This window comes from Pseudomonas sp. P20, assembly GCF_016463925.1.
GTDB lineage: Bacteria > Pseudomonadota > Gammaproteobacteria > Pseudomonadales > Pseudomonadaceae > Pseudomonas > Pseudomonas aeruginosa.
Genome location: NZ_JAEMVM010000003.1, coordinates 334,472 through 391,347, shown reverse-complemented (window position 1 = coordinate 391,347; position 56,876 = coordinate 334,472). Strand labels below are relative to the sequence as shown.

Genomic DNA, 56,876 nt, shown 5'->3' with positions numbered 1-56,876 from the left:
TGGAACTCGCCGCGCGACGCTCGATAGGCTTCAAGCGCCGGCGACGCCTCACCGGCGCTGAGCTTGCCGCCCTTATCCCGATAGCGCGCAGCCAGCTCCAGGTTGGCCTCCAGCAGACTCGCTCCGTCCTTGCGCAGCGCTTCCAGGTCCCGGTCGTAGTCCTGGCCATAAGCGCGTTTCAAGCTGCCGCTGCCGACGAACTCCAGCCAGGCCTTCATCCGCACGTCCGCTTTGTCTGGCGTGGTGTTCTTTGCCTGAATCTCCAGCAAGGCCCCCAGTGCACCGACATCGCCGGCCGTGGCCTCTCCCGCATTGCCCAGCGCTGACAACAAGGCAGGCAGGCGACGCGCCAGGGCCTCACTGCCGACTCTGCCTTTACCCAGGACGACCAGGCGGTCGAGGGAGGCGGACAATTGCTCTGGCGAGTCCGAACCCTGGGCCAGTTGCAACGCTCGAACCAGCCCCGCAGCCTCGGCTGAAGCAATCCCTTGGCCAAAGCCGAAGCGGCCCGCCAGTCCCAGATTCATTTGCGCGGCGGCGAACCCCATGCCGGTGGCGTTCAAGTGCTCCAGCATGTCCAGCGTCGCCGTGCGTCCCAGGCCGCTCTGGCTGGCACTGTCCTGGATCAGGGATGCCAAGGCTGGCTCCCGGCCGACGTCCAGGCCGTTGCGGATCGCCAGGTCGCGCAACCGCGCTTGATAACCGGCAGCCGTCTTGCTGGCTTCCACGACCAGTCCGGAAAATGCGCTAGCCAATGGCATTGCCTGGCTGGCCTGCTCCAGCCGTTGCAGGCCGCGGACCTGCATATCCAGGCCACGCTGCATCTCGCCCAGTCGAGCGTAGGCATCGCCCGCGGCCCTGGCCTCGATGCCGAGTCGCTTCAGTTGCTCCTGGCGTTCGCCAAGCTGCCGGGCATGCTCAGCAACGCCGCGGTCCCCGACCTTGCGCATATCGGCGAGTTCTCGCTCCAGGCGTATGGCGTCTCCCAGCACATCTCTCAGGCTGGACGCCTGGCGGGAACGTTCCTGGAGACTGTCGAGCCGTGCCTTGACGGTCTCGAATGCCTTGCCCAAGGAGGGGTCGGCGATGCCGCCGATGGAGACCACCAGGTCCATGTCTTTACTCATGACGGTTCGTCTCGTCTGTTATCGATGTCCGCCTCCGCGGACCTACTGAAGTAGCGCGGGCGCCGCTCGCCTGGCGGACGACGCCGTCGCTCACTCCTCGCCCTCGGCGAGCCACCAGAGCAGGTCGCCCAGGGTCATGCGCTCCAGTTCGCTGGCCTGGAAGCCCAGCTCAATGGCCAGGCGCCTCGCCAGTTGACGCATACGCGAAGGTGTCGTCCGTGTCGTCTTGCACCAGGCGAAAGTAGGCTCCTTGCAGCCGCTGGTAGTCGCTCAGCTTCAGCCCCTCCAGGTCCTGGCGGCTGACCTGCGCCAGCGAGGCGAACAGTTGCAGTTCGCGCTCCTCGGCATCGTCGCCGGCCACCTTGCCGGCCAGGCGGATATCACGCACGGTGGGTGCACGCAGGGTCAGCGTGTCGACGCTGACCCCGTTGCACTGTGCCGGACGCGAGAGACGAACGAGGGCGGCGTCAGCATCCAGCGTCAGCCAGCCCGGCAGTCGATTCTCTTGGGTCATGTCCGGAGCTCCTCTTACAGGCCGAGGTCGTTGCGCATGCCGGCCAACTGGTCGACACCGTTGATCGCGCGGACACCGTTGACCGGATCGATCTCGTAGACCTCGCGGCCATCGACTTCCAGCTTGTAGTAGCTGACCGCAACGGCGTACTTGAACTCGGCTTTCTCGCCGGCCTTCCAGTCGCCCGGGTCGACCTCCTTGAGCAGGCCGCGCAGGGTAGCCACCACTGGCACGCTGGCGCCCTTCTGGCCCTTGAAGGAGCCGCGGAACACGCCATTGAAAGCGCTCTGGTCGGCCAGGCCGAAGAAATTCAGTGCTTCTCGGCGGGCACCGTTGGTGGAGAACTTGGCCTCCATCGCCTCCAGGCCCATGTCGATGGATACCGGCGCATCCATGCCGCCGGCACGGTATTGCTCGGTCTTCACAGCCAGCTTGGGCAGGGTCAGGGATGGCACGTCACCGGCGAAGCTCACGCCGTCGATGAACAGGTTGGTATTGGTCAGGGTTTGCGGAATCATCACGGGCGCTCCTTAGGCGACATCCAGAACTTCGGTGAGCCACTGATCGGTCACCTCGACACGGAAATTGGGGTTCTCGGCAGGCGGCACATCGGTGAAGCGGATGTTCCAGTACACCTTGCCCTGGGCCAGCTGGCTGGCGCTGTTCAGGTCCGGGTCGGCATAGACCTCGAAGTTGATCACCGCGCCCTGGTTCTTCAGATCGCGCATGAAGGCGCGCAGGCCCTCGGTGACATCCTTCACGTAGGTCTTGGTGATGCCGCGGTCCACCGCCCACTTGTGCCCGGCGAGGATCGCATCCATCACCAGGTCCATGGTCCGAACGCGGGTGACGAAAGCCCACTTGCTGTCGCTGGACAAGGTGCGATTGCCCCACAGGCGATAGCCATCGTCGCGAATGATCGTGGCGATATTGGCGTTGTTGAGCAGGTTGGCGCGACAGGTCTCATCACCGTCGAGGAACTCCACCGGACGGCTGGTGCCGGTGATGCCCTTGATCTCCTTGTTCGACGGCGAGGACCAGAAGCCGTACTCGGCGTCGGTCCAGGCGAACAGGCCGGCGGCGTAGGCCGAAGCCGGGGCCTTGCGTGCGGCATTGGTGGCGCTGTCCCAAACCTGCACGCCCGGGTCGACCATGAACAGGCGCTTGCTGCCGAAGTTCTTGGCGTAGGCGACGGCCGCCTCGTCGGTGCTATTGGGACCATCGAGAATGGCGATGGCCCGCAGTTTCTCGGCCAGCCCGTCCATGGCGGTGGCCACCGCTTGCTGGGCCGAATGACCCGGCGCAACTAGTAGACGCGGCTGAGCATTGAAGCGGCTCTTGCCGTCTAGCAGAGCCTGAAGTCCGGTGCGCTCGCCGGCGGCGCTGACACCACCTATGACGGCGCTGGCCTGGGCCTCGGGAGTCTCCGCGGCTTCCACGCCCACCGCCACGATCACGGCCTGGGCACGGTTATAGATGGCCTCGCAGGCCAGGTAGATAGACGAGCCGATGCCGAACGCCGCGGCGGCGTCCTTCTTGCTGGTGAGCAGCACCGGAACGTTGGGCTTGGCGCTTGCCTGCGCCCCCGGCGTGAACACATCGCAGAGGCCAATGACGGAGCTGGCCGGCAGCGCGATGGTGCGCGCACCGATATCGACGTTGGTTACCGTAACGCCGTGGAAGAAACTCATAGGTAGATCTCCATTAATGAAAAACCCCGCACGAGGCGGGGTTCAGGGGGTGATGAGCGGTTCGAGCCACAGCGGCGGCTCGGGTCTTGCGCCTAAATCAGGAAACGCCGCGGATGCCGGCCAGTCTCGAAGGCTGGCGCGGTACAGCGTGAGTTCGAGCAGTTGCGCCTGGTTCAGGGTCGTAATCTTGCCCAGGTCGAGCTCATCCCGGTGACGGGCGATGGGGCCATCAGTAAGCGTCAACTGGCGATCGCGCCAGATGCGCTCACGGTGGGCCAGGACCTCTTCTGCCGGGGCCGGCGGGTCGATACAGAACGGACGGCCGGCGGCGTCGGCGACGATCTGCTTGCCCTCGCTCTGGGCTACCAACAGCGCCAGGTATTCAGCTTCCTCGAGGGGATACATCCGCGCGTCGATGGGCATGCGGTCGCCGTGGACATCCTTCGAATAGAAACCGCCAGTGGCGGCATGGAAAAAAATCATGGGTCACCTCAACAGCCAATGGCCACAAGCCTGATCGCATAGTTCTGGACCGCACCGTGATACTCGGTAGCGACGATCACACACCCCGTGGTGCTGACGCTGACATCTGCGAGGGTGACGGTCGATGCCGACGTCGCCGGCCGCCCCAGTTCCTTGACGCTCGGCACCACGTGCAGGCAGGTAGTGGGAAACGCGATCGGAAAGGTCAGCGAGCGGTTGACGATTCCACCCGGATGATCGCCGACACTCACTGTCATCCACTGCACGATGAGTCCTGTATCGTTATCCTTCCACCAGCCATTCAGCGATCGGTTCGCCGTCGCGGGAACCCCAGCCCCGATATTGTTGCGCGCCCCCGCTGCCGTATTCGAACCAAGACCGCCGCGCGCCAGAGGCAGGATGCCCGACGTGATCTGGGCGGCGTCGTGGTTGTGGCCAGTAGGCGGAAAGGTCGCTGGCTTTCCTGGCAGGGCGGCCCACGTAAAGCCACTTTTCAGCAGATAGTCGTTCGGATTGAAGTCCGCTCCATGCCATACACGCCGCCATGGATACCAGGTGTTGGTGTAGCGGCAACGAAAATAGAACCCTTCACCGTCATAAACCTGGTATGTCTGGTAGATGAAATTGGTGCCTGCATTATGCACTTGAAGCAAGCCGGCCCGGGGGACCGGGTAGTTCGCCCCACTTTCGGCCTGTGCATTGGCCGTCTGGTACCACCATCCCGACGTGATCAGCGAGTTGAGATTGACCGCACCGCCCAAGGCCCCGTCCGCCTCCTTGCTGAACGAACCACCTATGTCGCAGCGCTTCCAGGGCAGCCAGTCCCGGGCGCTAGGGTTGGCCGCGTAGGACACCCGTACATACATCTCGGATGTAGCGTTGTAGCTCGTTGCAATCTGCGAAGCATTGCCGTTCTGATCCGGATAGAACATCGACTGGATGTAGAAGTACCGTCCGGCAACAGGTCCGTTCGCATGATTGGTCAGCATCAACGGCACGGTCGCGGTGTTCGGATCGCTAGTGGTCGAGACAGCAGTAGCCAACCCGCGCGCGAATACCGGCAAACGCTGCTCGGCCAGCACCCCGCTGACCAACTTCGAAGCATCCAGCCCGGGAATGTCCGTCGCCGCCAGCGCCATTCCAGCAGTCACCCTTCCCTTCGTATCCACGGTCACCTTCGGATAGCTGCCCGCTGCCACACCGGTAGCGGAAAGACTCAGCGGCGCAGAAACATTGGCACTGCCGTCGAAGGTCACCGACCAGGAGGCATCGCCACTGGCTGCCAGGCTACGCGGTGCGGCCAGCCTGCTGGATGACACGGCGTTGCCATCGACTCGCAGCGCATCGGTGATGCCATAGCCGGCCAGGGTGGTGGCCTTGTTCGCTTTCTGCGCCAGTTTTCCGTCGGTATCGGCCTTGGTATAGGCATCTCCGATCGCATAGCCGGCCAGGGTGCTCGGATTGCTGCCCTGGGTGACCACCCCGTTGGCGTTCACCGTGACCGAGCGATAGCTGCCCGCCGTCACGCCGGAAGGCGCTAGGCCAATGCTGCGGTCGACAGAAAGATCGCCCCCACCGACCAGGCCATTGCCAGCCAGAATCTTGCGGCCCTTGAAATCGGCAGCGACCTTTTCCTTCACCCAGTCCTGAGTGGCGTAGATGATGCCGTTGTCGATCAGCAGCTGGACATTCTCCAGGCCGGAGAGCGCGATGTTCACCCGAATGGTCTGGGTCCGCGCACTGCCACTTTCCATTGCAGCCTTGTAGCTGGGCGGGCAGTTGGATACCGCGACGAACTTGCCGTCGGCATCCTGCAGGCCGATCTCGCGGATCCAGAAGCCACCTACCTCAACTGGCAGCACCACCTCGGCAACCAAGGTATTGGCGTTCTTGTCGGAAACGAACAGCCGATTCAGCTGAGTCCGATGGCGTTGGTTGATCAGGCTCTTCTGCGCCGCCGAAGGCAATGGATCCGGCGTGTCGCCCGGCGCACCGCCGGCATCGCCGATCAGCATATGAGTCGGCTGCCATTTCTTGCCTGCTGCACTGGCCGCAGCCAGCGCAGCGGCACCTATGTCGGTGAGCAGGCCACCGTATTTCGGAGTATTGGTCGTCATGTCACTGTTTCCAGGGGAAGATTTCCAGGGTGTCGCCGTCGGTCACGGCCAGTCCGTGACGGGACCGGATTACCGGGGTGATGCGCAGGTCCAGGCGGGTCAGGTGTCGGCTCACCGGGCGGACGTCATCGAGCAAGCGCTCCAGCTCCAGTACGGTGCCTTCGTCGATGCCACGGTCGCTGACGTCCACGGTGATCTCGAAGGTCCCCGGCACGCCGGTCGGGCTTCGCTGCCACCATTCGGTGACCTCGCTCAGCGCACCGATCGGCTCGACCACTTGGCGCAACGCGGTCAGCGTGCCTTTGCGCTGGTGCAGGACGAAGGACGTCGCTACCGCATTGCGCTTGGCCTCGTCGCTCCAGTCCGGGTCCCAGCGGTCCACCGAGCGCGTCCAGGCCAGGTAGGGCAGCAAGGCCGCCTCACAGCGTGCCGGATCGTTAAGCTCACGAAGCGGCACCGGCAGTTCGGCAGGCAATACATCACCCAGAGAGCGTTCCAGAGAACTCCTGTTTGGCGGCAGCAGTCGGCTACTCATCGACGCCTCCCAAGGTGATCGCGTACCCCGTGCAATAGGCCGCCTGGGTTTCATCCAGGACCACGTCGGCCGCAGGCTCCTGCAGTTCGACGCGCTGCACGCCTTCGACATGCAGGGTGGCGAACAGGGCCGAACGCCGGATGTCGCGGCCCAGGCGGCGCTGGGCGGAAATGTAGTCGCGCAGCGAAGCCTCGGCGGCGGCACGGATCAGCTCGGCCTCGGGGCCGGGAAACAGGTAGAGCTGCGCCTTGACCTGATAGGGAACGATTCCTGCCGAGCGCACCGTTACCCGATCCGCAACAGGACGCACGTCCTCCGCGTTCAGCGCCAGGCGCACTGCCTGCAACACCGCTTCCGGTGCCTGCCCGTTGCCTTCCACCCCGAGCACGCTGATCAGCACTTCGCAGGGCGCCGGACTGGTCGCAGAGGCATCCGCCACCCTTCCATCCGCGCCCAGCGCATGGGCTATATAGGCGTTCCGCGGTCCTGCGACGGACAGCTGCTCGAACGCGAGCTGGATGCGATTGCGCAGCGACTTGTCGCTCTCGTATTGCGCCTCCACCGGCGGTACCGCCTCGGGCTGAGCGGGCCTGATCAGCAAACGCTGCACATTGAAGCCGGCACCGATCTGGTCGAGATCGGCACCGCTGGCGTATGCCAGCATCACCGCCCGCGCCGCATCGTTGATCCGCGCCCGCAGCAGCAGTTCTCGATAGGCCGCCAGTTGCAGAAGCTTGAGAACCGGATCCGACTCCACCTCCGCTGTCCATTCTCCAGCCATGGCTTCACGGAAGTCGCCCAACAGCTCTTGGTAAATCGTCTCGAAATCGAGGTTTTCGATAACCTCTGGCTCCGGCAACTGGGAAAGATCGATGATCACGCCGAGACCTCCATATTGATGTTCTCGCCCTCGAACACGCCGCTCAGGAGCAGATCCACGCGGCCATCGACGACCGCGACGACTCGCACGGCAGACAATGCGATGCGCGGTTCCCAGCGCCCCAGGGAACGGGCTACCTCGGCCTGCACGGCGCTTTTCCAGCCTTCGCTCACCGGCATGTCGACCATCCGCCGCAGCTTGCTGCCGTACTCGGGGCGCATGCGCCTGCTGCCCAACGGGGTGGTCAGGATGTCCTCGACGGACTGTTTAAGATGAGCCAGGCCGGACAGGGGCAGCCCGCTACGGCGATCCATCCCGATCATCGCCCCGTCCTCCCGCTCCGGCAGAGACAGGCCGCGCCTGGCTCCGAATGGCTGTGAGTGTTGCCCATGGCGAACTCCGCAAACGAAAAGGCCCGCTCGCGCGGGCCGGTTGAATGTTCGACGGACCGCCCTTCGGCAGCACCGTCGTATGTTCAATGGGTGTGGTGGTTGCTGTTGCCGGCGGTGTCGATGATCGAGCCGCCGCCGAGGATGTCTCCGCTGACCGTCAGTGTCCCGGCGATCTCCACCGGTCCTTCCAGGCTGATCTTCGGCGCCTTGAGACTGACCGCCCCGTCGCTGACCCGCACCTCGCTGGCGCCGACCCTCACTTCCACGGTGCCGCTGGGCAGCTCGACGCGGTAGCGATGCGCAGCCCAGTCGTAACTCAACGAGGCGCCGTCGTCGAAACGCCAGGTCTCACTGCTGGCGCTGTTGTCCGGCGCCGTGCCCGCATCGCCGTACAGACCGGGAATAAAGGTACCCATTGACACTCCGCCCGACGGACTGAGCAGTACCCCCTGTTCGCCTATGCTCGGCGCACGCCAGTGGCGAACCTTGCCGGCTGCCAGGGAGTGCCAACGCAGCCAGCCGCTGGTCCAGTCGCCGGAGCGCACCCGTACCCGCGCCGCTGCCAGGTCCACGGCGACCACCACGCAGGGCAGGATCATCGCGGCGAGCATGCGGTCATGCTCCGCACTGACATAGCTCATGCCAACGCCTCCGGAGCGAAGTAGTCCGGCTCATGGCCGGGGCCGGTCTGCGGGTCGAAGCCCAGCATCAGGCTGCCCGGCGGCTGGTCCTCCCAGGCCCACTCCGGGTCTCCGAGACGCAGCGACTGCGTCCACTCGACCAGCCAGACACGCAGGCTCTTCAGCTCCTCGCGACTGCCGTCGACGGCCGAGCGTACGAAGCGCGCCGGTTCCAGAGACAGGTTCCAGGTCTGCTCGCGCAATGTCCGAACGATTCCGCAAGCAATGGATACCGCCTGGCGATCGGCACCAGGTGGCACCATTATCCGCGCCTGCAGGCGGCACAGCAGGGCACTCTCGCCGGTACCGGGATCGCGCTCGGGCAGCAGCTCGGCTATCTCCAGGGAAACCGCCGGGGTATTTTCCGGCACGCCTGGCCAGAAGCCGATCAACTGCGCCTCCGGCAGACGCTCACGCAGTACCTGCTCGATGGCCGCGTACAGAGCCTCGAGCGTAACAGCCTGTTCAGGCATGGTTGACTCCTTCGATCAGTTTCAATGCGGGCCACGGTCGTCCGACTGTTCCTCGGGCAGCTCGCAAACCCCCAGGCGCCGGGCGGCCCAGCGTTCGTAGAGACCGACTGCGATCTCCGCGCCGGCCGCGGCGGTCAGGCTGCCCAGCGCCGCGGCGAACAGCAGCGCGGCGCCGCAAGCCAACGCCAGCAGCATCACCGCCACGCCGCAGACGATCGACGCGCCGGAGCGCAGCGCCAGGCGCCGCAACAAGGCCCAGCCGCCGAGACCGGCCTTGTCGGCACGCCACATCTCGCCGCTGACGCCGCCCAGCGCGGCGAGCAGGATCAGTACCCAGAGCGGCATTTCCGTCAGTGTCTGCGGTTCGTTGCCCATGGGTCCCTCCTTGGCAGGCAGCGCCGGGCACGTCCGCACGAACGTTTTCCCGGGCAATAAAAAACCCGGCGCCAGGGCCGGGTTCCGGTGCTTCACGAGTGCCTCCCTGGGGACGCACCTTTACAAGAATGACTACTTTTTACCGCCCGATTCCCAGCCCGGCAATGCCTTCTCGACAATCCACTGCAATAGGAGGGAGACGCACCACGATATGAGGGTGATATACCGCCCTGGGAACCTTCGCCAGGCATCCGGGCAAGCGAATACCCACTTCCGATATGGAAAGCCCGGCATCGACTGACGAAAAGGATGGCTACGCCAGCCCGAATCCGCCTCTACCGTGCAGGGTCCGCTGCTGTGCATGGGACTCGCCGCCTCCATGGGCGACAGGCATAAAAAAACCGGCCCGAAGGCCGGTTGGAAAATTCCAGGGGGGACACGGTATCCGGTCCAGGAACTCAGGCCGCCCGCCGCAGCAGGCCGTCCTGGATACCCTGGTGCGCCACATGCAGGCGCAGATAGAAGGTGTTGCGGCTGCAACCGCAGTGGCGGTACTTCTGCTCGGGGAAGCTGTCGCGATTGAGATAGTGCTCCACCACCACGTTCTTCAGTTCCTCGGGTAGGCGATTTACCAGGCGATCGACCTCCGCCACACGGTCGAGGATCACCCGGCTGCCACGGTGGCCGCGGACCACCTCGCCCTTGCTGGCGATCAGCATGGCGATCAGGTTGCCGCCGGCGTAGCCGCCTCCGTTGCTGCCTGGCGCGTGCATTTCCTCGGCCCAGAGCTTGAGCATTTCATCGATGGCTTTGATCACGGTCGTGTCTCCTTTCACTGCCCGCGAGGGCTCGGCATGAGGTCGGTTCAACGGCGCTCGTGGCGGTCCTGGCAGTCGATGCAGCGACTGCAGCCCGGTGCCGCCCGGCGGCGCGCCTGGGGAATGGGCTCGCCGCAGTCCTCGCAGTCTTCCGCGGACTCGCGGATGGCCAGCGCCGGGCGCGCCGCCAGGAGGCCGTCGAGGCGAGCCAGGACCAGTTCGTTGGCGTGATCGGCAAGGTCAGCCATGGAAAGCCTCCCTGGCGTGCCCGACGCCCGACGGCCGAATGGATGGAACATGACAGATGCGCGGCGCCGGTTCGGCGACCTGCGTTCCTCTGCGCGGAAATGGCGAGTGCGTATCTCGCGACATGGCAATGACTCCCTGTACGACGCCGCCGTACCTGAAGCAGGTCGGCGACAGAATGAATGAGCGGGACGGAGCGTCTGCATGGACGGCGCTCCGGCCCTCCAGGTGCCGGAGCGCTTTCCCATGGCCCCGGCACCCAAGCAGTCGGCACCTGCATCGTCGGTCGCCGACAACCGGGTGCGTCCCTGCACCCATGTGAAATCTCTGAAAGGCGGGTGGGAAGTTGTGGAACTCACTCCTTCCGCTTTCTGACGGAAGAGAAATTACAACCAAAGCTATTTATCGTCAACACCTAGGCTCTTTACAGAAAATCCATCGGTCTGTAGATTGCCGAGCATGGACAAGAGCACCCAGATCCCGCCCGACAGCTTCGCCGCTCGCCTCAAGCAGGCCATGGCGATGCGCAACCTGAAGCAGGAAACCCTCGCCGAAGCGGCAGGGGTTTCGCAGAACACCATTCACAAGCTGACCTCGGGCAAGGCCCAGAGCACCCGCAAGCTGATCGAGATCGCGGCGGCCCTGGGCGTCTCGCCGGTCTGGCTGCAGACCGGCGAAGGCGCTCCAGCCGCGCGCAGTGCCGTGTCCGTGGCCGATGGCAGCCCATTGGTGCTGGAACCGCTGCATCCGTGGGACAGCGACACACCGCTGGACGAAGACGAAGTGGAACTGCCGCTGTACAAGGAAGTGGAGATGTCCGCCGGCGCCGGACGCACTGCGGTACGCGAGATAGAGGGGCGCAAGCTGCGTTTTTCCTATGCCACGCTGCGTGCCTCGGGCGTCGATCCGTCGGCGGCGATCTGCGCCCAACTCACCGGCAACAGCATGGAACCGCTGATCATGGATGGCTCCACCATCGGCGTGGACACCGCCACCACCCATATCACCGATGGCGAGATCTACGCCCTCGAACATGACGGCATGCTGCGGGTGAAGTTCGTCTATCGCCTGCCCGGCGGCGGCATTCGCCTGCGCAGCTTCAACCGCGAGGAATATCCGGACGAGGAGTACTCGCCGGAGGACATGCGCAGCCGCCAGATCAGCATGATCGGTTGGGTCTTCTGGTGGTCCACCGTACGCCACCGGCGCGGCCCGTCCCTGGTGCGGTGAGCGCCTGGCGCTCGCCCGCTCTACAACTTCAGCTATTGAACAAAAAAACAACCTGAGCTATATTCCCCTCAACGACGTGTAGCCGCAGGAGGGAATACCATGCAGCCATCCATCGCCCCTAGCACTCCGATTCCACGCCAGGAAACCGTGGAATTGGTCTACCGCATCTTCGGCGATGTCCTGGTGCCGCTGGAGCAGGTTCGCGAACGCTGGTTTCGCAACCTGAACAAGGAAAACTTCAGCAAGGCCCTGGCATGCGGGCGGATCGCCCTGCCGGTGACGACCCTCGACGATAGCCACAAGGCCATGCAGTTCGTGGCCCTCGATCACCTCGCCGCCTACGTCGACCAGCGCGCGAACCAAGCCGGAGGCGCCCGTCGAGCACAGCCGGGCGCTGACAGCATCGCATCCTGAGCGGCCCGCCGTTGCCAGCATCGTAGGGAGCGACACCATGCTCCGCCTGGCGGATATCGCGTCGCGATATTCGCCCTACGAAAGCGGTTCCGCGTAGGGCGAAGCCAATGCGAGGGTCCAGCCGGGCATAAAAAAGGCGGATGGCGCAAACGCCATCCGCCTTCTTTTCTTCCGCCTCGCGCCGTCTTACTCGACGCTCTGCTCGGCCAGCGCCACGGCGCGGAACATCGCCCGGCGCTTGTTGATGGTTTCTTCCCACTCCAGCGCCGGCACCGAGTCGGCAACGATACCGCCGCCGGCCTGCACGTGGAGTTCACCGTTCTTGATCACCGCGGTGCGGATGGCAATGGCGGTGTCCATGTTGCCGTTCCATGCCAGGTAGCCGACCGCGCCGCCGTAGACTCCACGCTTGACCGGCTCCAGCTCGTCGATGATCTCCATGGCGCGGATCTTCGGCGCGCCGGACAGCGTACCCGCCGGCAGGATCGCCCGCAGCGCGTCCATCGCGCTGAGCCCCTCGCGCAATTGCCCGGTGACGTTGGACACGATGTGCATGACGTTGGAGTAACGTTCGATCACCATTTTTTCGGTGACCTTCACCGCGCCGATGTCGGACACCCGCCCCACGTCGTTGCGCCCCAGGTCGATCAGCATCAGGTGCTCGGCGATCTCCTTGGCGTCCGACAGCAGATCCTGCTCCAGCGCCAGGTCGGCCTCTTCGTTGATCCCGCGCGGACGGGTACCGGCGATCGGGCGCACCGTCACCAGGCCATCCTCGACCCGTACCAGCACCTCCGGCGAGCTGCCCACGACATGGAAGTCGCCGAAGTTGAAGAAGTACATGTAGGGCGTCGGATTGAAACAGCGCAGCGCGCGGTACAGGTCGATGGGCGCCGCCTTGAATTCGATGGACATGCGCTGCGACGGCACCACCTGCATGCAGTCGCCGGCCAGGATGTAGTCCTTGATCCTTCCTACCGCGTTTTCATAGTCCTCGCGGGTGAAGCTGGCACGAAACGCCGGCTCACGACCCTGGGCCGCCTCGAGGTCGAGGCCGCGACGCGGGGTGATCGGCTGGCGTAGACGCTCCAGCAGCTCCTCCAGACGTGCCTGGCCGCGCTGGTAGGCATTTTCCTCGGAGGGATCGCCGAGGACGATGGCGTGGATCTTCCCGGCCAGGTTGTCGAATACCACTACGGCATCGGACACCATCAACAGGATATCCGGGTTGCCCAGCGGGTCCGGGTTCGGACAGGTGGCCAGGCGTTTTTCCACGTAGCGCACGCAGTCGTAACCGAAGTAGCCGACCAGGCCTCCATCGAAACGTGGCAAGCCGGGCACGGTGGGCACCTGGTAGCGCGCCTTGAACTCCTCGACGAAAGCCAGCGGGTCGGCGCAATCGAAGCGCTCGGTTTCCATGCCATCGATGCTGATCCGCACTTGATGGTCGTAGACCCGCAGCACCGTGCGGCACGGCAGGCCGATGATCGAATAGCGCCCCCATTTCTCGCCGCCCTGCACCGACTCCAGCAGGTAGGAGTTCGGCGCGTCGGCCAGCTTCAGGTAGATCGACAGCGGCGTGTCGAAGTCGGCAAGGGTCTCGAAGGACAGCGGGATGCGGTTGTAGCCATCGGCGGCCAGCCGCAGGAATTCTTCGCGATTCATGATCAGCCTCATCGGAGGAGAGAACGGTCAACAGGGTGCAAACGCGCGCCGGCTATCCGGCGGAGGATGATGTCAGGCGCGCCAGCGCCAACGCGCCAGGGCCTTGATGACCTTCATCCAGAGTTTGCTGACCGCCACGGCTTGATCTCGCTGGTCGGAGGGGGAAAGGGAGTCGTCCGGCAACACTATCTCAGCGGCCTGGTCGGCGCAAGGCAGCAGGTCGCGCAGGTTGTCGATGACCAGGGTGGGCGCTTCCTCGGCGATCGGCCGGCCGTGGTTGTAGCCATAGGTCAGCGCCGCGCAGCGCACGCCGGCAGCTTTGGCGGCGAGCACGTCGTTGCGCGAGTCACCGACGAACAACGCATCTTCGGGCTCGATGCCGGCCATCTTCATCACGAACAGCAGCGCCGCCGGGTCGGGCTTCTGCTGCGGCAGGGTGTCGCCGCCGATGATCCAGCGAAAATAGCGACCCAGCTTCATCTCATCCAGCAGCGGAGCGACGAAGCGCTCCGGCTTGTTGGTGATCAGCGCCATTTCCACGCCGTTGCGCTTGAGCCACTTGAGGGTGTCGACGACGCCGGGGTAGACCTCGGTGAGCGCATGACTGTCGGCATAGGCCTCCATGAACAACGCCAGCGCGGCTTCGGTTTCCTCCTCACCGATGCCGTCGTGCTCGATGCTTCCGGCCAGGGCGCGACGCACCAGGACGCGTGCGCCGTTACCGATCCACTGGCGGACCTTCTCGATGCCCGCCGGCGGCCGCCCGAGGCTGGCGAGCATGCTGTCGACCGCGGCGGTGAGGTCGGGAACGGAATCGACCAGCGTGCCATCCAGGTCGAACATCACCAGACGCGGCAGGCGCGTGGCGAAGAACGGCTCCGCAGCGCTCATTACTGGTGCGCCTGGGCCAGTTCGGCATGCATGGCGCGGATGACCTCGGCGTAGTCCGGGGCGTTGAAGATGGCCGAGCCGGCGACGAAGGTATCAGCGCCCGCCGCGGCGATCTCACGGATGTTCTTGACGTTGACGCCGCCATCGATCTCCAGGCGGATCTCGCGACCGGAGGCATCGATCAGGGCGCGTGCCTCGCGCAACTTGTCGAGGGTACCGGGGATGAATTTCTGCCCGCCGAAGCCGGGGTTGACGCTCATCAGCAGGACCATGTCGACCTTGTCCATCACGTACTTCAGCACCTCCAGCGGAGTGGCCGGGTTGAACACCAGGCCCGCCTTGCAACCGCCGTCGCGGATCAGTTGCAGGGAACGGTCGATGTGCTGGGAAGCTTCCGGATGGAAGGTGATGTAGGTGGCGCCAGCTTCGATGAAGTCGCCGATGATGCGATCCACCGGGGATACCATCAGGTGCACGTCGATCGGCGCGCTCACGCCGTACTTGCGCAGCGCCGAGCAGACCATCGGGCCGATGGTCAGGTTCGGCACGTAGTGGTTGTCCATCACGTCGAAGTGAACGATGTCGGCACCGGCGGCGAGCACCTTGTCCACGTCCTCGCCCAGGCGGGCGAAATCGGCGGAAAGGATCGACGGAGCGATGGCGAAGGGTTGCATGGCGCACCTCAAAGGGGATCACGGAAGGCGCGCATTGTAGCCGTTATCGGTTTTTGGCGGTGAAAATGACGACTTTTCGCCGCAGCAGCCGACGCCCGGACCAAGCCGGGCGCGCCCTGCGCCTCAGCCGCCGGGTTGTGCGGTACGCATCTTCTCGCTGCGCCCGCGCAGCCATTCCAGGGTCAGCAACAGCAGTACGGAGAAACCGATCAGCAAGGTCGCCGCGGCGGCAATGGTGGGGCTCAGGTTCTCGCGAATGCCGCTGAACATCTGCCGCGGCAGGGTGGCCTGCTCGGGACCGGCGAGGAAGAGGGTCACTACCACTTCGTCGAACGAGGTGGCGAAGGCGAACAGCGCGCCGGAAATCACTCCCGGAGCGATCAGCGGCAGGGTCACCCGGAAGAAGGTGGTCAGCGGCGGCGCGCCGAGGCTGGCGGCGGCGCGCACCAGATTGTAGTTGAACCCCTGCAGGGTCGCGGAGACGGTGATGATCACGAACGGCACGCCGAGCACCGCATGCACCACGATCAGCGACAGGTAGCTGTTGCCGAGCCCCAGCGGAGCAAAGAACAGGTAGCTGGCCACGCCGATGATCACCACCGGCACCACCATCGGCGAAATCATCAGGCTCATCACCAGTGCCTTGCCGCGGAACTCGCCGCGGGTCAGGCCGATCGCTGCCAGAGTGCCGAAGACCATTGCCAGCAGGGTCGCCGCCGGAGCGACGATCATGCTGTTGGTCAACGAGCGCATCCACTCGGCGGACTGGAAGAAGTCGGCGTACCAGCGCAGGGAGAACCCTTGCAGCGGGTAGACCAGGAAGGTGCCGGAGTTGAACGACAGCGGCACGATGACCAGCACCGGCAGTACCAGGAACAGCAGTACCAGGCCGCAGAGGATGCGCAGGGAGTAGAACCACAGGCGCTCGACCGGGGACATGTAGGGACTCAGCATGACTCGCTCTCCAATGTGTTTCGTGCGGATCCCCCTCTCCCCGCCCTCCGGGCAACCTTTTTTCCGAAGGCAGAGGGGAATCGGTTGGCCTTCTCGGAAGGCCCTCTATCCCAGGCGCAGGCGGCTGGCGCCCACCAGCCAGCTGTAGACGACGTAGAGCACCAGGGTGGCGAGCAGGAGCAGGCCGCCGAGGGCGGTGGCCATGCCCCAGTTGATGGTGCTGTTGGTATAGAAGGCGACGAAGTAGCTGACCATCTGGTCGTTCGGGCTGCCCAGCAGCGCCGGGGTGATGTAGTAGCCGATGGACAGGATGAACACCAGCAGGCAACCGGCGCCGACGCCCGCGACGGTCTGTGGGAAATACACCCGCCAGAAGCTGGCGAACGGGTGGCAGCCGAGGGAAATCGCGGCGCGCATGTAGCTCGGCGAAATGCCTTTCATCACGCTGTAGATCGGCAGGATCATGAACGGCAGCATGATGTGCACCATCGCGATGTATACGCCGGTGCGGTTGAACACCAGTTGCAGCGGCTGGTCGATCAGGCCGAGCTTGAGCAGCGCGCCGTTGATCAGGCCACCCGATTGCAGCAGGACGATCCAGGCAGCGACACGTACCAGGATCGAGGTCCAGAATGGCAGCAGGACCAGGATCATCAGCAGGTTGCTCTTGCGCGTCGGCAGGTTGGCCAGCAGGTAGGCCAGCGGGTAGGCCAGCAGCAGGCAGATGACGGTGATCACCGCACCCATCCAGAAGGTGCGGGCGAAGATGTCCAGGTAGATGGCCTGGTCCGGGGTGGCGCGCGCCACTTCGCCGAGATCGTCGATCCGGTGGTCGAGGGCTGCGAGCAGGTAATAGGGCGTATAGCTGCTGGCGTTGCGGCGGATCACCTGCCAGTAGGCGGGGTCGCCCCAGCGCTCGTCGAGCTGCTCCATGGCGTCCTTGTAGGAAGCGGGCTCCTCCTTGAACGGCAGCTTGCGCGCGGTCTTCGCCATCAGGCTGCGATAACCGGCCAGTTCCATGTTCAGGCGCTTGGAGAGATCGCCGATGGTCTGGTTGCGACGAGCCTCGGCGAGATCCTGGCTGAGCGCCTTGTAGACGGCGTCGGCCGGCAGCGACTTGCCGTCCCAGGCGGAGATGGCTTCTACCGTCAGCGGCAACGAGCGAACCACTTCCGGGTTGGACACGCTCTTGTAGAGCAGGGCGGCGATCGGCACCAGGAAGGTCAGGACCAGGAAGGCCAGCAGGGGCAGGATCAGCGCCTGGGACTTCAGGCGGTTCATCCGCTCGGCGCGCGCCAGGCGTTGCTTGAGGGTGCTGCCGGCGGCCTGGGACATGGGCACAGCTGTGGCCATAGCGAACTCCGGAAAAAAAGCGGGCCGTCGGGGGCGACCCTGGAAAGTGTGGAACGGTAGGAGGAGCCGCCGCGCGGCGGCCCCTCCGGCCCTCTCTGGAGGGTCAGGCGAGGATTACCTGGCCGCCCAGGCGTTGAAGCGCTGTTCCAGTTGTTCGCCGTAGTCGGCCCAGAAGGTCACGTCCATTGCCACCTGGTTCTGGATGTTTTCCGGAGTGGTCGGCATGTCCTTCAGCAGGGCCTTGTCCAGCAGCGGCACCGCCTGCTTGTTGGCCGGACCGTAGGCGATGTTTTCCGAGTAAGTCTTCTGCTGCTGGGGCTGCACCGAGAAGGCGATGAACTTCAGGGTCTCTTCCCGTTTCTTCGCCCCCTTCGGGATGGCCCAGGCGTCGAAATCGTAGATGCCGCCGTTCCATACCACCTTCAGGTTGCTTTCCTTCTGCACCGCGGCGATCCGACCGTTGTAGGCAGAACTCATCACCACATCGCCGGAAGCCAGGTACTGCGGCGGCTGGGCGCCCGCCTCCCACCACTGGATGCTCGACTTGATCTCGTCGAGCTTCTTGAAGGCACGATCCTGGCCTTCCTTGGTGGCGAGCACGCCGTAGACGTCCTTCGGCGCCACGCCATCGGCCATCAGGGCGAATTCGAGGGTGTACTTGGCGCCCTTGCGCAGGCCGCGCTTGCCGGGGAATTTCTTGATGTCCCAGAAGTCCGCCCAACTGGTCGGCGCGCTTTTCAGCTTGTCGGCGTTGTAGGCGAGCACCGTGGACCAGACGAAGAAACCCACGCCGCACGGTTGGATGGCGCCGGGCACGAAGTCCTCGGTCTTGCCGAACTGCGCCGGGTCGAGTTCCTCGAACAGGCCTTCGTCGCAGCCGCGCGACAGCTCCGGCGACTCCACTTCCACCAGGTCCCAGGACACGCTGTTGGTATCGACCATGGCCTTGACCTTGGCCATCTCGCCGTTGTATTCGCCGGCGACGATCCTGTTGCCGGTGGCTTTCTGGTAGGGCTCGTAGAACGCCTTGATCTGGGCGCTCTTGTTGGCCCCGCCGAAGGACACCACGGTCAGGTCCACCGCCATGGCCTGGGCCGCGCAGGCCAGGCCGGCCGCCAGGGTGGCGAACTTCAGGCTGGCCGCTTTCAGGGATTTCGACATTATTGTTCTCTCCACAGTGCAGGGTTGCTTCGGTACGGTTCGGGACTGCCGGCGCTCACGCCGCCGGCAGAGGGTCGAGCGCCCTCACATGCTCGACCTGCCAGCCCAGCGGAACCACATCACCGACGCTCAGCGTCGGGTCCAGCTCGGCGATCGGCTGCTTGACGAAGAAGTCGTCGCGGCCGCAAACCTCCAGGCGCACACGCACGTGGTCGCCCAGGTAGACGAATTCGGCCACGCGGCCGGAGAAACGGTTGACGCAAGACTCGCTGGCACCGTTCAGGCGCACCCGCTCGGGGCGGATCGACAAGGTCACCGGCTCGCCCGGCTGGCCGACGTTGACCGCCAGCGCCTCGACCTTCTCGCCGCGCGGCAGTCCGACCACGCAGCGCTCGCCGTCGCAACTGAGAAGCTGCCCGGATAGACGGTTGTTCTCGCCGATGAAGTTGGCCACGAAGGTGTTGCGCGGCTGCTCGTAGAGATTGCGCGGCGGCTCGATCTGCTGGATTTCGCCCTGGTGGAACACCGCCACCCGGTCGGACATGGTCAGCGCCTCGCCCTGGTCGTGGGTGACGTAGACCACGGTGACGCCGAGGCGCTGGTGCAGATGCTTGATTTCCATCTGCATGTGCTCGCGAAGTTGCTTGTCCAGCGCTCCCAGGGGCTCGTCCATCAGCACCAGTTGCGGCTCGAAGACCAGCGCGCGGGCCAGCGCCACGCGCTGCTGCTGGCCACCGGAAAGCTGCGCCGGATAACGCCCGGCGAAGGCGTCGAGCTGGACCATCGACAACGCGCGCTTGACCCTTTCCTTCACGTCGGTCTTGCTCATGCCACGGACGCTGAGGGGAAAGGCCAGGTTCTCGGCCACGGTCATGTGCGGGAACAGCGCATAGTTCTGGAACACCATGCCGATGTCGCGCTTGTGCGGAGGGACATTGTTGATCGAGCGACCGGCCAGGAGGATTTCGCCGGCGGTGGGGGTTTCGAAACCGGCCAGCATCATCAGGCTGGTGGTCTTGCCGGACCCGGAGGGGCCGAGCAGGGTGAGGAATTCGCCCTTGCGAATGTCCAGGTTGAGATCCTTCACGATGAGGGTCTCGCCGTCGTAGCTTTTCTGCACGCCACGGAAGCTGACCAGCACATCGCCGCCTTGAGTCTCGGCCATAACCGCACCTTTGTTCGTTTTATGGATGCTGTGCGAACAGCCTAGAGAACCCGGCGCAGGACGCAAATCGGCCGGCAAGAGAGTTTTCTATCAGGGGAAAGGAAAGCTCTTTGTAGGAATCGCCCTACAAAAAAGATGCCCCCCGGAATGGGCCAGACCGCTCTGGGAAGGGGCTTTCGAGAAGGGCAAAGGTTTGCGCGCCAGCGCTCTCCGGCTGGCGCGCAACGGCCTCCTCAGCGCTTGGCCCAGTTCTGGAAACGCTGCTCCAGGGCCTCGCCGTGCTCCGCCCAGAAGGCCACGTTCATACCCACCGCGTTCTGCATGTTCTGCGGTGCGGTCGGCAGGTTGGCAGCCACTTGCGGATCGAGCAGGCCTACCGCCTTGCGGTTGGCCGGGCCGTAGGCGATGTTCTCGGCGAAAGCCTTCTGCTGCTCCGGCTGGCTGGCGAAACGGATGAACTCCTCGGCCAACTGCTTCTTCCAAACCCCGACCGGCAGCGCCCAGAAGTCGAAATCGTAGACGCCGCCGCTCCAGACCATTGCCAGGCGCTGCTTCTCGGCCTGCGCCGCGGCGATCCGCCCGTTGTAGGCCGAACTCATCACCACCGTGCCATCGGCCAGGTCGCGCACAGGGTCCTGCCCGGACTTCCACCAATGGATATAGGGCTTCAGCTCGTCGAGCTTGCGGAATGCCCGCTCGACGCCGGCGGGCGTCGCCAGCGTCTGGTAGACGTCCTTCGGCGCCACGCCATCGGCCATCAGGGCGAACTCCAGGCTGTACTTGGCGCCCCAGCGCAGGCCGCGCTTGCCGGGAAACTTCTTCACGTCCCAGAAATCCGCCCAGCCCTGCGGGCTGCCCGCAACCTTGCCGGGGTTGTAGGCAAGCAGCGTGGTCCAGACGAAGATGCCGACTCCGCAGGGCTGCACCGCGCCGGGAACGAAATCCGCGGGATCGCCGACCTTCGCCATGTCCAGCTTCTCGAACAGACCTTCCTCGCAACCGCGCGCCAGCTCCGGCGCCTCGACTTCCACCACGTCCCAGGAGACGTGGCTGATCTCCACCATGCGCTTGAGCTTGGCCAGGTCGCCATTGTAGGAGCCATGCACCACGCGATTGCCGGTGGCGCTCTTGAAGGGTTTGTAGAACGCGGTTTCCTGGGCTTCCTTGTTGGCGCCGCCGAAGGAAATCACGGTCACGTATTCCGCCCAGGCGGGCGCGGTAACTCCGAGAAGGGCGCACAACAGGCCCGTCCTCATGGCTGGCAACATCGTTTCTTCTCCTTATCGTGTTGGCCGGCAAGCATCATTCCCTGCCGCGCGGAAGCCAGGTAGACAGCAGATCGCGAAAACCGGACCTGGCGCACAAGCCGCGAGCAAAACCTGGGCGAACGCCCCTGTCAGAGCAGGCGGTGCTCCATCGCGTAGCGCACCAGGTCGGCTACCGAATGCGCGTTGAGCTTCTGCATCAGGCGTGCCTTGTGGGTACTGATGGTCTTGTTGCTGACCGCCAGTTGCTGGGCGATCTCGTTGACGTTGGCGCCCTGCACCAGCCGCTCGAACACCGAGAACTCGCGCTCGGAAAGCAGCGCATGGGGCGGACGCGAATCGGTCAGGCCGACCTCGAAGACCATCCGATCGGCAAGGTCCGGGTCGATGTAGCGTCCGCCGCCGGCGACCCTGCGGATCGCGGTGAGCAGCAATGCCGGATCGCTGTCCTTGGTGGCATAGCCGGCAGCACCTATCTTCAGGGCGCGGGCGGCCATCTGCGCCTCGTCGTGCATCGACAGCACCAGGATCGCCGGCGGCTCGTTCAGCGCGCGAATCCGCGGAATCGCCTCGAGGCCATTGACGCCGGGCATGGAGATATCCAGCAGGACCACCTCGCAAGGCGTTCCGCGCAGGGTTTCCAGCAACTGCTCGCCATTGGTGGCCTCGCCGACCACCTGCAGGTCCTTGGCCATGCCAATCAGTTGCTTGATGCCTTCCCTGACGATCGTGTGGTCTTCAGCGACCAGGACTCGGATCACCACTCTTTGCTGCCTCACGCTGTTCCGCCTTGCCGGCGGTTGTTCTTGTCACGGGCCCGCGACGCCCAGCGGAATCCTCACGCTGAGCGTGGTGCCCTCGCCGGGGGCACTGTCGATGTCCAGCGTACCGCCCATCATCAGCACCCGCTCACGCATGCCGACCAGGCCGAAGGAACTGCCACGCCCCACCGTGGCAACATCGAACCCGCGACCGTCGTCGCTGACGCTCAGGCACAGCTCGTCGCCCTCGCGCAGCAGACGCAGTTGCACAGTATGCGCCTCGGCATGCCGCATGACATTGGTCAACGCCTCCTGGAGGATGCGGAACAGGCCGATAGCCTTGGCGTCGACCAACTGCGGCGAGTTCTCCGGCACCTCCACCAGGCAGGGAATCTGCGTGCGCGCCTCGAAGCGCCGCGCCTGCCACTCCACCGCCGAGCCGATTCCGGCGTCGAGGATCGGCGGGCGCAGTGCGGTAGCCACGTCGCGCACCAGCTGGAACAACTGGGCGATCAGCTTTTTCATGTTGCCCAGGCGTTCGCGCAGGCCCTCCTGGGCATCGGCATAGGCCAGCTCGCACATCGAGGTTTCCAGCTTCAGCACCGTCAGCACCTGGCCCAGCTCATCATGGACCTCGCGGGCGATACGCGCCTTCTCCTCCTCCCGCACCGACTCCAGGTGCGCCGACAGCTCGCGGAGCTGGGCGCGCGACTCGCCGAGTTCGAGTTCGATCTGCTTGTTCGCGGTGATGTCCCAGACCACCCCGTCCCAGACCGCACGACCATCCTCGAAACAGCGCGCCGAAGCCTTGATGTCGGCCCAGCGCAATTCGCCCTGGCGGGTGAGGATGCGGCCCTGCCAATGCCAGTCGCGATTCTCGTCGAGGGCAGCCATCTGGCTCGACCAGTAGCGCTCGCGGTCGTCGGGATGGACCAGGCCACGAATGCCGCGGCCGCTTTCGATCAGTTCGCGAGCGCTGTAGCCGACCAGCGCCTCGCTGCCCTCGCTGATATAGGCGAAGTCGGAAAACGCGCCGGCCCGCGGGCGCTCCAGGCGGAAGACCATGCCCGGCACGTTGGAGGCGATGCCCTTCATCCGCGCCTCGCTTTCCTGCAATGCCTCGCGGGCACGGCGGCGCTCGGTGACGTCGCTGAGGAACACCACCAGATACTCGGACGTGCCGAAGCGCAGGAAGCTAAGCGAGACGTCGGCCGGCAGCCAACTGCCGTCGGCGCGCAGGCAGCGGGTCTCGAAGCTGAGCGGGCCCTCCTCGCTATTGCGCGCACGACGCCAAAGATTCAACCAGCGGTCCATGTCCAGGCCGGGCTCGAAGTCGGCCAGCGGACGGTCCACGAGTTGACCGTCGGCATGGCCGAGCATCTGTTCGGCGGCGCGGTTGGCGTAGCGTACGCGGCTGTCCCAGTTGACCCAGAGGATGCCCAGGGTGCTGTTGTCGATGGAGAACTGGGTCAGGCGCAGCGCCTCCTCGGCCGCCTGGCGCAGCTCCAGGTCGCGGCGGGCGCCGTACAGCCGGGCTTCCAGCGCATGCTGCTGGCGCCGCTGGAGGAACACCGCCGCCAGCGCGCCGGCCAGCAGCAGGCCGAGGAGGATCGACAGGTTCTGCCAGAACCCCGGCGACTCGCCGAGGCGCGGATACTTGGGTTGCAACCAGCGCTCGTGCAACTGGTCCAGGGACTTGCGCGGCAGCGAGCGCAACGCCTGGTCGACCACCATCGCCAGTTCCGGCCAGTCGCGACGGGTCGCCACCCGCAGCAGCTGCGGGTAGCCGATATCGCCAACCACCGCTAGCTCGGCGAACTCCGGTTCGCGGGTCAGGCGGCTGAGTTGCGCTTCGTCGATCACCGCGTAGCGTGCCTGTCCGGCGAGCACGGCGCGCAGCACCTCGCGTTCGGAATCGGCCGACACCCACTGCAGGCCGCTATAGGTGCTGCTGAGGTAGTCAGCTACCGAACTGCCGGCCCGCACGGCAACCCGGGTATCGCGCTCCAGTTGCTCCAATTCGACGCTGCCGCTGCCATCGCGCTTCCCCACCACCAGCCGGGAAACCCGCAGGTAGGGATCGGAGAACAGCCACAAGCGCAGCCCGGCTGGGGTCTGGCTGAGGCCGGGAGCGATATCCACGCGCCCAGCGCGCAGGGCATCGTCGAGCGCCGCCTGGTCGGGATAGCCCTGCCACCGCAAGGTCACCTGCATTGCCGTGGCCAGCCAGCCCATCAGCTCCACGTTGGCCCCGGAATACTGTTGCAGGCGGCGGTCGTACTGGGCATAGGGCGCTTCGGTGACCACCCCGACGCGCAATTCCCGATGCTCCGCCAGCCAGGTCCGTAGCTCCGCCGTCAGCGGCAAGGCGACCGACTCCTCCGCTCGCACGGGCAGGCTCAACAGCAGACAGCAGAAGAGCAGACAGCAACGACGCAACATGCCGGCGACACTCCACGGAATACACCGCAACGGAAGGAAAAGCGGGCATACCTTACCGCGAGCGCGACCGGCGAACCATGCGAAGGCTCGGCCTGACAAAGAAGTGCTCTGGGTTTAGGCTGCCTTCTGGATTGTCTATCGGGAATTTCCAATGCCGGCCTTCTCTCTACTGCCGAAGCCCTCCGCCCTGCTGCCGCTGCTATTGGCCGCCGCTTTCCTGCCGCCGGCTTTCGTTCATGCCGAAGAGGAGGCCGCCAAGGACCAGCCGCAGGCCCCCGTGGAACGCCCGGCGGTCAGCGAGCGCAGCCAGGACGAGGCCAAGGGGCTGGAGCGCCAGTTGCCGGAGGACGGCCAGCAGATCCTCAAGGCCGGCGACGAAAGCTTCCTCACCCTCTGGTTGCCAGCCAACACCGCCGAGGCCGAAGGTGTGGTGATCCTGGTTCCCGGTGATGGCGAAAGTCCGGACTGGCCGCAAGCCATCGGCCCGCTAAGGCGCAAACTGCCGGATGCCGGCTGGCAGACCCTGAGCCTGGCCCTGCCCGACCCGCAGAGCACCGCGCCGGTTACCCGCCCTGCGGAATCCGCCGCCAGCGCCAGCGCCGACAAGGACGCCAGCGCCGCGGACAGCGCAAGCAAGCCTGACGTGAAAGGCGAAAGCGGCAACGCGCCGGCGCCGGAAAGCACCGCCGAAGCCGGCAGCGGCGAACCGGCGCAGAGCGAGGACCAGGCCCCTCCCCCAGCCATCGATCCGGTCGAGCAGCGCAAGGCGCACGCCGAACGGGTCATGGCGCGCCTGCAGGCGAGCATCGACCTGGCCCTGCAGCACGAACCGAAAAGCGTCGTCCTGCTCGGTCATGGCACGGGCGCCTATTGGGCGGCACGCTACCTGGCGGAGAAGGAGCCTGCGGAAATCCACAACCTGCTGCTGGTTGCCGCGGAGGTACCGCGCGATTTTCGCCCGGCGCTGGAAGATATGGTGCCGAAGCTGAAACTGGCGACCGGCGACTTCTATTACCGCGACGCCCGCGCCGACCGCGAGGCGGCCAGGCTGCGCATGCAGGCCGGCAAGCGGCAGAAACACCCGGCCTACGTACAAATCGCGATGCAGGCGCTACCGGCCGACCCCAAGGCGGAGCAGGAGCAACTGTACCGACGAATCCGCGGCTGGCTCAGCCTTCACCTGCAGGCCGATGCGCAGAAACCTGCGGAGTGATCAGCGGAACCCCTCACGCTCTCGGACCAGGGCGTAGGCCGCCTGCAATTCACGGGTTTTCTCGGTAGCCGCACGCACGCGCTCGACGCTGGCGCCGGCTCCCGCCAGTTTGTCCGGATGGTGCTGGCTGATCAGCTTGCGATAGGCGCGTTTGATCAGCGCCGGCTCGCTTCCGGCCTCCACGCCGAGCAGCAGCAGGGCCTCACGGTAGCTATCCCGGGCGACAGCGCGCGTCCGCTTCGGCATGACCCGCGCCGACAAGCGTTCCGTTCGCTCCGCCGACCAACCCAGCCAGCGCCCCCATTGCAACACCAGTTGTCGCGCCGACTGGCTGAGCACGCCGCCAGCCCAGGCCATCCGCCAGCAGGCGAGCAATACTGCCTCCGCACGTTCGCCCTTCAGACGCGCGACCTCCGCCTGCAGATGGGCGATGCCGGCCTTGCCCTTGCCGAAGGACGCGATGGCACGCCGCTGGGCTCGCCTATCGAGCTTGCGCAACGCCATCTCCTCGCGCGCCTGGCGGATATGCATCTCCTCCACCCGCCCGCCGCTCTTGGCCAGATAGCCGAGCAACTGGAACAGCAGGTCGTCCTCATCGTTCACCGCCCGCCCGCGCAAGCGCGCCAGCAGGCCGCGCCAGGACTCCAGGCGCAACCTGCGGTCCAGCAGTTGCCCCAGCAGGCCGCCGAGCAGGGCGCCGGGGATGCTGGCCAGGGCCCAGCCGGCTCCGGCTCCGATCAGCGTAGCGGGCCAGAGCATCTCAGGCGTGCTCCGCCAGCAATCGCTCGACTTCCGCCAGGCGCTCGTGGGTACCGACGTCGACCCACTGCCCACGATGGTGTTCGCCGCTGACCCGCCCCGCGGCGATGGCCTTGCGCAATAGCGGCGCCAGCTTGAAGGCGCCCGGCTGGCAGCCCTCGAACAGCGCGGGATGCAGTACGGCGATCCCGCTGTAGGTAAGGTTGCCGCCCGCTTCGCGGGTCTCGCCCACCCGTCCGCCGGCATCCAGGTGGAAATCGCCGGCGGGATGGTGCGCCGGGTTGTCGACCAGCACCAGATGCGCCAGGTCGCCGTCGGCAAGATGCAGCCGAGAGTAGTCGAAGTCGCTCCAGACATCGCCGTTGAGCAACAGGAACGGCTGCTCGCCGAGCAACGGCAGGGCGCGGAAGATTCCGCCACCGGTTTCCAGCGGTTCACCCTCCGGGGAATAGGCGATCCGCCCGCCCAGGCGCGAACCGTCGCCGAGATAGGCCTCGATCTGCTCGCCAAGCCAGGCATGGTTGATCACCCAGTCGTCGACTCCGGCCTGGCGCAGCGCCAGCAACTGACGCTCGATCAATGGCACGCCGGCGGCCTCGATCAGCGGCTTGGGCGTGTGCAGGGTGGTCGGCCGCATGCGCTCGCCACGCCCTGCGGCGAGGATCATCGCCTTCATGCCTCGGCTCCCTGCGGCAGCGAGGCCAGCAGCTCGCCCAGTTCGGCCAGCTCGGGACGGCGCGCCACGGCGGTTTCCAGATAACGGAAGAAGCGCGGCACGTCACCCAGGTAGCGCGGCTTGCCGTCGCGGTGACAGATACGGGCGAAGATGCCAATCACCTTCAGGTGGCGCTGCACGCCCATCAGGTCGCTGGCACGGAGGAAGTCTTCGAAGCTTGGCGGCAGCGGGATGCCGGCCCAGGTCGCCTTCTTCCAGTAACGGTTCAGCGCGGCATGCACGCGCGGCTCCGGCCAACTGACGAAGGCGTCCTTGTACAGGCAGGTGACATCGTAGGTGACCGGGCCGTGCAGGGCGTCCTGGAAGTCGAGGACGCCCGGGTTGGGCTCGCTGAGCATCAGATTGCGCGGCATATAGTCGCGATGGACGAACACCCGCGGTTGCTCCAGCGCGCTGCGTACCAGCAGGTCGCAGATCCGTTTCCAGCGGGCCAGCGTCTCGCCCTCCAGCTCCACGCCGAGGTGGCGGGCCAGGTACCAGTCGGGGAACAGCTGCAGCTCGCGGCGCAGCACCGCTTCGTCGTAGGCAGGCAGGACACCGGCGACATCGACCTTCTGGAAGGCGATCAGCGCATCCAGGGCCGGTTCGAACAGCTCGTCGGCATTCCCGGGATGAAGCACGTCGAGGTAGGTCTGCCGGCCCAGGTCACTGAGCAGCAGGAAACCGTTCTCCAGATCCTGGGCGAGAATCCTCGGCACATGCACGCCGGCTCCGGCGAGCAGTCCGGCGACCTTGACGAACGGTCGGCAGTCTTCCTGGGGCGGCGGCGCGTCCATCACCACCAGGCTGCGGTCCCCTCCCTGCCAGCGGAAATAACGACGGAAGCTGGCGTCGCTACTGGCCGGGATCAGTTCGGCGGGGGGCACTTCCCCCCAACCTTCGGCAACGAACAACTCGGGCAAACAAGAGTCCAACCAGCGATTCAGCTGCTGGAAACGGGCATCATCAGACATTTACGGGGTTCTCCACGGCCCTAGCCGTTGCGCAGGTCATGCTTTATTATCCAGCATCTTTTTCAGCCCATCGAGAGGCGTGCGGCCCACCGGGCCGATGGCGCGCAGGAAGCCCGGATTAACAAGATGGCAGTGAAATCCCTCGTGTTTCGAAGAAAGTTTCCCCTGCTGGTCACCGGCAGCCTGCTGGCTCTGCAGCCGGTCGCAGCATTGACTGTACAGGCCGCCGATCAGTTCGACTGCAAGGTATCGGCCACCGGCGGCTGGGATTGCTCCCCGCTGCAGAACGCCAATGCCAACCTGCCACCGCGCCCGGCGCATACCGCGACCTCGGTCAGCACCGCCGCGGCGGGCACCAGTGTATCCGGCAGCGGAGGCGAAGCCGTCGAGGCAGAGCCGACCCAGCGCCTGGTCACCGAGTCCGGCGGTCGCGCGCTGAAGTCCCGCAGTGCGGACTACTCGCACCTCGACTGGATTCCTCGGGAAAAACTGACCGCCGCCCAGTTGGCGGAAATCGGCCCCTATTGCGGCGGCTCCTACATCGAGCCGGTGCGTCCGGGCATGGATGACGGCGCGCCCAGCGACGAGAGCCCGACCTACGTATCCGCCAAGGCTTCGCGCTACGAGCAGGAAAAACAGATCGCCACCCTCGCCGGTGACGTGGTCCTGCGCCAGGGCAGCATGCAGGTGGAAGGCGACGAGGCCAACCTGCATCAGCTGGAAAACCGCGGCGAACTGGTCGGCAACGTCAAGCTGCGCGACAAGGGCATGCTGGTGGTCGGTGACCACGCCCAGGTCCAGCTGGACAACGGCGAGGCCCAGGTCGACAACGCCGAGTACGTGATCCACAAGGCCCATGCCCGCGGCAGCGCGCTCTACGCCAAGCGCAGCGAGAACGCCATCATCATGCTCAAGGATGGCACCTACACCCGCTGCGAACCGAGCAGCAACGCCTGGACCCTGAAGGGCAACAACGTCAAGCTGAACCCGGCCACCGGCTTCGGCACCGCGACTAACGCGACCCTCCGGGTCAAAGATTTCCCGGTGTTCTACACCCCGTACATCTATTTCCCGATCGACGACCGCCGCCAGTCCGGCTTCCTGCCGCCGAGCTTCAGCAGCACCAGCGACACCGGCTTCACCCTGGTCACCCCGTACTACTTCAACCTGGCGCCGAACTACGACGCCACGTTGTACCCACGCTACATGGCCAAGCGCGGCATGATGCTGGAAGGCGAGTTCCGCTACCTGACCCACAGCAGCGAAGGGATGGTGACGGCCGCCTACCTGAACGACAAGGACGACCACCGCGAGAACTTCCCGGACTACAGCAAGGACCGCTGGCTGTACGGCCTCAAGAACACCACCGGCCTCGATTCGCGCTGGCTGGCCGAGGTCGACTACACGCGGATTAGCGACCCTTACTATTTCCAGGATCTGAGTTCCGACTTGCAGGTAGGCAGCACTACCTATGTCAACCAGAAAGGCAGCCTAACCTATCGCGGCGACACATTCACTGGTCGATTGAACCTGCAGAAGTACCAGTTGGCGACCACTACCGATGTCACGCCCTACAACAGACTTCCCCAGGTAACCTTCGATGGTTTCTTGCCATATGAGCCGGGCGGATTGAAGTTCAATTACAGTACTGAATTTGTACGCTTCGACCGTGACTTGGACGAAAACACCTATCTCAATGACGATGGCAGCATTCAGGGCAAACGTCCGGACGCTTACTTGCAAGGGTTAGCTCGTGCCAATGGAGATCGGGCGCATCTCGAACCAGGCATGAGCCTCCCCATGAACCGCAGCTGGGGTTATCTGACCCCAACGTTGAAGCTCCTGTACACCAAGTATGACTTGGACTTGGATAGCGAGGGGAAGAGAACCCTAGGCACCTATAAGGAAACCTTCGACAGCAGCCAAGACCGCACCCTCCCATTAGTCAAGGTGGATAGCGGCCTGTATTTCGATAGAGACACTAGCTTTGCAGGTACACAGTTCCGCCAGACCTTGGAACCTCGAGCGATGTACCTGTACGTACCTTATAAAGACCAGGAGAAGATTCCGGTCTTCGACACCAGCGAGCCATCCTTCAGCTATGACTCACTGTGGCGCGAAAATCGTTTCTCTGGACGTGACCGGATAGGCGACGCCAACCAGCTTTCCTTGGGCGTAACTTCTCGTTTCATTGAGCCTAATGGCTTTGAACGGGCCGTAGTGAGTGCGGGACAGATTTATTATTTCCGTGATCGTCGCGTGCAACTGCCAGGTTTGACCGAGAAGGACCTGCAGCTCAATCCCGGCCTCAAGGACCCCGACTATGACAGCTGGCGTTCTCCGTATGCCTTGGCCGGCCTGTATCGCTTTAATCGTGACTGGAATGTTACTTCGGACTTCAACTGGAACCCGAATACCAGCAAGACCGAGTCCGGCAGCGCCATCTTCCATTATCAGCCCGAGGTGAATCCCAACAAGGTCGTCAATGCTGGCTACCGATATCGCGCGGATGCCCGCCGCTTCAACACCTCGACAGGTCGATTCGAATACGGCCGCGAAGACGACATAATCAAGCAGCATGATTTCTCGGTCATCTGGCCGCTGGTGCCGCAGTGGTCGGTACTCGCCCGCTGGCAGTACGACTACAACAAGAACCGCACCCTCGAGGCCTTCGGCGGCTTCGAATACGACAGCTGCTGCTGGAAACTGCGCCTGATAAACCGTTACTGGCTGGACGTGGACGACGACGCGTTCCTCGTCCAGACCGAGAAGGCCGACCGCGGTATCTTCCTGCAGATCGTCCTGAAGGGGCTCGGCGGCATCGTGGGCAACAAGGCTGAAATGTTCCTCGACAAAGGCATCCAAGGTTATCGTCAACGTGAAGATCAAGCTATGTAACCGGCTGCGCCCCCTTGCATTGGGCGCAGCACTCCTTTGCTCCTTCGCGCATGCCGAAGTGGTACCACTGGACCGGGTCGTCGCCATCGTCGACAACGATGTGATCATGCAGAGCCAGCTCGACCAGCGCCTGCGTGAAGTGCACCAGACGCTGCTCAAGCGCGGTGCGCCGCTGCCGCCCGAGCACGTGCTGACCCAGCAGGTGCTGGAACGCCTGATCATCGAGAACATCCAGCAGCAGATCGGCGACCGCTCCGGCATCCGTATCTCCGACGAGGAGCTGAACCAGGCGATGGGCACCATCGCCCAGCGCAACGGCATGAGCCTGGAGCAGTTCCAGGCCGCCCTCACCCGCGACGGCCTGTCCTACGCCGACGCACGCGAGCAGGTCCGTCGCGAGATGGTGATCAGCCGTGTGCGCCAGCGCCGGGTCGCCGAGCGCATCCAGGTCAGCGAGCAGGAGGTGAAGAACTTCCTTGCCTCGGACATGGGCAAGATCCAGCTTTCCGAAGAGTACCGCCTGGCCAATATCCTGATCCCGGTGCCGGAAGCCGCGTCCTCGGACGTGATCCAGGCCGCCGCAAGGCAGGCCCAGGAGCTCTACCAGCAGCTCAAGCAGGGCGCCGACTTCGGCCAACTGGCGATTTCCCGCTCGGCCGGCGACAACGCCCTGGAAGGCGGCGAGATCGGCTGGCGCAAGGCCGCCCAGCTGCCGCAGCCGTTCGACAGCATGATCGGCTCCCTGGCCGTCGGCGACGTCACCGAGCCTGTCCGTACCCCCGGCGGCTTCATCATCCTCAAGCTGGAAGAGAAGCGCGGCGGCAGCAAGATGGTCCGTGACGAAGTGCATGTCCGCCATATCCTGCTCAAGCCCAGCGAAATCCGCAGCGAAGCGGAGACCGAGAAGCTGGCGCAGAAGCTGTACGAGCGCATCCAGTCCGGGGAAGACTTCGGCGAACTGGCGAAGAGCTTCTCCGAAGATCCGGGTTCCGCCCTCAACGGCGGCGACCTGAACTGGATCGACCCGGAAGCCCTGGTGCCCGAGTTCCGCCAGGTGATGAACGATACCCCGCAGGGCGAGCTGTCCAAGCCGTTCCGCTCGCAGTTCGGCTGGCACATCCTGCAGGTCCTCGGCCGTCGCGCCACCGACAGCAGCGAGAAGTTCCGCGAGCAGCAGGCGGTAAGCGTACTGCGCAACCGCAAGTACGACGAGGAACTGCAAGCCTGGCTGCGGCAGATCCGCGACGAGGCCTACGTGGAAATCAAGCAGTGAGCCTGCGCTTCGCGCTCACTCCAGGCGAGCCGGCAGGTATCGGACCCGATCTGTGCCTGCTGCTCGCCCGCTCCGCCCAGCCCCACCCCCTGATCGCCATCGCCAGCCGCACGCTCCTGCAAGAGCGCGCCGGCCAACTGGGCCTGGCGATCGACCTCAAGGACGTTTCCCCGGCCGCCTGGCCAGAGCGACCGGCCAAGGCCGGCCAACTGTACATATGGGATACGCCCCTGGCCGCCCCGGTCCGGCCCGGGCAATTGGACCGAGCCAACGCCGCCTACGTCCTGGAAACCCTGACCCGCGCCGGCCAGGGCTGCCTCGACGGGCACTTCGCCGGGATGATCACCGCACCGGTGCACAAGGGCGTGATCAACGAAGCCGGCATCCCCTTTTCCGGCCATACCGAATTCCTCGCCGACCTCACCCACACCGCCCAGGTGGTGATGATGCTGGCCACTCGCGGCCTGCGCGTGGCCCTGGCGACCACCCACCTGCCGCTGCGCGAGGTCGCCGACGCCATTAGCGACGAGCGCCTGTCCCGGGTCGCGCGCATCCTCCACGCCGACCTGCGCGACAAGTTCGGCATCGCCCATCCGCGCATCCTGGTCTGCGGACTCAACCCGCACGCCGGCGAAGGCGGTCACCTGGGCCGGGAAGAGATCGAGGTGATCGAACCCTGCCTCGAGCGCCTGCGTGGCGAAGGCCTCGACCTGGTCGGCCCGCTGCCGGCCGACACCCTGTTCACTCCCAAGCACCTGGAGCATTGCGACGCGGTGCTGGCGATGTACCACGACCAGGGTCTCCCCGTGCTCAAGTACAAGGGCTTCGGTGCCGCCGTGAACGTGACCCTCGGCCTGCCGATCATCCGCACCTCTGTCGACCACGGTACCGCGCTCGACCTGGCCGGAAGCGGTCGCATCGATAGCGGCAGCCTGCAGGTCGCCCTGGAAACCGCCTACCAGATGGCGGCCAGCCGCTGCTGACGGCGGTCGGCCATCGTTTAGCCCTGCCGGCCCGACGCTTCGCTGTTAAAATGGCGCCCTTTCGCATCCGCGCCTCCCGCCTTGGCCTGGGGCCCGCAGCCTGGAACCGTTTCCAATGTCCGAGCTTTACCAACACCGCGCGCGCAAGCGCTTCGGCCAGAACTTCCTGCACGATGCCGGGGTGATTCACCGCATCCTCCGTGCCATCCATGCCCGCGAGGGTCAGCGCCTGCTGGAGATCGGCCCGGGCCAGGGCGCCCTGACCGAGGGACTGCTGGGCAGCGGCGCACGCCTGGACGTGATCGAGCTCGACCAGGACCTGATCCCCCTGTTGAAGCTGAAATTCGGCCTCGAGTCGCGCTTCAGCCTGCACCAGGGCGACGCCCTCAAGTTCGATTTCGCCTCGCTGGTGGAGAGCGGCGAGAAGCTGCGAGTGGTCGGCAACCTGCCCTACAACATCTCCACGCCACTGATCTTCCATCTGCTGGAGCACGCGCCGGTGATCGAGGACATGCACTTCATGCTGCAAAAGGAAGTGGTGGAGCGCCTGGCGGCCACGCCGGGCGGCGGAGACTGGGGCCGGCTCTCGATCATGGTCCAGTATCACTGTCGGGTGGAGCACCTGTTCAACGTCGGCCCCGGCGCGTTCAACCCACCGCCCAAGGTCGACTCGGCCATCGTCCGTCTCACCCCCTTCGCCGAGCCGCCCCATCCGGCACGCGATCCGAAACTGCTCGAGCGGGTGGTCCGCGAGGCCTTCAACCAGCGCCGCAAGACCCTGCGCAACACCCTCAAGCCTCTCCTGAGCGTCGAGGACATCGAGGCCGCAGAGGTCGATCCGACCCTCCGTCCCGAACAACTCGACCTGGCCGCATTCGTCCGCCTGGCCAACCGGCTGGCCGAGCTGCCAGGCAATCGTTAGTCTGATGAGACACTCGTCAGGAATCAGGCAAGCCGTATGAGCGATACCCAGCACCAGGTCAACGTCAGGGTCGACACCCGCTACCTTCCGGAACAGTCCGCCCCGGAGCAGAACCGTTTTGCCTTCGCCTACACGGTGACCATCGAGAACCAGGGCGAGGTTCCGGCCCAACTGCTGTCGCGCCACTGGATCATCACCGACGGCGACGGCCGTACCCAGGAAGTTCGCGGCGCCGGCGTGGTCGGCGAGCAACCGCTGATCGCCCCCGGCGCGCAACACACCTACACCAGCGGCACGGTGCTGGCGACCCGGGTCGGCAGCATGCGCGGCAGCTATCAGATGCTCGGCAGCGACGGAATCGCCTTCGACGCCGCGATCCCGGTGTTTCGCCTGGCCGTACCGGGAGCGCTGCACTGATGGCGGTCTACGCGGTAGGCGACCTGCAGGGTTGCCTGGATCCCCTGAAATGCCTGCTGGAGCGCGTCGCCTTCGACCCGACCAAGGACCGCCTGTGGCTGGTCGGCGACCTGGTCAACCGCGGCCCGCAGTCCCTGGAGACGCTGCGCTTCCTCTATGCCATGCGCGAGTCGGTGGTCAGCGTCCTGGGCAACCACGACCTGCACCTGCTGGCGGTGGCGCACAAGTCCGAGCGCCTGAAGAAGTCCGACACGCTGCGGGAAATCCTCGAGGCGCCGGACCGCGAGCCACTGCTCGACTGGCTGCGTCGCCTGCCGCTGCTGCACTACGACGAACAACGCAAGGTCGCCCTGGTGCATGCCGGCATCCCCCCGCAGTGGAGCCTGGAAAAAGCCCGCCTGCGCGCAGCCGAGGTGGAGCAAGCATTGCGCGACGACCAGCGCCTGCCGCTGTTCCTCGACGGCATGTACGGCAACGAGCCGGCCAAGTGGGACAAGAAGCTGCATGGCATCGACCGCCTGAGGGTGATCACCAACTACTTCACCCGTATGCGTTTCTGCACCGAAGATGGCAAGCTCGACCTGAAGAGCAAGGAAGGCCTCGACACCGCGCCGCCCGGCTACGCCCCCTGGTTCAGCTTCCCTTCGCGCAAGACCCGCGGTGAGAAGATCATCTTCGGCCACTGGGCGGCCCTCGAAGGCCACTGCGACGAGCCCGGCCTGTTCGCCCTGGACACCGGCTGCGTCTGGGGCGCGCGGATGACCCTGCTGAACGTCGACAGCGGCGAACGCCTGAGCTGCGATTGCGCCGAACAGCGCGCGCCGGCCAGACCCGCCGCCACGCCCGCATGAATCCCCGGCGTCCGGTGGACGCCCTGTACACAGGTACCCCGACATGAGCGACACCTTCCAGCGCATCGCCCCCGAACAGGCCCGCCAGCTCCGCGAAAACGGCGCCCAGGTGGTCGACATCCGCGACCCGCAGAGCTTCGCTGTCGGCCACATCAGCGGCTCGCGGCACATCGACAACCACTCGGTGGCGGACTTCATCGCCGCCGCCGACCTCGACGCTCCGCTGGTGGTGGTCTGCTACCACGGTAACTCCAGCCAGAGCGCCGCCGCCTATTTCATCCAGCAGGGCTTCAGCGACGTCTACAGCCTCGACGGCGGCTTCGAGCTATGGCGCAGCGTCTATCCCGCGGATACCAGCAGCGGCGAAGCGGAGTAGGCCGCGCCGCTACCCCGCCAAAAAAACTGTAACTTCTCTCGCCTTTCTTCCTTTACTCCGTCCAGAACGAACTATTCTTTTCCTCAGGCCATCCAAAACAGGGGAGAGCCGGCACACCGGCTTCCGGGCCATCGGCTGTGACCGTTAGGAGCGCTGGCGGAAAGGGAAGCACCGTGCAGCGACGGAGTCTGGGGGATTCTCGCCGGCCTGGCTGGCGGCCCCCCCGCACCCGCACGACCGATCCCGCGCCGGCTCACTGCATCGAGCGAGGAGACGTCATGAGCATTTTCAGTCACTTCCAGGAACGCTTCGAAGCGACCCGCCAAGAGGAATATTCCCTCCAGGAATATCTCGACCTCTGCAAGCAAGACAAGACAGCCTATGCCTCTGCCGCCGAGCGCCTGCTGATGGCGATCGGCGAGCCGGAATTGCTGGACACCTCGGTGGACTCCAGGCTGTCGCGGATCTTCTCCAACAAGGTGATTCGCCGCTACCCGGCGTTCGCCGACTTCCACGGCATGGAGGAATGCATCGACCAGATCGTCGCGTTCTTCCGCCACGCGGCCCAGGGCCTGGAGGAGAAGAAGCAGATCCTTTACCTGCTCGGCCCGGTCGGCGGCGGTAAATCCTCCCTGGCGGAAAAACTCAAGCAACTGATGGAGAAGGTGCCCTTCTACGCGATCAAGGGCTCACCGGTCTTCGAGTCGCCGCTGGGCTTGTTCAACCCCGACGAAGACGGCGCCATCCTCGAGGAGGACTACGGCATCCCGAGGCGCTACCTGCGCTCGATCATGTCGCCCTGGGCAACCAAGCGCCTCAACGAGTTCGGCGGCGACATCAGCCAGTTCCGCGTGGTCAAGCTGTACCCCTCGATCCTCAACCAGATCGCCATCGCCAAGACCGAACCCGGCGACGAGAACAACCAGGATATATCCGCGCTGGTCGGCAAGGTCGACATCCGCAAGCTGGAGGAATACCCGCAGAACGACGCGGACGCCTACAGCTATTCGGGCGCCCTCTGCCGGGCCAACCAGGGCCTGATGGAATTCGTCGAGATGTTCAAGGCCCCGATCAAGGTCCTGCACCCGCTGCTGACCGCGACCCAGGAAGGCAACTACAACAGCACCGAAGGTCTCGGCGCCCTGCCCTACAGCGGCATCATCCTGGCTCACTCCAACGAATCGGAATGGCACAGTTTCCGCAACAACAAGAACAACGAGGCCTTCATCGACCGCATCTACATCGTCAAGGTGCCGTACTGCCTGCGCGTGGCGGACGAGATCAAGATCTACGACAAGTTGCTGGTCAACAGCTCGCTGGCGCATGCCCACTGCGCGCCGGACACCCTGAAGATGCTCTCGCAGTTCTCCGTGCTGTCGAGGCTGAAAGAGCCGGAAAACTCGAATATCTACTCGAAGATGCGGGTATATGACGGCGAAAACCTGAAAGATACCGATCCCAAGGCCAAGTCGATCCAGGAATACCGCGACTCGGCCGGGGTCGACGAAGGCATGGCCGGGCTTTCCACCCGCTTCGCCTTCAAGATCCTCTCCAAGGTATTCAACTTCGACCCGCACGAGGTAGCGGCCAACCCGGTGCACCTGCTCTACGTCCTCGAACAGCAGATCGAGCAGGAACAGTTCCAGCCGGAAACCCGCGAGCGCTACCTGCGCTTCATCAAGGAATACCTGGCGCCGCGCTACGTCGAGTTCATCGGCAAGGAAATCCAGACCGCCTACCTGGAGTCCTACAGCGAATACGGTCAGAACATCTTCGACCGCTATGTGCTGTACGCCGACTTCTGGATCCAGGACCAGGAATACCGCGACCCGGAAACCGGCGAGATCCTCAACCGCGCCGCCCTCAACGAGGAACTGGAGAAGATCGAGAAACCCGCCGGCATCAGCAACCCGAAGGACTTCCGCAACGAGATCGTCAACTTCGTGCTGCGCGCCCGCGCCGGCAACAACGGCAAGAACCCGAGCTGGCTGTCCTACGAGAAGCTGCGCGTAGTGATCGAGAAGAAGATGTTCTCCAACACCGAGGACCTGCTTCCGGTCATCAGCTTCAACGCCAAGGCCAGCAAGGAGGACCAGCAGAAGCACAACGACTTCGTCAAACGCATGGTCGAGCGCGGCTACACCGAGAAGCAGGTCCGCCTGCTGTCGGAATGGTACCTGCGGGTTCGCAAGTCGCAGTAGTCTGCCATCGGTACGGTCGCTGCGACCGTACCGGTCGCCGTCGCATTCGGACCTCGGCGCCTCCGCTCCGGCGGGGCGCCACAGGCCCTGAGGAGCATTCATGAGCTACGTCATCGACCGGCGTCTGAACGGCAAGAACAAGAGCACGGTGAACCGCCAGCGCTTCCTGAGGCGCTACCGTGAACACATCAAGAAGGCCGTCGAGGAGGCCGTCAGCCGGCGTTCCATTACCGACATGGAGCACGGCGAGCAGATCAGCATTCCCGGGCGCGATATCGACGAACCGGTGCTGCACCATGGCCGCGGCGGGCGGCAGACCGTCGTCCACCCCGGCAACAAGGAATTCACCGCCGGCGAGCACATCGCCCGCCCATCCGGCGGCGGGGGCGGCCGCGGCGGCGGCAAGGCCAGCAACAGCGGCGAAGGCATGGACGACTTCGTCTTCCAGATCACCCAGGAGGAATTCCTCGACTTCATGTTCGAGGACCTGGAGCTGCCCAACCTGGTCAAGCGCCACATCACCGGCACCGACACCTTCAAGACCGTCCGCGCCGGCATCAGCAACGACGGCAACCCGTCGCGCATCAACATCGTCCGCACCCTGCGCTCGGCCCATGCGCGGCGCATCGCGCTGTCCGGCGGCAGCCGGGCCAAGCTGCGCGCGGCGCTGAAGGAACTGGAGCGGATCAAGCGCGAAGAGCCGGACAACCTCGGCGATATCCAGGAACTCGAGCTGGAAATCGCCAAGCTCCGCGCGCGCATCGACCGGGTGCCGTTCCTCGATACCTTCGATCTCAAGTACAACCTGCTGGTCAAGCAGCCCAACCCCACCTCCAAGGCGGTGATGTTCTGCCTGATGGACGTCTCCGGCTCGATGACCCAGGCGACCAAGGACATCGCCAAGCGCTTCTTCATCCTGCTCTACCTGTTCCTCAAGCGGAACTACGAGAAGATCGAAGTGGTGTTCATCCGCCACCACACCAGCGCCCGCGAGGTCGACGAGGAGGAGTTCTTCTACTCCCGCGAGACCGGCGGCACCATCGTCTCCAGCGCGCTGAAGATGATGCAGGAGATCATGGCCGAGCGTTATCCGACCCATGAGTGGAACATCTACGCCGCCCAGGCCTCGGACGGCGACAACTGGAACGACGACTCGCCGGTGTGCCGGGACATCCTCCTCAAGCAGATCATGCCGTTCGTCCAGTACTACACCTACGTCGAGATCACCCCGCGCGAACACCAGGCCCTGTGGTTCGAGTACGAGCGCGTGCGCGAAGCCTTCGAAGACAGCTTCGCCCAGCAGCAGATCGTCTCGGCATCGGACATCTACCCGGTGTTCCGCGAGCTGTTCCAGAGGAGGCTCGTCGCATGAGCAAGCGCCAGCCCATCGCCACCGGCTCGGAATGGACCTTCGAGCTGATCCAGCAGTACGACCGGGAAATCAGCAGGATCGCCGAGCGCTATGCCCTGGATACCTATCCGAACCAGATCGAGGTGATCACCGCCGAGCAGATGATGGACGCCTACGCCTCGGTGGGCATGCCGATCGGCTATAACCACTGGTCCTACGGCAAGCACTTCCTCAGTACGGAAAAGAACTACAAGCGTGGCCAGATGGGCCTGGCCTACGAGATCGTGATCAACTCCGATCCCTGCATCGCCTACCTGATGGAGGAAAACACCCAGTGCATGCAGGCGCTGGTGATCGCCCACGCCTGCTACGGGCACAACAGTTTCTTCAAGGGCAACTACCTGTTCCGCACCTGGACCGATGCCAGTTCAATCATCGATTACCTGGTGTTCGCCAAGCAGTACATCATGCAGTGCGAGGAGCGCTACGGGATCGACGCGGTGGAAGACCTGCTCGACTCCTGCCACGCCCTGATGAACTACGGTGTCGACCGCTACAAGCGTCCTTACCCGATTTCCGCGGAAGAGGAGCGGCAGCGGCAGAAGGAGCGCGAGGAACTGATCCAGCGCCAGGTCAATGACCTCTGGCGGACCATCCCGCGCGTCGGCGGCAAGGACAAGGAACAATCCATGGCGCGCTATCCGAGCGAGCCGCAGGAGAACATCCTCTACTTCATCGAGAAGAACGCGCCGCTTCTGGAGCCCTGGCAGCGCGAGGTGATCCGCATCGTGCGCAAGATCGCCCAGTATTTCTACCCGCAACGCCAGACCCAGGTGATGAACGAAGGCTGGGCGACCTTCTGGCACTACACGCTGCTCAACGACCTCTACGACGAAGGCCTGGTCAACGACGGCTTCATGATGGAGTTCCTGCAATACCACACCAGCGTGGTCTACCAGCCGTCCTTCGACAGCCCCTATTACAGCGGCATCAACCCCTACGCCCTGGGCTTCGCCATGTACCGCGACATCCGCCGCATCTGCGAGGAACCTACCGACGAGGACCGCCGCTGGTTCCCGGATATCGCCGGCAGCGACTGGCTGGCCACGCTGAAGTTCGCCATGAAGAGCTTCAAGGACGAAAGCTTCATCCTGCAGTTCCTCTCGCCCAAGGTGATTCGCGACCTGAAGCTGTTCAGCATTCTCGACGACGACCAGAAGGACGACCTGCTGGTCGCGGCGATCCACGACGAAGCCGGCTACCGCACCATCCGCGAGACCCTGGCGGCGCAGTACAACCTCGGCAACCGCGAGCCGAACATCCAGATCTGGAACGTCGACCGTCGCGGCGACCGCTCGCTGACCCTGCGCCACCAGCAGTTCGACCGCCAGCCGCTGAGCGATTCCACCGCCGACGTGCTCAAGCACCTGCATCGCTTGTGGGGCTTCGATATCCACCTGGAGACCCTACAGGGCGACCAGCTCGTGCAGACCCACCACATGCCGCCCAAGGGCGCCAGCGAGGGCGAGGAAGGCTACCCGCGTTTGGACCTGATCATCCCGCCCATTTGATCGGTTGACGTCCGCCCCGACCGCCGGCCAGCATGCCGGCACGGTCGGGCCGCCCACAGCAGAACAAGAAGCCGGCCGTCCACGGGAGCCGCCATGCGCCTGTTCGCCATCGTCCTGCTCTGCCTCGTCCTGGCCACCTGCGCCAGCCACATCCCCAGCGCCCGGGTGACCCATCCGGCCAGCGCCGGACTGCCCGGCCTGCAAGGTTTCCAGTTGATGCCGCCGGAACAGGCGGTCGACGCCCTTCCCTACCGCAACCGCTATCCGCTGATAAACGCAGAGCTGCGCCAGGGACTGGCGGCCCACGGCTACCACGAGAGCGCCACCCCGCAATTCCGCGTCTACTACTGGCTGGCGCTGCGCGACGCACCGCTGGAATTCCGCCCCGACCTTCCGCCCACCTCCGGCATGGGGCCTTATCTGGCGATCCACCGTCTGCGCGACGAAACCGGGACATTGCGCGTGCGCCTGGTCGACCTGGAGGAGCGCGTTCTCTGGGAAGGTATGGTAAGCACCGGCCTCAGCCCCGCCAGGGCCAATCCGGAACAGCTCGAACTGGCGGTCAGCGCCCTGCTCCGGCAGCTTCCACGCGCCCGCTAGGACACCCTGGGGTAGACTTCCGCCTATCACGCGGAGGATTCCCATGCAGATTTACAAGGTCGGCGGCGCCGTGCGCGATCGCCTTCTCGGCCGTCCGGTCACCGATATCGACTGGGTGGTGGTCGGTGCCAGCAGCGACGAGATGCTCGCCCGCGGCTACCGCCCGGTGGGCGCCGACTTCCCGGTCTTCCTTCATCCGCAGAGCGGCGAGGAATACGCCCTGGCGCGCACCGAGCGAAAGAGCGGGCGCGGCTACGGCGGCTTCACCTTCCATGCCAGCCCCGAGGTGACCCTGGAGGAAGACCTGACTCGCCGTGACCTGACCATCAACGCCATGGCCGAGGACGAACAGGGCCGGGTAATAGACCCCTACGGCGGCCAGGCCGACCTCGAGGCGCGCCTGCTGCGCCACGTTTCCCCGGCGTTCGCCGAGGATCCCCTGCGGGTCCTGCGCGTAGCGCGCTTCGCCGCCCGCTACGCCGGCCTGGGCTTCCGGGTCGCCGCCGAAACCCTCGCCCTGATGCGCCAACTGGCGGAATCCGGCGAGTTGCAGGCGCTGACCCCGGAGCGCAGTTGGAAGGAAATTTCCCGAGCCCTGATGGAACCCAACCCCGAGGTCTTCATCCAGGTCTTGCACGACTGCGGCGCCCTGGCCGAACTGATCCCGGAAGTCGAGGCGCTATTCGGCGTACCGCAGCCGGCGGCCCACCATCCGGAAATCGATACCGGCGTCCATGTCCTGTCGGTATTGCAGCAATGCGCCCGCCACCGGCAGCCGCTCAGCGTACGCTGGGCCTGCCTCCTGCACGACCTGGGCAAGGGGCTCACCAGCGAAGCGGACTGGCCCCGCCATATCGCCCACGAGGCTCGCGGCGTGCCGTTGATCGATGCGGTGAACCAGCGCTTCAGGGTGCCGCGCGACTGCCAGGAACTGGCGCGCCTGGTGGGCGAGTACCACACCCACGCCCATCGGGCGCTGGAGCTGCGCCCGAATACACTGCTGGAGCTGTTGCAGAGCTTCGACGTGTATCGCCGCCCGCAGCGTTTCGAGGAGTTCGTCGCCGCCAGCGAGATGGACGCACGCGGCCGCCTCGGCCTGGAACAGCGGGACTATCCGCAGGCCGCCTACCTGCTCGGCGCGGCGCAGGCAGCGCGGGCAGTCAGCGTGAAGCCGCTGGTGGAAAAGGGCTTGAAGGGCGCGGAACTGGGCGAGGCGCTGAAGCGTGCGCGCCTCGCCGCACTCAAGGCCTACAAGGAAGAACGCGGAAAGGCCTGAAGCAGCGCTTCGGGAGTCAACGCCTGGCCACGCCATTCGAATGGCGCCGGCCAGAGCTTCTGCTGGATCCTCGTCTCGCGCCAGAGATCGCCCAGCGGCTGGCGGGCGACCGGATGCTCCAGGTTCGGCGCCAGCTCGGACAAGGGCCAGAGCACGAAAGCGTTCTTCAGCACTTCGGCGCGCGGCAGCACCAGGCCATCGAAATCGCCCACCAGGTCGCCGTAGAACAGCACGTCGATATCCAGCGGCAGTCCCTTGCGCTCTGGCGCATAGCGGCCATTGTCGGCCTCGATGTGCTTGAGTCGCAGGCTCAGTTCGGCCAGCGGCAGATCGGTGCGGGCAGACACCACCAGGTTGAAGAACGGCCCGCTCTTGATACCCACCGGCTCGCTCTCGAATACCGGCGAACAACGCAGGTCATGAAGGAAAGCGGCCAGCGCATCGAGGCCGGCATGCAGATGGCGCTCACGCTCGACATTGCTGCCGAGGCCGAGGTAGACCGGGATCAGCGACATCCGCGTTCGATCTCCACGCCAACGCCACGGGCCGCCGGCACCGCGCCGGGCTTGGTCACGCGGATGCGCAGCCAGGGAATGCCGCGCTCGCCCATCAGTACCTCGGCGAGGCGCTCGGCGAAGGTTTCCACCAACTGGAAATGCGATTCCCGGGCGAACTCCTGCACCCGCTCGGACAACGCGGCATAGTCCAGCGCCAGGGCGAGATCGTCGCCCGCGGCGGCCGGACGGTTGTCCCAGCCCAGGGTCAGGTCCAGGCGCAGGCACTGACGGATGCCGCGCTCCCAGTCGTACACGCCGATGACGGTATCGACCTCCAAGCCTTCGATAAAAACTCTGTCCACTTCGCTACCCGCTCCAAGGGATGCCACGACAAGCGTGCGCCGCCCCGTTAGAATCGAGGACATCCTCGTCCTCGGTGGAATCCATGGTCTGGCTACTGGCGATCCTCGCCTACCTGCTCGGTTCCCTCTCCTTCGCCGTCCTGCTCAGCCGCTGGTTCGGCACCCAGGACCCGCGCGCCAGCGGTTCCGGCAACCCCGGCGCGACCAACATGCTGCGCGTCGCCGGGAAGAAACTCGCCATCCTGACCCTGCTCGGCGACGTCGGCAAAGGCCTGCTGCCGGTGCTGGTCGCCCGCTGGCTGGGGCTCGGCGTGATGGAGGAGGCCTGGGTCGGCATCGCCGCCGTGATCGGCCACCTGTACCCGCTGTACTTCAACTTCCGCGGCGGCAAGGGTGTCGCCACCGCCGCGGGCATGCTCCTCGGCCTCTATCCGCCGGCCGTACTGCTGGCCGCGGCGGCCTGGCTGCTGACCTTCAAGCTGTCGCGCACCAGCTCGCTCGCCTCGCTGGTGGCCACCCCGCTGACCCTGCCGTTGCTGGCCTGGCAGCAGCCCGGAGCGCTGCTGCCGATGACCGTGCTGACCGGCCTGATCGTCTGGCGGCACCGCGCCAACTTACGCGATCTGTTCGCCGGCCGCGAACGGCATTTCTAATCCATAAAAGGAAAAAACTTCATGCAGTCTGGCCCAGCTGCGTCATCGACACCTGCCTGACTGCGACCTGGCGGCCACTCAGACCGCCGGCAGCGACTCCATCGGCCAGCGCGGCTGGACGCTGATCGCCGGGCCGTCATGCTGGCCGGCGAGCAGGCGCTGGCAGCCGGCGTAGGCGATCATCGCGCCATTGTCGGTGCAGAAGCGCGGGCGGGCGTAGAACACCTGCCCCTTCATTTCGCCGAGCATCTTTTCCAGGCCGCTGCGCAGCGCCTGGTTGGCGCTGACGCCGCCGGCGATCACCAGGTTCTTCAGGCCGGTCTGCTTCAAGGCGCGACGGCACTTGATCAGCAGGGTCTCGACCACCGCGGTCTGGAACGCCAGGGCGATGTCGCAGCGGGTCTGCTCGCTGTCGTCGCCGGCCTCGACGCAACGCTGCCAGGTGTTCAGGGTAAAGGTCTTGAGCCCGCTGAAGCTGAAGTCCAGGCCGGGGCGATCGGTCATCGGCCGCGGGAACACGAAGCGGCCAGGAGTGCCGAGCTCCGCCAGGCGGGCGATTTCCGGACCGCCGGGATAGCCCAGGCCGATCAGCTTGGCGGTCTTGTCGAAGGCTTCGCCGGCGGCATCGTCCACCGATTCGCCAAGCAACTGGTAGCGACCGATGCCGTCCACCCGCACCAACTGGGTGTGACCGCCGGAAACCAGCAAGGCGACGAACGGGAACTGCGGTGGCTGCTCTTCCAGCATCGGCGCCAGCAGGTGCCCTTCCATGTGGTGCACGCCGACCGCCGGCACGCCCCAGGCGAAGGCCATCGCCTGGGCACAGGAAGCCCCCACCAGCAGGGCGCCGACCAGGCCGGGGCCGGCGGTATAGGCGATCGCGTCGATATCCGCCGGCGTGCAGCCGGACTCGTCGAGCACCTGGCGGATCAGCGGCAGCATGCGCTTGACGTGGTCGCGCGAGGCCAGCTCGGGCACGACGCCGCCGTAGACGCGATGGAGGTCGATCTGACTGAACAGCGCGTCGGCCAGCAGGCCGCGTTCGCTGTCGTAAAGGGCGACGCCGGTTTCGTCGCAGGACGTTTCCAGTCCCAGCACGCGCATGGGCTTGAGCCTTAGAGCTTGGCAAATACGAAGCCGCGCATGATAATCGGCGGCTTTGCGCCAGACCAGTGTTTTTCGATCGGAGGCTTTGCATTCCTCCGGCCGAACCGTTAATATCCGCAACCCTTGAAAACCGACGTATCCGCGCCACCTTGCCGGAGTACGTTCAACCCCCGGTAATCAGTGAAGGTACGACCTGGATGCCAGCCGTCAAAGTAAAAGAGAACGAACCCTTCGACGTAGCCCTGCGTCGTTTCAAGCGCTCCTGCGAAAAAGCAGGTGTACTGGCTGAAGTTCGCAGCCGCGAGTTCTACGAGAAGCCCACTGCCGAGCGCAAGCGCAAGGCCGCTGCCGCAGTGAAGCGCCACGCGAAGAAAGTACAGCGCGAACAGCGCCGTCGCGAGCGCCTGTACTGATCCACTCGACGCCCACGCGTCAGTGATCGTGCCTCAGCCCGGCCCCGGCCGGGCTTTCGGCTTTCCGCCATGAGCGAAATCAAATCCCGCCTCCTCGACGCCGTCAAGGTCGCCATGCGCGCCCAGGACAAGCCGCGGCTGACCACGTTGCGCCTGGCCCTCGCGGACATCAAGCGCGTCGAAGTCGACGAACGCATCGAGGTGGATGACGCCCGAGCCCTGCTGATCCTCGACCGGATGATCAAGCAGCGCCGCGACGCCCAGCGCCAGTTCAGCGACGCCGGCCGCCAGGACCTCGCCGAGGTCGAGGCTGCCGAGATCCTCGTGCTCCAGGACTTCATGCCCAAGCCCCTGGACGACCATGAGATCGACGCCCTGATCGAGCGCAGCATCGTCGACAGCGGCGCCCAGGGTCCGCAGGACATGGGCAAGGCGATGAACCTGCTGCGACCGCAGGTCCAGGGTCGCGTCGACATGGCACAGGTCAGCCAGCGCCTGAAGGCGCGCCTCTCCTCCTGAAACACCGCGCCGGCCTGATCGGCCCGGCGATAATTGCTATGCTGCCGCTCTGCGCCCACGCGCCGTCGTTTTCGAGAACACCATGGCCGGCCTGATACCGCAAAGCTTCATCGATGACCTGCTGAACCGCACCGACATCGTCGAGGTGGTGAGTTCACGCATCCAACTGAAGAAAACCGGCAAGAACTACAGCGCCTGCTGCCCGTTCCACAAGGAAAAGACTCCCTCGTTCACCGTCAGCCCGGACAAGCAGTTCTACTACTGCTTCGGCTGCGGCGCCGGCGGCAACGCGCTCGGCTTCGTCATGGACCACGACCAGCTGGAGTTCCCCCAGGCGGTCGAGGAACTGGCCAAGCGCGCCGGCATGGACGTGCCGCGCGAGGAACGCGGCGGACGCGGGCACACGCCGCGCCAGCCGACCGACTCGCCGCTCTACCCGCTGCTCAGCGCCGCCGCCGAGTTCTACAAGCAGGCGCTGAAAAGCCACCCCGCGCGCAAAGCCGCGGTGAACTACCTGAAGGGCCGCGGCCTGACCGGCGAGATCGCCCGCGACTTCGGCCTCGGTTTCGCCCCGCCCGGCTGGGACAACCTGCTCAAGCACCTGGGTGGCGACAACCTGCAACTCAAGGCCATGCTCGACGCCGGCCTGCTGGTGGAGAACAGCGACACCGGCAAGCGCTACGACCGCTTCCGCGATCGCGTGATGTTCCCGATCCGCGACAGCCGCGGGCGGATCATCGCCTTCGGCGGCCGGGTGCTCGGCGACGACAAGCCGAAGTACCTGAACTCCCCGGAGACTCCGGTCTTCCACAAGGGCCAGGAACTCTACGGACTCTACGAGGCCCGGCAGAAGAATCGCGACCTCGACGAGATCATGGTGGTCGAGGGCTACATGGATGTCATCGCCCTGGCCCAGCAAGGCATCCGCAACGCGGTGGCGACCCTCGGCACGGCGACCAGCGAGGAACACATCAAGCGCCTGTTCCGCCTGGTACCGAGCATCCTGTTCTGTTTCGACGGCGACCAGGCCGGGCGCAAGGCGGCCTGGCGCGCCCTGGAGTCGGTGCTGCCGAACCTGCAGGACGGCAAGCGCGTGCGCTTCCTGTTCCTCCCCGAGGGCGAGGACCCGGACAGCCTGGTACGCGCCGAGGGCGAGGATGCCTTCCGCGCACGCATCACCCAGCAGGCCCAGCCGCTGGCGGAGTACTTCTTCCAGCAACTGATGCTGGAGGCCGACCCCGCCACCCTGGAAGGCAAGGCCCACCTGGCGACCCTCGCCGCGCCGCTGCTGGAGAAGATTCCCGGGAACAACCTGCGCCTGCTGATGCGGCAACGTCTGTCGGAAATCACCGGCCTGTCCGGCGAAAACATCGGACAACTGGCGCACCACAGCCCGCCACCGTCGTCCATGGATCACGGAGCGAGCGGCGCCTTGGACGGCGACGACTATTTCGCCGCCAGCGCCTACTACGAGAACGAGCCCTCCCATGCGCCGTTCGACGCTGCGCCAGGCTATGGCGAGGCGCAACCGCGCAAGAGCTGGAACAAGGACAAGAAGCCCTGGGACGGCAAGAAGTGGGATGGCAAGAAGAAGTGGGACAAAGGCGGCCGCGGCGACTTCAAGACTCCGCAACGAACGCCGGTCAGCGTGGAGTCCACCACCCTCAACGCCCTGCGCACCTTGCTGCATCATCCGCAGTTGGCCTTGAAGGTCGACGATGCGGGCACCCTCGCCAGGGAGCAGGATACCTACGCCCAGTTGCTGGTGTCCCTGCTGGAAGCCCTGCAGAAGAACCCGCGGCAGAGCTCGATGCAACTCATCGCGCGCTGGCACGGCACGCCCCAGGGCCGCCTGCTGCAGGCCCTGGGCGAGAAGGAGTGGCTGATCGTCCAGGAGAACCTTGAAAAGCAGTTCTTCGACACCATTACTAAACTCTCCGAGAGCCAGCGTTTCGGCGAGCGGGAGGAGCGTTTACGCAGCGTCATGCAGAAGAGCTACAGTGAACTGACCGATGAAGAGAAAGCCTTGCTCAGAGAGCACTACAGTGTTGCCGCTTCATCGCCTTCCCAGAGCTGAACTGGCGCCTCAGCCCAGGCATCAGGTATAATCCTCTGCTTATTTTTTGCCCGCCAAGACCTTCAGTGGATAGGGTGTTATGTCCGGAAAAGCGCAACAGCAATCTCGTCTGAAAGAGTTGATCGCCCGAGGCCGTGAGCAGGGATACCTGACTTACGCGGAGGTCAACGACCACCTGCCGGAGGATATTTCCGATCCGGAACAGGTGGAAGACATCATCCGCATGATCAACGACATGGGGATCAACGTATTCGAGACAGCCCCGGATGCGGATGCCCTGTTGCTGGCCGAGGCGGATACCGACGAAGCCGCAGCGGAAGAAGCCGCAGCGGCCCTGGCCGCGGTGGAAAGCGACATCGGTCGCACCACCGACCCGGTGCGCATGTACATGCGTGAAATGGGTACCGTGGAACTGCTGACCCGCGAAGGCGAGATCGAAATCGCCAAGCGCATCGAGGAAGGCATCCGCGAAGTGATGAGCGCCATCGCCCAGTTCCCGGGCACGGTGGACAGCATCCTGGCCGACTACAATCGCATCGTCGCCGAAGGCGGTCGCCTCTCCGACGTCCTCAGCGGCTATATCGATCCCGATGACGGCAGCCTGCCCGCCGAAGAGGTGGAGCCGGTCAACCTGAAGGACGATTCCGCCGACTCGAAAGAGAAGGACGACGAGGAAGAAGAAAGCGACGACAGCAGCGACAGCGACGACGAAGGCGACGGCGGTCCGGATCCGGAAGAAGCCCGCCTGCGTTTCACCGCGGTCTCCGAGCAGCTCGACAAGGCCAAGAAGGCCCTGAAGAAGCACGGTCGCGGCAGCAAGCAGGCCACCGCCGAACTCACCGGCCTGGCCGAGCTGTTCATGCCGATCAAGCTGGTGCCCAAGCAGTTCGACGCCCTGGTCGCCCGCGTGCGCTCCGCCCTGGAAGGCGTGCGCGCCCAGGAACGCGCCATCATGCAGCTCTGCGTGCGTGACGCGCGCATGCCGCGTGCCGACTTCCTGCGCCTGTTCCCGAACCACGAGACCGACGAGAAGTGGGTCGACAGCGTCCTGAAGAGCAAGCCGAAGTACGCCGAGGCCATCGAGCGCCTGCGCGACGACATCCTGCGCAACCAGCAGAAGCTGGCGGCCCTGGAAAGCGAGGTCGAGCTGACCGTCGCCGAGATCAAGGAAATCAACCGCGCGATGTCGATCGGCGAAGCCAAGGCTCGCCGGGCGAAGAAGGAAATGGTCGAGGCCAACCTGCGCCTGGTGATTTCCATCGCCAAGAAGTACACCAACCGCGGCCTGCAATTCCTCGACCTGATCCAGGAAGGCAACATCGGCCTGATGAAGGCGGTGGACAAGTTCGAATACCGTCGCGGCTACAAGTTCTCCACCTACGCCACCTGGTGGATTCGCCAGGCGATCACCCGTTCGATCGCCGACCAGGCACGCACCATCCGCATCCCGGTGCACATGATCGAGACGATCAACAAGCTCAACCGCATCTCCCGCCAGATGCTCCAGGAAATGGGTCGCGAGCCCACCCCGGAAGAGCTTGGCGAGCGCATGGACATGCCTGAGGACAAGATCCGCAAGGTACTGAAGATCGCCAAAGAGCCGATCTCCATGGAAACCCCGATCGGTGACGACGAAGATTCGCACCTGGGCGATTTCATCGAGGACTCCACCATGCAGTCGCCGATCGAGATGGCGACCAGCGAGAGCCTCAAGGAATCCACCCGCGAAGTCCTCGCCGGCCTCACTGCCCGGGAAGCCAAGGTGCTGCGCATGCGCTTCGGCATCGACATGAACACCGACCACACCCTCGAGGAAGTCGGCAAGCAGTTCGATGTGACCCGCGAGCGGATCCGCCAGATCGAAGCCAAGGCGCTGCGCAAGCTGCGCCATCCGTCGCGAAGCGAGCACCTGCGCTCCTTCCTCGACGAGTGACGAACGAACCCCCGGCCTGAAAAACCGGGGGTTTTTCTTTGCCGCTTGCCCCGCCGCCCGGCGTCTACACTTCCGCTTATATTCCCGTCCACCGCGAGACCGCCTCATGCAGCGTCTGCAGGCCGTGCTTCTCCTGTGTCTGGCCTGCTGCTGGCCGGGGCTGGCCGGCGCCCTCACGCTCACGCCCGAGGAACGGGCCTGGCTGGCCGAGCACCCGAGCATCCGCCTGGGCGTGGACACCTCCTGGCCGCCATTCGAGTTCCGCGACGAACAGGGCCGCTACCAGGGACTCGCCGCCGGCTACATCGGCCTGCTACAGGAACGCCTGGGCGTCAGCCTGACGCCTGTCGAACCGAAGACCTGGACGCAGGTCCTGGAGCAGGCCAAGGACGGTCGGCTGGACCTGCTGCCCGGCATCATGGCTACCCCGGAGCGCCAGGAGTACCTGAGCTTCACCCGGCCCTACCTGGATTTCCCGATCATCATCCTGGCACGCAAGAACGGCCCGATGCCGAAGCGCATCGACGAGCTCTACGGGCTCAAGGTCGCGGTGGTCGACCACTATGCTCCTCACGAACTGCTGATCGCCCAGCATCCCGACCTCACCCTGCTGCCGCTGCCTTCGGTAGCGGCAGCCCTGCAGGCGCTGGCCACCGGCCAGGCCGACGCCTTCGTCGGCGACTTCGCCTCCAGCGTATGGAACCTCCGCCAGCTCAAGCTCAACGGCCTGGAGATCAGCGGCGAGACGCCATACCGCTACCAACTGGCGATGGCCGTGCCGCGCGGACAACCGATCCTCGCCGGGATCGTCGACAAGGTCCTCGCCGACCTCAGCGCCGAGGAGATCGAGCGACTCCAGGCCCCCTGGGTCGGCGGCCTGCTCGACCGACGTCCGGCCTGGCGCGAGATGGCGACCTACGGCCTTCCCATCGTCCTGCTGATCCTGGTCTCGGTCGCCATACTGCTGGCCATGAACCGCCGCCTGCGCCGCGAGGTGAGTCGCCGGCGGCAATTGGAGCGCGAACTGCGCGACAGCGAACAGCACTACCGGGGACTGGTGGAAAGCCTGAATGCCATCGCCTGGGAAATGCGCCTCGAGGAGAACCGCTTCACCTACGTCTCGCCCCACGCCGAACGCCTGCTCGGCTATCCCCTCGGCGAATGGCTGCAGCCGGGCTTCTGGCAGCGGACCCTGCACCCCATGGACGCCGAGTACGCCATCCACTACTGCATGAGCGAAAGCCAGGCCGGACGCGACCACAGCTTCGACTACCGGATGCTCGCCGCCGACGGCCGGGTAGTCTGGATTCGCGATCTGGTCACCCCGATCACGCAAGGCCGGGACCTGCTCCTGCGCGGTCTGATGATCGACATCACCGAGGCCAAGCTCACCGAGCAGGCCATGCGCCTGTCCGAACAGAAGTTCGCTTCGGTGTTCCACCACTGCCCGGACATGGTGGTACTGGCCAACGGCGCCGACGGCCGCTTCCTCGCGGTGAACAGCACCTTCGAGCAGCAGATCGGCATCGCCGCCGACGACGCCATCGGCAAGACCGCCACCGAGCTGGGCATCTGGGCACTCCCCGGCCTGGGCCCGCAGGTCCTGGAAAAGCTCGGCCACGGCAACCTGACCAACCTCGAGGTGCCCCTGCGGCGCCGCAACGGCAGTACCTTCAGCGCGCTGCTCAGCGCCCAGCACGTGGCCCTCGACCAGACCCCGGCGCTGGTGGTGGTGATCCGCGACATCACCCACCTGGTGGAGACCCAGGAACTGCTGCGGATCTCCGAGGAGAAGTTCGCCAACGCCTTCCATGCCTACCCCGACGGTCTGCTGATCAGCCGCCTCGAAGACGGCACGCTGATCGACGTGAACGAAGGCTTCACCCGTCTCACCGGCTACCGCCGCGACGAGGTCATCTCCCGCTCCACGCTCGAACTCGGCCTGTGGGTCGACACCGAGGACCGCAAGCGCCTGATCTCGCTGGTACGCCACCACACCCTGACCCAGGGCTTCACCGCCCCTGTACGGGACCGCAACGGTGGCATCCGCCAGTGCGAGATGTCCGCCCACCGGATCAGCATCGATGGCGAGGACTGCGTGCTGACCATCGCCCGCGATATCACCGAGCGCCAGCTCATGCAGGAGAAGCTGCAGCAGGCCGCCACCGTCTTCGAAAGCACCGCCGAAGGCGTGATGATCACCGATACCCGCCAACGCATCACCGCGGTCAACCGCGCCTTCAGCGAGATCACTGGCTACAGCGAGCAGGAGGCGCTGGGACGCTCGCCCAGCCTGCTCTCCTCCGGACAACACGACTCCAGCTTCTACCTCGCCATGTGGAACCAGCTGGAACGCGACGGGCACTGGCAGGGCGAGATCTGGAACCGACGCAAGACCGGCGAGCTGTACCCCGAATGGCTGACCATCAGCGCGGTACACAATCCGCAGGGCGAGATCACTCACTTCGTCGGCGTCTTCGCCGATATCTCCACCCTCAAGTACGCCCAGGCCCGGCTCGACTACCAGGCCCACCACGATCCGCTCACCGGCCTGCCCAATCGCCTGCTGTTCGAGAGCCGGCTCAATCACGCCCTCGACGAGGCCCGCGAAGAGAGCCGTCCCGGCGCCGTGCTGTTCATCGACCTGGACCGCTTCAAGCACATCAACGACAGCCTCGGCCATCCCATCGGCGACCTGCTGCTCAAGGCCATCGCCGAACGCCTGCGCGACCAGTTGCGCGACGTCGATACCGTGGCCCGCCTGGGGGGCGACGAATTCATCATCCTGCTCCCAGGCCTGCACCAGGAAAGCGACGCCGAGCACGTCGCGCGCAAGCTGCTGAATGCCTTCACCGTGCCGTTCCAGGCCGACGGTCATGAATTCTTCGTCAGCGCCAGCGTCGGCATCGCCCTGTTCCCCAAGGACGGCGACGACGCCCCGACCCTGGTGAAGAACGCCGACGCCGCCATGTACCGCGCCAAGTCGCGGGGCCGCAGCCGCATCGAGTACTACACCCGCGAACTGACCTACCTGGCCACCGAGCGCATGGCGCTGGAAACCGAACTGCGCCGCGCCCTCGAGCGCGACGAGTTGCAGCTGTACTACCAACCCAAGCTGAGCCTGGAGAGCGGCCTGCTGGTCGGTGCCGAGGCACTGGTGCGCTGGTACCATCCGCTGTTCGGGGAAATTTCCCCGGAGCGCTTCATCCCCCTCGCCGAGGATTGCGGCCTGATCCTGCCCCTCGGCGACTGGGTGCTGGAACACGCCTGCCAGCAGATGGGCGAATGGCAAAAGCTGCACGCACCGTTCGGCCCGCTGTCGGTCAACCTCGCCGGCGCCCAGCTCGGCCAGCCGCAAATGATCGAACGCCTCGAGCAACTGCTGGAGCAGTCCGGCCTGGAACCGTCGCGGCTGCAACTGGAAATCACCGAGAGCTTCATCATGAACCAGACCGAGGAGGCCCTCGCCGTCCTCCACGGCCTCAAGCGTCTCGGCGTACAGCTGGCGATCGACGACTTCGGCACCGGCTACTCCTCGCTCAGCTACCTCAAGCGCCTGCCGCTGGACATCCTGAAGATCGACAAGTCGTTCATCCGCGGCCTTCCCGACGATCCCCACGATGCCGCCATCACCCGTGCCATCATCGCCCTCGGCCGCAGCATGCAGCTCACGGTGATCGCCGAAGGCGTGGAAACCGAAGGCCAGCAGAGCTTCCTCACCCACGAAGGCTGCGAGCAGATCCAGGGCTTCGTCCTCAGCCCGCCGCTGCCGGCCGAGCTGTTCGCCAGCAAATTCCTCAAACCGCGCCAGCCGATTGGCGCTCCCCGAGAAGCGCCGGTATAATCCGCCGACCTTCTGGGGGCCTATAGCTCAGTCGGTTAGAGCAGAGGACTCATAATCCTTTGGTCCACGGTTCGAGTCCGTGTGGGCCCACCACCTTCAAAGCCGCGCCCTGCGCGGCTTTGCTCTTTCTAGGGTAGTGGCCTCATAAACGACTCCATGGCCAAAAGGTACAAAGTCGGTACAGTACTGGTTAGCCAGTTTGCCTTTGGAGTCCTTATCTGATGGCAACAGTCGTCCCCCCTTCCCGTGGGCCGCAAAACGGATTGGCCGACCAACGAAAAAACCTTCCGCACCAAGCGCGACGCCGAAGACTGGGCACGCCGCACCGAAGACGAGATGGTACGCGGCGTGTACATCCAGCACTGCGGCTCCGAGCGCATGTGACCTGCCCCCATTTTGTAGCCCGAGAGCTACATGTCCCTGCATCAAATTTTATCGATGCCCAAGGGGTACGGCCGACCTCTGTCCACAAGGTTTTTGACGTGCTGAAACAGGCGCTTTAGCTGACTCAGTCACCCTGAACAGGCATGCCCATCAAGCTATCAACCCAGCTTGAGAATTAGACAGTGAGCCGAATAGTTGCCATTATCGGCTCACAAAATGAGCCGAATAGGCTCTCTAATCGGCTCATGAATATCCCTTATGAACGACCCACTCTGGATCTGGCAGCAGCCCGACTGGCCGCAGTTCAACTGGCAAGCCGAAGCGCTTGCACCACTGCTGCGCTCCTGTAGCCAGGCTCAGGGTCGTTTGTTAGGAATGCTCGGTGCTGTGGGGAGTGACACCGAAGTGCAGAGCAGCCTGGATGCCATGCTGCAGAACATCGTCACCTCTTCAGCCATTGAGGGAGAGCAACTGAATGTCGGTTCGGTGCGCTCATCACTGGCACGGCGACTGGGATTGCACGAAGAAGGTCGAACCACCTCTCGCTCCGAAGGCCTGGCGGAACTGCTGCTCGATGCCACCCACGCACATCAAGAGCCGCTAGACGAACAGCGACTGTTCACCTGGCACCGTTGGCTATTCCCCACTGATGAGCAACTGCTGACTCGACCGCTACACATCGGTGCACTGCGTGGCGAAGAGCCCATGCAGGTGGTTTCCGGTCGCATCGACCGCCCGACAGTCCATTTCGAAGCCCCTCCCCGCGCGGGGCTGGAAGCGCAACTGGCGGACTTTCTCGCCTGGTTCGAGAGCAGCCGCCGCGATGCCAGCCTCGATCCCTTTCTGCGCGCCGGCATCGCCCATTTCTGGTTCGTGACCCTGCACCCCTTCGACGACGGCAACGGTCGCCTCACCCGCGCTATCACCGATCTGGCATTGGCTCAGGGTGAGCAGCAAGCCATTCGCTTCTACGCCATGTCTGCGAGCATCCTCGACGACCGCGCCGGTTACTACCGCATTCTCGAAGCAAGTCAGAAAAGCACGCTGGATATCACCAACTGGCTGCAATGGTTTCTCGCGACGTTGCTCAACAGCCTGGAGCAGGCTCTTGCTCGTATCGACCGCGTGCTGGTCAAGGCGCGCTTCTGGCAGGCACACCGCAGCCAAACCCTATCGGCAGAGCAAGTCAAAGTGCTTAACCGCCTGCTCGATGGCGGCGAAAGGGGGTTCGAGGAGGGCATCAGTGCGGCGCAATACCAAGCTGTGGCCAAGGTTTCCAAAGCCACCGCGACCCGCCACCTGAGCGACCTGCTGGAAAAGGGCTGCATCGAGCGACTGCCCGGCAGAGGGCGTAGCACCCGTTACCAGATAGCACGCTGAGCGCCTGCACCGGTCTCATCAGCCCTTGATGCGTCATCGCGCCATAGAACAATGGTCGCGATCCCCTTGAGTACTCGAAAGCAATTGGCCATTATCGGCTAAGTGCCAGGCATCTGGATTTCGGCACACCTGCTCGCCTCTCCATTAAGCAGCTCGGCTCAAGGAAGAAAATGGATTACAGCCCGATAGTCGTCCAGGTCTGGGGCATGCTGACCTGGTTTATCCCGGCAGCCCTGCTGATCGGCCTGCTCAAATCGCCTTGGGCCAAGGGGCAGGTCGGTGAACTGCTGGTGCGACTGTTCGCCCATTGGCAACTGGACAGGCAAACCTACCGCCGCCTGCACAACGTCACCCTGAACACGCCGGACGGCACGACACAGATCGACCACGTATTCCTCTCCCCCTACGGCATCTTCGTGCTGGAAACGAAGAACATGAGCGGCTGGATTTTCGGCAGCGAGAAGCAAGCGCAGTGGACGCAGAAGCTCTACAAGCGCACGTTCAAATTCCAGAACCCGCTGCGACAGAACTACAAGCACCTCAAAGCCCTGGAAGCCACCCTTGGCGTTAACCCCGAGCACCTGCATTCGGTGATCACTTTCGTCGGCGGCAGCACCTTCAAAACCGAAGTGCCAGCCAACGTCACCCAGGGCATTGGCTTTATTCGCTATATCCAGTCATTCCAGCAGGCGGTATTCAGCGAGGCTGAAGTCGGCGCCATGCTGCAATCCCTGCAAACCGGCCGCCGCGCGCCGACCCTCGCTACCCACCGCGAGCATGTACAGAACCTCAAGCGCCGGAGTGATCCGACAGCCGAGCGGCAATGTCCGAAATGCGGAAGCGCGCTGCTGATACGCACCGTGAAATCAGGGGCGAAAGCGGGGCAGCAGTTTTGGGGATGCTCGGCGTTTCCGAAATGCCGAACCCTGCAGAGCCTTTAACAACCACCCATTGATACGCAGGACGCTCATCATGCAATCAATAAAGGCTTCATCACACTCTCAGCTTTGCTAGCTGAGCA

At 64.8% G+C, this 56,876-nt stretch carries 53 protein-coding genes, 1 tRNA gene and 1 pseudogene (1 of these 55 cut by a window edge); 25 read left to right on the top strand and 30 right to left on the bottom strand.

The features are described 5' to 3' along the window. The 14 genes from JHD77_RS06045 to JHD77_RS05980 form a co-directional block, all read right to left on the bottom strand. On the bottom strand, positions 1–1,127 hold the 5' portion of the coding sequence (locus tag JHD77_RS06045) for a hypothetical protein (protein WP_003101633.1). It extends 1,111 nt beyond the left edge of the window; only the first 1,127 of its 2,238 coding nucleotides appear in the window; its start codon is at positions 1,125–1,127; the stop codon falls past the left edge of the window. Between the two features lie 169 nt (positions 1,128–1,296). Beyond that, on the bottom strand, positions 1,297–1,641 hold the full coding sequence (locus JHD77_RS06040; RefSeq protein WP_003085178.1) for a phage tail assembly protein: 345 nt from the start codon (positions 1,639–1,641) through the stop codon (positions 1,297–1,299). 14 nt (positions 1,642–1,655) lie between these two features. Then, the gene (locus tag JHD77_RS06035) at positions 1,656–2,159 is read right to left on the bottom strand and encodes a phage major tail tube protein (RefSeq protein ID WP_003085175.1); all 504 of its coding nucleotides are present in this window, start codon (positions 2,157–2,159) and stop codon (positions 1,656–1,658) included. A gap of 12 nt (positions 2,160–2,171) precedes the next feature. Beyond that, positions 2,172–3,332, bottom strand: a complete 1,161-nt coding sequence (locus JHD77_RS06030) for a phage tail sheath subtilisin-like domain-containing protein (protein ID WP_003109051.1) — start codon at positions 3,330–3,332, stop codon at positions 2,172–2,174. A 42-nt stretch (positions 3,333–3,374) separates the two neighbouring features. Next, on the bottom strand, positions 3,375–3,815 hold the full coding sequence (locus JHD77_RS06025) for a tail fiber assembly protein (RefSeq protein ID WP_003085172.1): 441 nt from the start codon (positions 3,813–3,815) through the stop codon (positions 3,375–3,377). Positions 3,816–3,823: 8 nt separating this feature from the next. Continuing rightward, positions 3,824–5,932, bottom strand: coding sequence for a phage tail-collar fiber domain-containing protein (locus JHD77_RS06020; RefSeq protein ID WP_023088788.1), 2,109 nt, complete (start codon positions 5,930–5,932; stop codon positions 3,824–3,826). Between the two features lies 1 nt (position 5,933). Further along, a complete protein-coding gene (locus JHD77_RS06015; protein ID WP_003137385.1) occupies positions 5,934–6,467 on the bottom strand; it encodes a phage tail protein I in 534 nt (177 codons plus the stop codon). After that, positions 6,460–7,347, bottom strand: coding sequence for a baseplate assembly protein (locus tag JHD77_RS06010; RefSeq protein WP_003085151.1), 888 nt, complete (start codon positions 7,345–7,347; stop codon positions 6,460–6,462). Before JHD77_RS06010 ends, JHD77_RS06015 begins: the two co-directional genes overlap by 8 nt. Beyond that, positions 7,344–7,670 (bottom strand): GPW/gp25 family protein, encoded by a 327-nt coding sequence (locus tag JHD77_RS06005; RefSeq protein WP_003085143.1) that lies wholly within the window; start codon positions 7,668–7,670, stop codon positions 7,344–7,346. Before JHD77_RS06005 ends, JHD77_RS06010 begins: the two co-directional genes overlap by 4 nt. A gap of 152 nt (positions 7,671–7,822) precedes the next feature. After that, the gene (locus JHD77_RS06000; RefSeq protein ID WP_003085141.1) at positions 7,823–8,380 is read right to left on the bottom strand and encodes a phage baseplate assembly protein V; all 558 of its coding nucleotides are present in this window, start codon (positions 8,378–8,380) and stop codon (positions 7,823–7,825) included. Continuing rightward, positions 8,377–8,892, bottom strand: a complete 516-nt coding sequence (locus JHD77_RS05995; RefSeq protein WP_003101620.1) for a hypothetical protein — start codon at positions 8,890–8,892, stop codon at positions 8,377–8,379. The genes JHD77_RS06000 and JHD77_RS05995 overlap by 4 nt, the downstream gene beginning before the upstream one ends. A gap of 21 nt (positions 8,893–8,913) precedes the next feature. Continuing rightward, positions 8,914–9,267, bottom strand: a complete 354-nt coding sequence (locus JHD77_RS05990) for a phage holin family protein (protein WP_003101619.1) — start codon at positions 9,265–9,267, stop codon at positions 8,914–8,916. Positions 9,268–9,725: 458 nt separating this feature from the next. Continuing rightward, the gene (locus tag JHD77_RS05985; protein WP_003459419.1) at positions 9,726–10,085 is read right to left on the bottom strand and encodes a PA0613 family protein; all 360 of its coding nucleotides are present in this window, start codon (positions 10,083–10,085) and stop codon (positions 9,726–9,728) included. A 47-nt stretch (positions 10,086–10,132) separates the two neighbouring features. Continuing rightward, a complete protein-coding gene (locus tag JHD77_RS05980; protein WP_003085132.1) occupies positions 10,133–10,333 on the bottom strand; it encodes a TraR/DksA C4-type zinc finger protein in 201 nt (66 codons plus the stop codon). A gap of 457 nt (positions 10,334–10,790) precedes the next feature. On the opposite strand from JHD77_RS05980, the gene prtR reads away from it, so the two are divergent. Both prtR and prtN read left to right on the top strand, forming a co-directional pair. Next, positions 10,791–11,561, top strand: a complete 771-nt coding sequence (gene prtR / locus JHD77_RS05975) for a transcriptional regulator PrtR (RefSeq protein WP_003113202.1) — start codon at positions 10,791–10,793, stop codon at positions 11,559–11,561. A 99-nt stretch (positions 11,562–11,660) separates the two neighbouring features. Then, positions 11,661–11,975 carry a pyocin genes transcriptional regulator PrtN gene (gene prtN / locus JHD77_RS05970; protein ID WP_003121843.1) on the top strand — a complete coding sequence of 105 codons (315 nt, stop codon included), beginning with the start codon at positions 11,661–11,663 and terminating at the stop codon, positions 11,973–11,975. Between the two features lie 186 nt (positions 11,976–12,161). Here prtN and trpE read toward each other — a convergent pair whose 3' ends face one another. The 10 genes from trpE to JHD77_RS05920 form a co-directional block, all read right to left on the bottom strand. Next, positions 12,162–13,640: an anthranilate synthase component I gene (trpE, locus tag JHD77_RS05965; protein WP_016852412.1), complete on the bottom strand. Its 1,479-nt coding sequence runs from the start codon at positions 13,638–13,640 to the stop codon at positions 12,162–12,164. A gap of 72 nt (positions 13,641–13,712) precedes the next feature. Further along, on the bottom strand, positions 13,713–14,531 hold the full coding sequence (locus tag JHD77_RS05960) for a phosphoglycolate phosphatase (RefSeq protein WP_003099532.1): 819 nt from the start codon (positions 14,529–14,531) through the stop codon (positions 13,713–13,715). Continuing rightward, complete coding sequence (rpe, locus tag JHD77_RS05955) at positions 14,531–15,205, bottom strand: ribulose-phosphate 3-epimerase (RefSeq protein ID WP_003085122.1); 675 nt, start codon at positions 15,203–15,205, stop codon at positions 14,531–14,533. The genes JHD77_RS05960 and rpe overlap by 1 nt, the downstream gene beginning before the upstream one ends. Positions 15,206–15,328: 123 nt before the next feature. Then, positions 15,329–16,159: an ABC transporter permease gene (locus tag JHD77_RS05950; RefSeq protein ID WP_003099535.1), complete on the bottom strand. Its 831-nt coding sequence runs from the start codon at positions 16,157–16,159 to the stop codon at positions 15,329–15,331. A gap of 105 nt (positions 16,160–16,264) precedes the next feature. Further along, positions 16,265–17,512 carry an ABC transporter permease gene (locus JHD77_RS05945; RefSeq protein ID WP_003109044.1) on the bottom strand — a complete coding sequence of 416 codons (1,248 nt, stop codon included), beginning with the start codon at positions 17,510–17,512 and terminating at the stop codon, positions 16,265–16,267. A 114-nt stretch (positions 17,513–17,626) separates the two neighbouring features. Beyond that, a complete protein-coding gene (locus tag JHD77_RS05940) occupies positions 17,627–18,673 on the bottom strand; it encodes an ABC transporter substrate-binding protein (protein ID WP_003099539.1) in 1,047 nt (348 codons plus the stop codon). A gap of 55 nt (positions 18,674–18,728) precedes the next feature. Continuing rightward, positions 18,729–19,838: an ABC transporter ATP-binding protein gene (locus JHD77_RS05935; RefSeq protein WP_003085109.1), complete on the bottom strand. Its 1,110-nt coding sequence runs from the start codon at positions 19,836–19,838 to the stop codon at positions 18,729–18,731. Between the two features lie 233 nt (positions 19,839–20,071). Continuing rightward, positions 20,072–21,106, bottom strand: a complete 1,035-nt coding sequence (locus tag JHD77_RS05930; RefSeq protein WP_003085106.1) for a polyamine ABC transporter substrate-binding protein — start codon at positions 21,104–21,106, stop codon at positions 20,072–20,074. Positions 21,107–21,234: 128 nt separating this feature from the next. After that, positions 21,235–21,867, bottom strand: coding sequence for a response regulator (locus JHD77_RS05925; protein WP_003085103.1), 633 nt, complete (start codon positions 21,865–21,867; stop codon positions 21,235–21,237). A gap of 45 nt (positions 21,868–21,912) precedes the next feature. After that, on the bottom strand, positions 21,913–24,306 hold the full coding sequence (locus JHD77_RS05920) for a PAS domain-containing sensor histidine kinase (RefSeq protein ID WP_003099544.1): 2,394 nt from the start codon (positions 24,304–24,306) through the stop codon (positions 21,913–21,915). 151 nt (positions 24,307–24,457) lie between these two features. On the opposite strand from JHD77_RS05920, the gene JHD77_RS05915 reads away from it, so the two are divergent. Then, positions 24,458–25,519: an alpha/beta hydrolase family protein gene (locus JHD77_RS05915; RefSeq protein WP_003099546.1), complete on the top strand. Its 1,062-nt coding sequence runs from the start codon at positions 24,458–24,460 to the stop codon at positions 25,517–25,519. Here JHD77_RS05915 and JHD77_RS05910 read toward each other — a convergent pair whose 3' ends face one another. Genes JHD77_RS05910 through JHD77_RS05900 form a run of 3 tightly spaced genes read right to left on the bottom strand, consistent with a single transcriptional unit; the run spans position 25,520 to position 27,967 of the window. Further along, entirely contained in the window at positions 25,520–26,278 is a 759-nt protein-coding gene (locus JHD77_RS05910) for a DnaJ domain-containing protein (protein WP_003099547.1), read from the bottom strand. Position 26,279: 1 nt separating this feature from the next. Beyond that, positions 26,280–26,954: an N-acetylmuramate alpha-1-phosphate uridylyltransferase MurU gene (murU, locus tag JHD77_RS05905; protein WP_003099549.1), complete on the bottom strand. Its 675-nt coding sequence runs from the start codon at positions 26,952–26,954 to the stop codon at positions 26,280–26,282. Continuing rightward, a complete protein-coding gene (locus JHD77_RS05900) occupies positions 26,951–27,967 on the bottom strand; it encodes an aminoglycoside phosphotransferase family protein (protein WP_003099554.1) in 1,017 nt (338 codons plus the stop codon). Before JHD77_RS05900 ends, murU begins: the two co-directional genes overlap by 4 nt. A gap of 126 nt (positions 27,968–28,093) precedes the next feature. Here JHD77_RS05900 and lptD point away from each other — a divergent pair, with 126 nt between their 5' ends. The 12 genes from lptD (at position 28,094) to JHD77_RS05840 (ending at position 42,686) form a co-directional block, all read left to right on the top strand. Next, the gene (gene lptD / locus JHD77_RS05895) at positions 28,094–30,865 is read left to right on the top strand and encodes an LPS-assembly protein LptD (RefSeq protein ID WP_003099560.1); all 2,772 of its coding nucleotides are present in this window, start codon (positions 28,094–28,096) and stop codon (positions 30,863–30,865) included. After that, positions 30,846–32,138 (top strand): peptidylprolyl isomerase, encoded by a 1,293-nt coding sequence (locus JHD77_RS05890; protein WP_003109024.1) that lies wholly within the window; start codon positions 30,846–30,848, stop codon positions 32,136–32,138. The genes lptD and JHD77_RS05890 overlap by 20 nt, the downstream gene beginning before the upstream one ends. Next, positions 32,135–33,121: a 4-hydroxythreonine-4-phosphate dehydrogenase PdxA gene (gene pdxA / locus JHD77_RS05885; RefSeq protein ID WP_003099567.1), complete on the top strand. Its 987-nt coding sequence runs from the start codon at positions 32,135–32,137 to the stop codon at positions 33,119–33,121. Before JHD77_RS05890 ends, pdxA begins: the two co-directional genes overlap by 4 nt. A gap of 115 nt (positions 33,122–33,236) precedes the next feature. Continuing rightward, positions 33,237–34,043, top strand: a complete 807-nt coding sequence (rsmA, locus tag JHD77_RS05880; protein WP_003099569.1) for a 16S rRNA (adenine(1518)-N(6)/adenine(1519)-N(6))-dimethyltransferase RsmA — start codon at positions 33,237–33,239, stop codon at positions 34,041–34,043. A 36-nt stretch (positions 34,044–34,079) separates the two neighbouring features. Next, positions 34,080–34,460 carry a Co2+/Mg2+ efflux protein ApaG gene (apaG, locus tag JHD77_RS05875; RefSeq protein WP_003085085.1) on the top strand — a complete coding sequence of 127 codons (381 nt, stop codon included), beginning with the start codon at positions 34,080–34,082 and terminating at the stop codon, positions 34,458–34,460. Continuing rightward, on the top strand, positions 34,460–35,311 hold the full coding sequence (locus JHD77_RS05870; RefSeq protein WP_003099572.1) for a symmetrical bis(5'-nucleosyl)-tetraphosphatase: 852 nt from the start codon (positions 34,460–34,462) through the stop codon (positions 35,309–35,311). The genes apaG and JHD77_RS05870 overlap by 1 nt, the downstream gene beginning before the upstream one ends. A 43-nt stretch (positions 35,312–35,354) precedes the next feature. After that, entirely contained in the window at positions 35,355–35,687 is a 333-nt protein-coding gene (gene glpE, locus JHD77_RS05865) for a thiosulfate sulfurtransferase GlpE (RefSeq protein ID WP_003099577.1), read from the top strand. A 278-nt stretch (positions 35,688–35,965) separates the two neighbouring features. After that, a complete protein-coding gene (locus tag JHD77_RS05860) occupies positions 35,966–37,888 on the top strand; it encodes a PrkA family serine protein kinase (RefSeq protein ID WP_003085078.1) in 1,923 nt (640 codons plus the stop codon). A 100-nt stretch (positions 37,889–37,988) separates the two neighbouring features. Then, positions 37,989–39,260, top strand: a complete 1,272-nt coding sequence (locus JHD77_RS05855) for a YeaH/YhbH family protein (RefSeq protein WP_003099579.1) — start codon at positions 37,989–37,991, stop codon at positions 39,258–39,260. Then, a complete protein-coding gene (locus JHD77_RS05850) occupies positions 39,257–40,810 on the top strand; it encodes a SpoVR family protein (protein ID WP_003099581.1) in 1,554 nt (517 codons plus the stop codon). Before JHD77_RS05855 ends, JHD77_RS05850 begins: the two co-directional genes overlap by 4 nt. A gap of 93 nt (positions 40,811–40,903) precedes the next feature. Next, positions 40,904–41,410: a DUF4136 domain-containing protein gene (locus tag JHD77_RS05845; RefSeq protein WP_023088786.1), complete on the top strand. Its 507-nt coding sequence runs from the start codon at positions 40,904–40,906 to the stop codon at positions 41,408–41,410. 43 nt (positions 41,411–41,453) lie between these two features. Then, a complete protein-coding gene (locus JHD77_RS05840; RefSeq protein ID WP_003099584.1) occupies positions 41,454–42,686 on the top strand; it encodes a multifunctional CCA addition/repair protein in 1,233 nt (410 codons plus the stop codon). Here the strand turns inward: JHD77_RS05840 and folK are convergent. Together folK and folB are read right to left on the bottom strand one after the other, a co-directional pair. Continuing rightward, positions 42,659–43,201, bottom strand: coding sequence for a 2-amino-4-hydroxy-6-hydroxymethyldihydropteridine diphosphokinase (gene folK / locus JHD77_RS05835; protein ID WP_003099585.1), 543 nt, complete (start codon positions 43,199–43,201; stop codon positions 42,659–42,661). The genes JHD77_RS05840 and folK overlap by 28 nt on opposite strands. Beyond that, a complete protein-coding gene (gene folB / locus JHD77_RS05830) occupies positions 43,192–43,545 on the bottom strand; it encodes a dihydroneopterin aldolase (protein WP_003099587.1) in 354 nt (117 codons plus the stop codon). Before folB ends, folK begins: the two co-directional genes overlap by 10 nt. A gap of 83 nt (positions 43,546–43,628) precedes the next feature. On the opposite strand from folB, the gene plsY reads away from it, so the two are divergent. Then, entirely contained in the window at positions 43,629–44,198 is a 570-nt protein-coding gene (plsY, locus tag JHD77_RS05825; protein WP_003085061.1) for a glycerol-3-phosphate 1-O-acyltransferase PlsY, read from the top strand. Between the two features lie 78 nt (positions 44,199–44,276). Here the strand turns inward: plsY and tsaD are convergent, their stop codons facing one another. Next, the gene (gene tsaD / locus JHD77_RS05820) at positions 44,277–45,302 is read right to left on the bottom strand and encodes a tRNA (adenosine(37)-N6)-threonylcarbamoyltransferase complex transferase subunit TsaD (protein ID WP_009875776.1); all 1,026 of its coding nucleotides are present in this window, start codon (positions 45,300–45,302) and stop codon (positions 44,277–44,279) included. 200 nt (positions 45,303–45,502) lie between these two features. Between tsaD and rpsU the strand changes: the two genes are divergently transcribed. The 9 genes and pseudogenes from rpsU (at position 45,503) to JHD77_RS05775 (ending at position 56,796) form a co-directional block, all read left to right on the top strand. Then, on the top strand, positions 45,503–45,718 hold the full coding sequence (rpsU, locus tag JHD77_RS05815) for a 30S ribosomal protein S21 (RefSeq protein WP_003085057.1): 216 nt from the start codon (positions 45,503–45,505) through the stop codon (positions 45,716–45,718). A gap of 69 nt (positions 45,719–45,787) precedes the next feature. Continuing rightward, complete coding sequence (locus tag JHD77_RS05810; protein ID WP_003085042.1) at positions 45,788–46,237, top strand: GatB/YqeY domain-containing protein; 450 nt, start codon at positions 45,788–45,790, stop codon at positions 46,235–46,237. Between the two features lie 82 nt (positions 46,238–46,319). Next, the gene (gene dnaG / locus JHD77_RS05805; protein ID WP_003118894.1) at positions 46,320–48,314 is read left to right on the top strand and encodes a DNA primase; all 1,995 of its coding nucleotides are present in this window, start codon (positions 46,320–46,322) and stop codon (positions 48,312–48,314) included. Between the two features lie 79 nt (positions 48,315–48,393). Beyond that, positions 48,394–50,247 carry an RNA polymerase sigma factor RpoD gene (rpoD, locus tag JHD77_RS05800; protein WP_003085035.1) on the top strand — a complete coding sequence of 618 codons (1,854 nt, stop codon included), beginning with the start codon at positions 48,394–48,396 and terminating at the stop codon, positions 50,245–50,247. Between the two features lie 106 nt (positions 50,248–50,353). Beyond that, a complete protein-coding gene (locus JHD77_RS05795) occupies positions 50,354–54,091 on the top strand; it encodes an EAL domain-containing protein (protein ID WP_023089501.1) in 3,738 nt (1,245 codons plus the stop codon). A gap of 16 nt (positions 54,092–54,107) precedes the next feature. Next, a tRNA-Ile gene (locus JHD77_RS05790) sits at positions 54,108–54,184 on the top strand. Positions 54,185–54,337: 153 nt separating this feature from the next. After that, a pseudogene (locus tag JHD77_RS05785) lies at positions 54,338–54,472 on the top strand (integrase); the annotation flags it as partial. A 261-nt stretch (positions 54,473–54,733) separates the two neighbouring features. After that, positions 54,734–55,855 carry a Fic family protein gene (locus JHD77_RS05780; protein ID WP_003113218.1) on the top strand — a complete coding sequence of 374 codons (1,122 nt, stop codon included), beginning with the start codon at positions 54,734–54,736 and terminating at the stop codon, positions 55,853–55,855. A gap of 170 nt (positions 55,856–56,025) precedes the next feature. After that, positions 56,026–56,796: a nuclease-related domain-containing protein gene (locus tag JHD77_RS05775; protein ID WP_023116013.1), complete on the top strand. Its 771-nt coding sequence runs from the start codon at positions 56,026–56,028 to the stop codon at positions 56,794–56,796. The last annotated feature ends 80 nt before the right edge of the window (positions 56,797–56,876 follow it).

Bases quoted from the DNA above. Each gene is read 5' to 3' on its own strand.
- glpE (WP_003099577.1), top strand. From the start codon at position 35,355: ATGAGCGACACCTTCCAGCGCATCGCCCCCGAACAGGCCCGCCAGCTC.
- tsaD (WP_009875776.1), bottom strand. From the start codon at position 45,302: ATGCGCGTGCTGGGACTGGAAACGTCCTGCGACGAAACCGGCGTCGCC.
- JHD77_RS05945 (WP_003109044.1), bottom strand. From the start codon at position 17,512: ATGGCCACAGCTGTGCCCATGTCCCAGGCCGCCGGCAGCACCCTCAAG.
- JHD77_RS05990 (WP_003101619.1), bottom strand. From the start codon at position 9,267: ATGGGCAACGAACCGCAGACACTGACGGAAATGCCGCTCTGGGTACTG.
- rpoD (WP_003085035.1), top strand. From the start codon at position 48,394: ATGTCCGGAAAAGCGCAACAGCAATCTCGTCTGAAAGAGTTGATCGCC.
- rsmA (WP_003099569.1), top strand. From the start codon at position 33,237: ATGTCCGAGCTTTACCAACACCGCGCGCGCAAGCGCTTCGGCCAGAAC.
- JHD77_RS05950 (WP_003099535.1), bottom strand. From the start codon at position 16,159: ATGCTGAGTCCCTACATGTCCCCGGTCGAGCGCCTGTGGTTCTACTCC.
- JHD77_RS05910 (WP_003099547.1), bottom strand. From the start codon at position 26,278: ATGCTCTGGCCCGCTACGCTGATCGGAGCCGGAGCCGGCTGGGCCCTG.
- JHD77_RS05935 (WP_003085109.1), bottom strand. From the start codon at position 19,838: ATGGCCGAGACTCAAGGCGGCGATGTGCTGGTCAGCTTCCGTGGCGTG.
- JHD77_RS05995 (WP_003101620.1), bottom strand. From the start codon at position 8,892: ATGCCTGAACAGGCTGTTACGCTCGAGGCTCTGTACGCGGCCATCGAG.
- JHD77_RS06015 (WP_003137385.1), bottom strand. From the start codon at position 6,467: ATGAGTAGCCGACTGCTGCCGCCAAACAGGAGTTCTCTGGAACGCTCT.
- JHD77_RS06030 (WP_003109051.1), bottom strand. From the start codon at position 3,332: ATGAGTTTCTTCCACGGCGTTACGGTAACCAACGTCGATATCGGTGCG.
- JHD77_RS06005 (WP_003085143.1), bottom strand. From the start codon at position 7,670: ATGATCGGGATGGATCGCCGTAGCGGGCTGCCCCTGTCCGGCCTGGCT.
- rpsU (WP_003085057.1), top strand. From the start codon at position 45,503: ATGCCAGCCGTCAAAGTAAAAGAGAACGAACCCTTCGACGTAGCCCTG.
- JHD77_RS05840 (WP_003099584.1), top strand. From the start codon at position 41,454: ATGCAGATTTACAAGGTCGGCGGCGCCGTGCGCGATCGCCTTCTCGGC.
- JHD77_RS05870 (WP_003099572.1), top strand. From the start codon at position 34,460: ATGGCGGTCTACGCGGTAGGCGACCTGCAGGGTTGCCTGGATCCCCTG.
- JHD77_RS05930 (WP_003085106.1), bottom strand. From the start codon at position 21,106: ATGTTGCCAGCCATGAGGACGGGCCTGTTGTGCGCCCTTCTCGGAGTT.
- JHD77_RS05845 (WP_023088786.1), top strand. From the start codon at position 40,904: ATGCGCCTGTTCGCCATCGTCCTGCTCTGCCTCGTCCTGGCCACCTGC.
- JHD77_RS05775 (WP_023116013.1), top strand. From the start codon at position 56,026: ATGGATTACAGCCCGATAGTCGTCCAGGTCTGGGGCATGCTGACCTGG.
- JHD77_RS06000 (WP_003085141.1), bottom strand. From the start codon at position 8,380: ATGAGCTATGTCAGTGCGGAGCATGACCGCATGCTCGCCGCGATGATC.
- JHD77_RS05960 (WP_003099532.1), bottom strand. From the start codon at position 14,531: ATGAGCGCTGCGGAGCCGTTCTTCGCCACGCGCCTGCCGCGTCTGGTG.
- JHD77_RS06025 (WP_003085172.1), bottom strand. From the start codon at position 3,815: ATGATTTTTTTCCATGCCGCCACTGGCGGTTTCTATTCGAAGGATGTC.
- prtR (WP_003113202.1), top strand. From the start codon at position 10,791: ATGGACAAGAGCACCCAGATCCCGCCCGACAGCTTCGCCGCTCGCCTC.
- JHD77_RS06040 (WP_003085178.1), bottom strand. From the start codon at position 1,641: ATGACCCAAGAGAATCGACTGCCGGGCTGGCTGACGCTGGATGCTGAC.
- JHD77_RS05920 (WP_003099544.1), bottom strand. From the start codon at position 24,306: ATGTTGCGTCGTTGCTGTCTGCTCTTCTGCTGTCTGCTGTTGAGCCTG.
- prtN (WP_003121843.1), top strand. From the start codon at position 11,661: ATGCAGCCATCCATCGCCCCTAGCACTCCGATTCCACGCCAGGAAACC.
- folK (WP_003099585.1), bottom strand. From the start codon at position 43,201: ATGTCGCTGATCCCGGTCTACCTCGGCCTCGGCAGCAATGTCGAGCGT.
- JHD77_RS05780 (WP_003113218.1), top strand. From the start codon at position 54,734: ATGAACGACCCACTCTGGATCTGGCAGCAGCCCGACTGGCCGCAGTTC.
- murU (WP_003099549.1), bottom strand. From the start codon at position 26,954: ATGAAGGCGATGATCCTCGCCGCAGGGCGTGGCGAGCGCATGCGGCCG.
- JHD77_RS05915 (WP_003099546.1), top strand. From the start codon at position 24,458: ATGCCGGCCTTCTCTCTACTGCCGAAGCCCTCCGCCCTGCTGCCGCTG.
- JHD77_RS05795 (WP_023089501.1), top strand. From the start codon at position 50,354: ATGCAGCGTCTGCAGGCCGTGCTTCTCCTGTGTCTGGCCTGCTGCTGG.
- JHD77_RS06035 (WP_003085175.1), bottom strand. From the start codon at position 2,159: ATGATTCCGCAAACCCTGACCAATACCAACCTGTTCATCGACGGCGTG.
- JHD77_RS05900 (WP_003099554.1), bottom strand. From the start codon at position 27,967: ATGTCTGATGATGCCCGTTTCCAGCAGCTGAATCGCTGGTTGGACTCT.
- trpE (WP_016852412.1), bottom strand. From the start codon at position 13,640: ATGAATCGCGAAGAATTCCTGCGGCTGGCCGCCGATGGCTACAACCGC.
- JHD77_RS05860 (WP_003085078.1), top strand. From the start codon at position 35,966: ATGAGCATTTTCAGTCACTTCCAGGAACGCTTCGAAGCGACCCGCCAA.
- lptD (WP_003099560.1), top strand. From the start codon at position 28,094: ATGGCAGTGAAATCCCTCGTGTTTCGAAGAAAGTTTCCCCTGCTGGTC.
- JHD77_RS05940 (WP_003099539.1), bottom strand. From the start codon at position 18,673: ATGTCGAAATCCCTGAAAGCGGCCAGCCTGAAGTTCGCCACCCTGGCG.
- dnaG (WP_003118894.1), top strand. From the start codon at position 46,320: ATGGCCGGCCTGATACCGCAAAGCTTCATCGATGACCTGCTGAACCGC.
- JHD77_RS05850 (WP_003099581.1), top strand. From the start codon at position 39,257: ATGAGCAAGCGCCAGCCCATCGCCACCGGCTCGGAATGGACCTTCGAG.
- JHD77_RS05980 (WP_003085132.1), bottom strand. From the start codon at position 10,333: ATGGCTGACCTTGCCGATCACGCCAACGAACTGGTCCTGGCTCGCCTC.
- JHD77_RS06020 (WP_023088788.1), bottom strand. From the start codon at position 5,932: ATGACGACCAATACTCCGAAATACGGTGGCCTGCTCACCGACATAGGT.
- JHD77_RS05810 (WP_003085042.1), top strand. From the start codon at position 45,788: ATGAGCGAAATCAAATCCCGCCTCCTCGACGCCGTCAAGGTCGCCATG.
- plsY (WP_003085061.1), top strand. From the start codon at position 43,629: ATGGTCTGGCTACTGGCGATCCTCGCCTACCTGCTCGGTTCCCTCTCC.
- JHD77_RS05855 (WP_003099579.1), top strand. From the start codon at position 37,989: ATGAGCTACGTCATCGACCGGCGTCTGAACGGCAAGAACAAGAGCACG.
- apaG (WP_003085085.1), top strand. From the start codon at position 34,080: ATGAGCGATACCCAGCACCAGGTCAACGTCAGGGTCGACACCCGCTAC.
- rpe (WP_003085122.1), bottom strand. From the start codon at position 15,205: ATGCAACCCTTCGCCATCGCTCCGTCGATCCTTTCCGCCGATTTCGCC.